This is a genomic window from Mucilaginibacter rivuli, from assembly GCF_019391655.1.
Classification (GTDB): domain Bacteria; phylum Bacteroidota; class Bacteroidia; order Sphingobacteriales; family Sphingobacteriaceae; genus Mucilaginibacter; species Mucilaginibacter rivuli.
This window is the reverse complement of the sequence record NZ_JAHXPQ010000005.1, coordinates 115,344-173,014: the sequence shown is the minus strand read 5'-3', so window position 1 is coordinate 173,014 and position 57,671 is coordinate 115,344. Positions and strand designations below refer to the sequence as shown.

The window sequence follows — 57,671 nt, the reverse complement described above, 5'->3', positions numbered from 1 at the left end:
TAACCGCTTCAGATACTGAGCTTTCGCCTTGTGCGCCCTGCGGCTGTGCTTCTTCTTCGGGTTCCTGGTGAAAAAGATTGGTATCATCTACACGTACTTCAACCCTTTCGTTCGATTTGGATTTGAGTGTGCGCAGCCTTTTACGTGGCTGTGCTGCATCTTCTGCTACGGCCGCAGTTTCGGCTGAAGGAGTATTTTGTTCTGTATAGTTGTTTGTAACTGTTTCTTGTTGCGACCGGGCGGCTTCAATTAATTGTTGTTGGCCAACAATTTGAGTGATCAGGTCTGCTTTTCTTAGGCTATCAGCATCGGCAATTCCGAAAGCTTTAGCCATTGTGCGTAACTCAGAAACGAGTTTGTCGTTTAGTTCGTTTGTATTAGACATTTTTGAGAATAATATTTCAAAAGGAAATTTTTATGGGTAGGAATTAACTTGCAACACCAGCGAGAGAATATTTAGAAAATGTGTTATTATTAATAAATGTTCCGGAAACTTAAACTGATTCTTTGGTGCAAGAAATTCAGGAAAACGATACAATTTTAGTCAATTTATTTAAATAATCAAATTTTTTTAAAAATATTCAATCCGCGGGGGCAATAATTATTCAATTTTTCATTATTTCGTGCAATAATCATACCTAAAAAATTATGCCATCGCGCCAGCAACTCATTCAGCAGATTAAACAGAAAAGGTCGTTTTTATGTGTAGGCCTCGATTCGGACGTCGAAAAGATACCAACCCATTTATTAGACCATGCCGACCCTGTTTTTGAGTTCAACAGACAGATCATAGATGCGACTAAAGACCTCTGCGTAAGCTACAAACCTAACGCCGCTTTTTATGAAAGCCGTGGAATTAAGGGATGGGAAAGCCTCATCAAAACATGGCAATATTTACCCAAAGAACACCTTAATATTATAGATGCCAAGCGCGGCGATATCGGTAACACATCCGATATGTACGCCAAATCTTTTTTTGATGAAGCAGCCTCCGGGATGAGCTTCGATGCTATTACCGTTGCGCCTTATATGGGTAAAGACAGCGTAACATCATACCTTAAATATGAGGGCAAATGGGTTATCCTGCTGGCACTTACATCAAACGAAAGCAGTAAAGATTTCCAGTTTTTGCCTGTTGGCGATAATTACCTGTTTGAAGAAGTAATAAAAAAAGCCAACACCTGGGCCGGCGACGACCAAATGATGTACGTAGTAGGCGCCACCAAAGGCGCCAGCTTTATTGATATCCGCAAACACGCGCCCGACCACTTTTTATTAGTGCCCGGCATAGGCGCGCAAGGCGGCAGCCTGGCCGAGGTATGCGAATACGGCATGAATAAAGATTGCGGGCTGCTGGTCAACTCCTCGCGCTCCATTATTTTCGCATCAAACGGAAAAGATTTTGCTGAAGCCGCACGTGCCGAGGCATTGAGCATTCAACAAGAAATGGAACTGGAGTTGGAGAAGGCAGGGATAATTTAATGTGCAACTGAGTAAATGTGCAGATGTGCAAATGATTAATTACTATCTTGCCTTTGTCTAACTTATAACCCGCAACTCACAACAGGCAACTCAACTAATATGTTTTTCAACGAAGACTTCCTCCAATACGTTTGGAAATTCCGGTTGTTCGACTGGAATAATCTGCAAACTACTGATGGTGAAAACGTTGAGATCATATCGCCGGGATTACAAAACACAGATGCCGGTCCCGATTTTCAGAATGTCAAGATCAAAATAGGAGATACCCTTTGGGCCGGTAATGCCGAGGTGCACCTGGTATCGTCCGACTGGCAACGCCACGGGCATCCTGCAGATAAGGCTTATGAGAATGTTGTGCTACACGTTGTTTACCGTGATGACGAACCCGTTACCCGTACAGATGGCAGCCGCATCCCCACCATTGTTTTGCTTGACAGGATAGCTCCCGAGTTGCAGCAACGATACCAAAACCTCATTTTTGGTGAACAACAAGTCATCGCCTGCGAGAAGACGATTGGTACATTGGATGGCATGGTGATCCACAACTGGCTTACCCGTGTGCTGGTAGAGCGGCTACAGAAGCGTTCCATAGCCGTACTCAAAACCCTCGACAATAACCGTGGCGATTGGGAGGAAACCTTTTACCAATACCTTGCCGCCAATTTTGGCTTTAAAACCAATGCTTTGCCTTTCGAGTTACTGGCCCGCTCACTGCCGCAACTCATCCTGGCAAAGCATAAAAATAACCCGCTGCAAATTGAGGCGCTGATATTCGGTCAGGCCGGATTTTTGGAAGGAGAGTTGGTTGATGATTACCCGTTATCCCTGCAAAAAGAATATCAATTTTTGCAAAAGAAATATAAGCTAATACCTATCGACAGGCATTTATGGAAGTTCCTGCGGATGCGGCCTTCAAATTTTCCTACCATCAGGCTGGCGCAGTTTGCGGCGCTTATTAACCGTTCCAACCACCTGTTTTCGAAAGTGCTGGATATTACTGATGCGAAGAAATTAAGAGAACTTTTTGTTGATATTGAGGTGAACCCGTATTGGGAGAATCATTATCAATTTGATAAGGAAGCGAAGCCCGGTTCTAAAAATTTAGGTAAATCGTCGGTTGATGTTTTGATATTAAATAGTTTAGTGGTAATTTTATTCGCTTACGGAAATAGTTTACAATTAGAGCGTTACGTTGACCGCAGCTTGCAATTGCTGGAAGCTATCCCGGCAGAACAAAACAACATCATAACTGATTTTGTTAATATGGGACTAAAGGCAAAAACAGCTTACGAAACACAGGCGCTGCTTGAATTAAGAAATTTCTATTGTAACCATAAGAAATGTCTACAATGCGGCGTTGGCAATAAAATATTAAAAATAGCATAATATGTTACAGCGTATATTAACCTTCTTCGAAAAACACTCCTTTGGGGTGTGTACCTATTTAGGTGAGCGCTTTAATATTTCTATTTCTAAAATTCGCCTTTTCTTTATTTACTCATCATTTTTAGCAGTAGGCTTCCCGCTGTTTTTTTATTTTTTTGCAGGTATCGTATTGGATATCCGTAATTATGTAAAACGTATCCATACAAAAATAACCGATCAGTAGATCCTGTTGCCGGTAATGATCACCATGAATAATCTCGATGTACATAACGAGCGTATGGCAAAAATGGTGTTTGGCTCGGTGTATCCTTTATATCTCACCAAAATAGAAAAGAAGGGCCGCACAAAAGAAGAATTGAATAAGGTGATCACATGGCTTACAGGCTTTAACGATCAACAAATTGATATCCTGATAACGCAAAAAGCAACCTTTCAAATATTCTTTGAGCAAGCTTCGCTTAATCCCAATGCCCACCTCATTACAGGAATGATATGCGGCTACCGTATTGAAGAAATTGAAAATGCTTTAACGCGGCAGGTACGCTACCTGGATAAGCTGGTTGATGAACTGGCCAAAGGCCGAAAGATGGAAAAGATATTGAGGGTTCAATAAACGGGCTGGGCGAAGAAAATACATTTAAGATATTTATGCCTAGGCACAGAAATTATTTTTCGCCAAAAAATATTTATCGTAAAGTAGCAACCCTATAAAATTAGCAGATTGTTGTAATTTTGTTGTTTTTAGTACAACAGGTGTAACAATAAGCTGATTTTTGCATCTTATTTGAAAACAGACCGGGTAAAAACACACTTGGCTTATAGCTTACCCACTATGTAACCGAAATGAATGGGCTGACCACCATTCTATAAAACATAAAGCAAATCAAACTGCTTGATCTGAAAGATGCACTTTCCCGGCATCGGTATTCACTAATATTTTAACAGGTTAAGATATGGTTTACGCTACCAGTTAATCTAAAAGAAACTTATTTAAAATGAAAAAAAAGACTACCCTATTTAGCCTTTACATTGGCTTTAGCGCTTTGTTGTGCCTTACATCGTGTCATAAATGTAACGATAATAATTCTCCAACTCCGTCTATTCCGGCAACCTATTCCAAAATTTTAAGCCTCCCCATTAACGAGAAATTTATTGTACTTGAAACGCTTGACAATACCATCTATGCGGCGGCAGCATCGGGTATAGTTTATAGCAGCACAAACCTTGGAGCAACATGGTCTTCATCAGCTATAGTAAAGCAAGGTACAGTTATAACTGCTTTAACATTGTTTAATAATAGGATTTATGTAGGTACCGAAACTGACGGCATATTTGTGAGCGATAATAATGGTACAAGCTGGGTAAACCAATCGCTTAATCAGTATATCAGTTCGTTTGTTGTTTGGAACAACAATTTGTATGCTTCATCATTAGATGGAATTTCACCAGGCACTGTTTTTGTGTTAAATCAATCGCTTAACACCTGGACAACTTTTTCCACAAATGGATTGCCAACTAATCACGATTTTGATGTTTATAAAATTGTTGTCGCTAACAATACTTTGGCAGCTATTCGGGGTGTGAACGGTTTTTTCTTTTCTTATAATACCACAACAGGCAACTGGAATACAACTGCTTATTTACCAGGTACACCCCAAATAAAAATGCAGGATCTTATTTCAGATCAGGGTACTTTATTGGCCTCGGCAGGGAAAACATTATTTAATAGTACTAATTTTGGCACTACCTGGAGTTATGATACCATAGGGCTTAAAAAACTCAGTAATGCAAACTTTACGTTAAGGGCAAGGGTGTTGTATGCAGCAAGCAATAAGTTTTATGTGCTCTCTAACTTGCCAACAGGTGGTGCCTGGATACAACAGCGTGATTGGGCTTCACCAAGCGGTACAACATGGGCAGCAAATGATGAGTTTTTGCAGTTAACAGGAAAAGCTTATGCTATGCGTAAAATAAGCAACGTGTTTTTTATAGCTACTGACGACGGGTTGTATTATAAAAAAGTATAAGTCATTTGATAAGGCCTTAATCCGTTAATATGGCGGCAATTTCCATAAAGCCTTTTTCTTCGGCCAGGTCGGCGGGCAGTTTGCCGCCTTCCATACGCACATTTACCTGAGCGCCGTTCTCGAGCAAGAGTATCAGTATCTCAAGGTTGCCGTTTTGAGCGGCTGAGTGTAGCGGTGTAACGCCCGATTGCTGTTTTACATTTACCATTGCCCCATGCTCTATCAGCATACGGGTAATTTCGGTTTGGTTGGCGGCAACGGCCGAATGTATTGGCGCAACATGGAAACCATTACGCGATGCGAGGTTAACATCGGCACCCTTTAAAACTAAAAAACGTGCAATCTCGGGCTGACTAAAATAGCAGGCCAAACCCAACGGTGTAAAACCATCGTCCGAAAACTCATTTACCAGATCCGGGTGCATGTAAACCAGGTGGGCAACCACGTCAAACTTGCCAATGGCGGCAGCTTCAAACAGGCTAAGTTCATCTATATACTTTAATAAAACTTCGGTTACAGCGGGTTTTTTGTAATAGCAAGCCAGCATAACTGCCGACACACGGTAGCTGGTTATACTTTTGGCAAGCTCCGGGTTTTTATCAAGCAATTGCTTAAGGCCCTGCAGGTCGCCTTCCTGGATAAATTGTTCGAGGGAATCTAAACTCATTTTTATCCAATTATACTAAAAATTAAAAATCCTCACAAATAAGTTGTTTTATCTATTAACTTTATATTTGCGCTAAAACGCTTTCAAATTAATAATGGCGGTAAAAGGAAACCAGTTCAGATCAAATAGTTTTAAAGAAGATAATGCCCCCGGGCAATCATCTTCCAAAGCAGAAAAACCCCTAAAACAAAAAGTTGAGGCTATGCCATCTTTCGATTTGAAAGATGGGCGCATAACTAAAGTAGCGGGTTTGTTTTGCCTTATCCTGTCGCTTTACTTTCTTATCGCATTTACCTCGTACCTGTTTACCTGGCAGGAAGACCAGAGCTATGTATCACCCGCTAACGGCGGATGGCATAACCTGTTTAAAACCCAGCAGGAACTGATAGATAATGGCGTTAAAAATCCGGTGGTTGAAAATTGGCTGGGTAAATTTGGTGCGCTGCTGTCAAACCAGTTTATGTACGAGTGGTTTGGCGTGGCATCCTATATTTTTGTGGCAGTGTTCTTCATTATCGGTTATCGCATGTTGTTTAAGGTACGCCTGTTCGCGGTAAATAAAACTTTGGCTTACGCGGTATTTGGCATTATTTTCTTGTCGGTTGCAATAGGGTTTGTACATGGCTTTATTATCGATTACCCTCACTTTTTAGAGGGCGAGTTTGGTTATTGGAGCAACAAGTTGATGGATGCCCAGATAGGGCAGGCAGGCGTTGGTTTGTTGGTCGTATTCGCGGCGCTTACCTTCCTCATCATCGTTTATAATATTGATTTTAAACTTCCCGAAAGGAAAAAGGCAGCATATAAAGATGAGTTGCTTGTTGCCGAAGAAGAGGCTATTGCCGAAAATGCCGAACGCATAAAACAGACCAGCACTTTTGAAAACTACCATGAACCTGCCGATGATGAAGATATTATCATCCCCGAGCCTGAACTCCCGCGCCGCGATGCCGATCCATCGGCCAATAAGGTAAAAGATATTGCGCTAACCTATGATATGCCCGAGCCGGAGCCCGAAACTGCAGTAGCAGCGGCATTTACAGCCGCTACCTTTCATGAGCCGGTTACTTTGATGCCCGGGCCAAGCAGTGATACGGACATCCCCTTAACTATCAGCGAAGAACGCCCCACTGCTGAAACCAATGTTGAAAAGGATGACGAAGTTACAGCAGGCAGCCTGGTAGAGCAGTTTGGCGAGTTCGACCCGAGGTTGGATCTCTCATCATACAAATTCCCCGGCCTTGATTTGCTGGAAGATTATGGTGTCAACAAAATAAGCGTAAGTGCCGAAGAACTGGAAGCCAACAAAAATAAAATTGTTGAAACGCTTAATCATTATAATATCGAGATTGATAAGATAAAAGCTACTATCGGGCCAACCGTAACCCTTTACGAAATTATACCCGCGCCCGGTGTGCGTATCTCTAAAATTAAAAACCTTGAAGATGATATCGCGCTAAGCCTCGCGGCATTAGGTATCCGTATCATTGCGCCAATGCCGGGTAAAGGCACCATTGGTATCGAGGTGCCAAACCAGCACCCCGAAATGGTGGCCATGCGCACCGTAATGAGCAGCGATAAGTTTCAGAATACTACGATGGATCTGCCTATCGCTTTGGGTAAGACCATATCAAACGAGGTTTTTGTTGCCGATCTGGCCAAAATGCCTCACTTATTGGTAGCGGGTGCTACGGGCCAGGGTAAGTCGGTTGGTATTAATGCCATCCTGGTTTCACTACTCTACAAAAAGCACCCCGCCGAGCTGAAGTTTGTGCTGGTGGATCCTAAAAAGGTGGAATTAACGCTATTCCAGAAAATAGAACGCCACTTTTTAGCCAAGCTGCCCGATGAGGCCGACGCGATCATTACCGACACTAAAAAGGTAATTAATACGTTAAACTCGCTGTGTATCGAAATGGATCAGCGGTATGATCTGTTGAAAGATGCTCAGGTACGTAATTTAAAAGAATACAATGCCAAATTTGTCCACCGCAAGCTGTTACCTACTGAAGGGCACCGTTACCTGCCATTTATAGTGTTGGTAGTGGATGAGTTTGCCGATTTGATGATGACGGCAGGTAAAGAGGTAGAAACTCCGATAGCGCGTTTGGCACAGTTGGCCCGCGCCATAGGTATACACCTGGTTATTGCTACGCAAAGGCCATCGGTTAATATTATTACGGGTACCATTAAGGCTAACTTTCCGGCAAGGCTTGCTTTCAGGGTACAATCCAAGATCGATTCGCGTACCATCCTTGATTCCGGTGGTGCCGATCAGCTGATTGGCCGCGGAGATATGCTGTTCTCTACCGGTAACGACCTGATACGTTTGCAGTGCGCCTTTGTGGATACACCGGAGGTGGACAGGATATCAGACTTTATTGGTGGCCAGCGCGGTTATGCAGGCGCTTACGCTCTGCCAGAGTATGTTGGCGAAGGCGAATCATCATCGCCAAAAGAATTTGACCCGGATAACCGCGACCCGATGTTTGAAGAAGCCGCGCGCCTTATCGTGATGCACCAGCAGGGCTCAACATCGCTTATCCAGCGAAAGCTGAAATTGGGGTATAACCGTGCAGGTCGTATTATCGACCAGTTGGAAGCAGCCGGTATTGTTGGTCCGTTTGAAGGGAGCAAGGCCCGCGAGGTTTTATACCAGGACGATAGCCATTTTAACCAATATTTAGAAGAGATACAAAACCAAAGAGGGTAATAATCGTCTTATCATATATAAGCTATGATAATGAAAAACAGACAGATGAGAATAATGAAGAGCGCGATACTATTGTTGTTAATAACCGCCGGTACTGTAACAGGTGCCTTAGCACAAAAAGACGACCAGGCGAAAGCCATTTTAAGCCAGGTGAGCAAAAAATACAGAACTTACGATGTTGTAAAAACAAGTTTTACTTACACATTGGAAAGCCCGCAGGCCAACCTTAAAGAAACACAAAGCGGCACGCTGATAGCCAAATCAAAAACTAATAAGTTTAAGGTTACATTGTATACAAAAGGAGGCACCAAAACACAAACCATAGCACAGGAGCTGATAAGCAATGGTAAAGAGCAATGGACCTATCTGAAAAAGGATAACGAAGTGCAGGTAAACGATGTGAACAATAGCGATGATGCATTGAACCCCGCGCACATTTTTACCATTTACGAAAAGGGCTTTAAATACCTCTACACCGGAGAAAGCAAAGTTGGTGGCGTTACTTACCAAAATATCGATCTTACACCTACTGATGATAAGAAAACCTTTTTTAAGGTGCGTTTAATGATAGATAAAGTAAAGAAACAGATATACAGCGCGTTGATATTTGATAAAAATGGTAATAAATACACCTATGCCATGCAAAGCTTTTCGCCAAATGCCAATGTACCCGATGCCGTTTTTGCTTTTGATGTAAAGGCACACCCGGGGGTAGAGGTGGTAGATTTACGATAATGGAAGATGTAAGATGGAAAATGGAAGAGGTTTAAAAATTAATGGGAAACGTAAGATGGAGATAATCACATCTTCCATCTTACGTCTTCCATCTTACATATAAGTATAATGTCCCAGGTTCCAACTATCACCCTCACCAATCATACGCTCGAAAAGCTTGAGCTTTTGTTGCGGGCGGGTGGTTATAGGGTAAGGTATGAGAAGGGGAACTTTAAAACCGGTGCCTGTTTGCTGCAAAGCAGCAAAATAGTGGTGATCAATAAGTTTTCGAACCTGGAGAGTAAGATACAATCCATACTTGAACTGTTCTTGGAACTCGAGCTGGATCCCCAACTGCTCGACGATAAGCAGATAGCGCTGTTACATCAAATAAAACAAACAAAACTACAACTGTGACCATCACATTTTTAGGAACCGGAACTTCGCAGGGCGTACCTGTTATTGCCTGCGATTGCGAGGTATGCACCTCGGCCGACCCTAAGGATAAGCGACTGCGTTCATCTGTGATGGTGGAGGTAGGGGATAAGCTTATCGTTATTGATTCGGGCCCCGATTTTAGGTACCAGATGCTGCGTGCGCATGTAAAGCACCTAACCGCCCTGCTTTTTACCCATGAGCATAAAGATCACGTAGCGGGTATGGATGATATCCGTGCCTTTAACTATCGCCAGAAGGCAGCTATTGATGTATACGGTACCGAACGTGTGCAAGCCGCTTTAAAGCGCGAGTTTGCCTACATATTTCACGAGTTTAAGTACCCCGGTATCCCGGATATCAGACCGCAGGTAATTACTAATGAGCCTTTCGATATTGATGGAGTAGAGATTATCCCGATCGAGGTAATGCACTACAAATTACCAATAATGGGCTACCGCATCGGTGATTTTACTTACATCACCGATGCCAAAACCATATCGGATAACGAAAAGGAAAAGATAAAGGGATCGAAGATCTTAGTGGTAAACGCTTTACAGCGTGAAACCCACATCTCCCATTTTACTTTGGATGAAGCTGTTGCCTTCGCCAAAGAAATGGGTGCCGAAACCACTTACTTTACTCACATCAGTCACCGCCTGGGCAAACATGCTGATGTATCGGCAGAACTACCTTCAGGTATTCATCTGGCTTATGACGGGCTTCAACTGGATATATAGCACCAAGTTATACATCATAAAAAAAGCCCCGGTTGGGGCTTTTCAAAAATTGGGTTTCAATCAATAATTAAGATCGTGTTGCGTTACCGTTTAACAGGTTAACCACATAAGCGGTTCCGTTTACCACAAGGTTTGCCTGGTTATTGCCTGTAAAGGTAACTGTGCCGCTAAAATTGAACGAGCCTTTGTTACTGCTGCCGCTCAGGTTAAAGGTAGCATTGCCCGATGCAATGGTACCGCTGGCTTTAGGTATAACCAGGCTGCTTACAGTTATATCTACACTGCTGTTGCCCTGGTTCATGTTACCTGTTTTTTTGGCAAAGCTACCTGCACGTTTGTATGAACCGCTCAGGTTATATGCAGTGGCGGCCGATGCTAATCCGCCTACGGTAAAGGTAGATGTACCAGAGTCATTACTGCTCAGGCTTGGCCCATCGAACGAGCCGGTGCTGGTAGCGGTGCTGCTAACATTATCGGGTAAGTTATTTACGCAGTTAAGTGTATGGGTATAGCTAAAGGCATAACTGTAAGATATTGATGCACCCTGCGGGCTTTGACGACTAAACTGATAGGTTTTAGTGCCTCCGCAACCCGGATTGGCGTTAAAAGTAAGTTGCGCGTTAACCGTAACATCAGCCGAAGCGCTGACCATACCGCCTGAGTTTGACGACATGGAACTGGCCATTATTGTAGCCGCATCGTCCGTTGTTACAGATGTATCTACAACATCATTATTGGTTTTTGAACATGCGCCAACTGCTAACAACAGTATAAAGGCAGGCACTTTAATAAAATTTAACTTTTTCATAGCAGATTTTTTTAATACAACAACTTACTGGCAAAAACCATGCAGGGTTAGCCAGCTAATGTTTTGCATGGTTTGGGGTAAACTTAAAATTGCTTTATTATGCAGCTATGAGTGTTTTTATATGATCGCGGCAGAGTAACAGTAATCTCTGGTAGATATTTTACAGCTATATAAGTTTGTATGCTACAAAGGACTTTTTCCTGTTAAATGGTCAAAAGAGGTGAATACGTCTTTTTAAGCTAAGAAAGATAAAAACGGTGCGGTTATAAATGTCCGGCTGATTTGCCGTTTGGGAGTTAATATTTGATTTTGGTGCCCAGGAGCAGATTCGAACTGCCACACCCTTACGAGTGCCACCCCCTCAAGATGGTGCGTCTACCAATTTCGCCACCTGGGCTTTTTTAAAAACTTCATTGGTTCATCAGTTCACTGGTTGATTGGTGATTTTCCTGCGGCTATCTCATAGCGACAGTACCAATAAACTAATGAACCGATGAACCAATAAACTAAAAGGATGTGCCCGAAGAGAGACTCGAACTCTCAAGAGACAATTCTCAACGGCTTCTGAGACCGCAACGTTTACCAATTTCGCCATCCGGGCATGTTGTAAGAACTGCGCTGATTTATCGTTTAATAAATCAACGGGGTGCAAATATAACAGATTATTGCAATGCCTTAAAATAAATATAAAATTGATAAAGTTTGTTATATCGTTGCCGAAAGGCTAATTTTAGGCTACCAATTAATTAAATCGTATTATGATAAAGAAAGCAAGTGTGTTAATGCTGTTCTTAGTAGCATCATTAACTGTATTAGCGCAAAATGGCGATGCCATCATAGGCAAATGGTTAAATGCGGCGGGCGAAGACCAGATATGGATATATAAAAAAGGGGATAAGTACTTTGGTAAATTGGGTTGGATAAAGGTGCCTGATAAGAACGGTAAACCTAAAATGGACGAAAACAATCCTGATCCAAAACTAAGGACACGCCCCGATCTGAACTTGGAGTTGCTGCAGAATTTTACCTTTAACGGCGAAACCTGGGAAGACGGTACAATTTACGACCCCAAGAGCGGTAAAACCTACAGTTGTAAAATGACATTGAAGGATAATAACACCTTAAAAATAAGAGGATACATCGGTATATCGCTATTGGGCCGTACCGAGGTGCTGACGAGAGTTAAATGATAAAAAAACTACTAACCGCCATCAGCCTTGCGGGGCTGTTTCTTCTTTATGTAAATAGCGCGGCTGCCCAAAAAGTAACCGTGCTACAGCAGAGCAAACCGGTTAGTATTCGTGGCCTATCTGTAGTTAATGATAAAATTGCCTGGGTAAGCAGCAGTAAGGGCTCTTTTGCTGTTACTAAAGATGCCGGTAAAACATGGAGCTGGCAGCAGGTTAAAGGCTTTGAAACATCCGATTTTAGGGATGTGGAGGCTTTTTCGGATAAGGAAGCTGTTATGATGAGCTCGGGCACGCCCGCGCTTATTTTAAAAACCCTTGATGGCGGCTCCACATGGCAGGTAAAATATCATAACCGTGATACCTCTGTTTTTTTAGATGCGATGGATTTTCTGGGCAAATACGGCTGCGTAATGGGCGATCCGTTGGGTAATCATTTTGTGCTTTTTGAAACCACCGATAAAGGTAAGAACTGGAAAGAACGGGATATTCTAAAATCACCGGCAGGTATACCCGGCGAGGCCTGCTTTGCTGCAAGCGGCACATGCCTGCATGTTTTTGATAACGGCCTGATCAAATCAAATTCCTTATTAATGGTATCGGGGGGTAGCGTGGCTAACTTGTATATGGCGCCCATTTCGGCAAAAAAATGGGTAATGCAGCCTTTACCGATTTCGCAGGGGCGGCCAAGCGCGGGAGCATTTTCTATAGCTACCAATGGTAAACATTGGGTTGCTGTAGGTGGTGATTATCAGCGCGATTCGCGTACCGATTCTACAGCCTGTTACTCTTTTGATGCAGGTAAAACCTGGAAAATAGCAAAAGCGGGTCCGGGTTTTCAATCATGCGTTCAGCATATTGAAGGTAAAATATATCTTTCTACCGGTACTGCGGGTACTTACCTTAGTAAAGACGAAGGTATTACCTGGACAAAAATTGATGCCGGCAGTTATAATGTTTGTATAAAAACGCAGCATGGCAAATTAACCTTACTGGCCGGTAACGGTGGTAAAATAGCCACGTTCAGTTTAAAGTGATGTTGTACAATGGCTGAAAAAGAAAAACTACGTATTGATAAATACCTATGGTCAATCAGGGCCTTTAAAACCCGCTCACTGGCAACCGATGCCTGCAAGGCCGGCCGTGTAAAACTTAACGGTGATAATGTTAAACCATCGCGCGAGGTACGCCTGGGCGAAGTGTACCAAATATCAAAAGGGCCCGATCGCCGGGTAATAAAAGTAACCGGCCTGCTGGAGAGCAGGGTTGATGCCAAAACCGCCGTTAACTTTTATGAAGATGTTACCCCTGTTGAGCAAACCCCGGCATTTAAAAGTATGTTCCACGCCCCGCTGTTACAGCGGGACCGAGGCACCGGCCGCCCTACCAAAAAAGACCGCCGCGATATAGGTAACCTCACAGATGATTTTTTTGATTAAAGGAAGTTGAGATTGGAAAACAGATATTTGAAGCAGGATATTTTGCGTTAGGGATTTCTATGGCATAATCATTCAATCATTCAATCATTCAATCATTCAATCATTCAATCATTTTTTATATTAGCCGCATGGATTCACCGATAACTATCCCCGTACTTGACGATACCGAACTGCGTGTTTTAGGCGCGCTTATGGAAAAATGTAAAACCACGCCCGATTATTACCCCATGACATTAAATGGGCTAACTACGGCCTGTAACCAAAAAACATCGCGCAGACCGGTGGTGGAGTATGATGAAGAAACGGTGATATTGGCCCTGGATTCATTAAAAAAACGCGGGTTGATATCAACAGCTACCGGTGGCTCAAGCCGTGCGATAAAGTACAAGCATAACTTTGCTATTGTGTTCCCTGTAGTACCGGCAGAGGTGGCAATTATTTGTTTGCTGATATTACGTGGCCCCCAAACGCCGGGCGAACTGAACACCAATTCGGGCCGTTTGTACGAATTTGAAACATTGGATGAGGTACAGGAGGTTTTAGAAAAGTTAGCGCAACCTGAAGCGCCCTTTGTGCAGCAATTGCCAAAACGTGCCGGACAGAAAGAAGTGCGTTATGTACACCTGTTGGGTGGCGAACCTGTTATCACCGAAGATGACGAGCCTAACGAGCCTGCCCGCCGAAATGTTAGCGACCTGGAAGCCCGCCTGGTAAAGGTAGAAACAGAGCTGGCAGAGCTGAAAGAGGCATTTGATAAATTAATGAAGGAATTAACCTGATTTAAAATCCGGAACGAAATCTCTTTCGTATATAGAAGGAAGTTTATTTGATAAACAAGGATTAAGGTTAGCCCGGCTGTGTTGTTGCAGCCGGGCTTTTTTATGGATAAGGGGCTACATGCTGTTATAATAAGTGCTTGTTTCGGTTTTTAATTGAGAGAGGAAAAAAATAAAAACCTTATCAATCGACTCCTTTTTAATAACTGATTTATGTTTACAGCAGTTAATGAGAAAAAAAAGCCATTTCAAATTGCTGTTTATGAAGAGGTTAATTTCTATCTTAAAATATATTGAAAAATAGCTTGCAGTATATATGCAATACTTCTATATTTGCACCACCAAAAACGGGAACGGTGAACGATTCCGTAGCTCAGCTGGTAGAGCATAACACTTTTAATGTTGGGGTCCTGGGTTCGAATCCCAGCGGGATCACTAAAACACCCAACATACGGTTCCGTTTTAAGGTACAAAAGGCGCAAGAAATTGCGCCTTTTTTGTTTTAAAATACATTTTTAAGCCGCATTTTTTGGCCTCTATCCTCACTGAAAAAAAATAAATACTTATTTCTAATCATTCCGTTCAAAATAGAATAAGCTTTAGGTACGCCATATTTAAAAACCTTCCACAATTAAATAGCAACCTGATTACCAATTTTTTTAAAATAAATTTTGTAACAAACTATAGTTTTACTTAATATTGCAGTAAATCTATAGACTTAGTAGATTTTAATAAGAATGAATACACAAATCATCAATCTTACATTCAAATTAACGGGAGTTGGCTTCAGCACCCGAATGTGTATGCCATGTTGCTGTTGCTAAACACGCAACGGCAAACACTTCACCGGTACCGTTTCTACTGGTACATCCATCAACTTAATAAAATTTTTTAGCGAGCAGGAACTGGTCGTAAACACACTTACAAGGAGGAAGAAAATTATGAAAATATAATACCCGGTGCAAAAATAGGGAAAGGGTATTAACCCTTTCCCTGCGAATCTAAAACAACGAAGCAGAAATCGATTGGCGTTGAGCCTGCTTCATTTATGTCATTTTAAACTAATTCAAAATTATGCAAAATATTGCACATATAAGGAACAGGTATATCCTTTCCTTATCCCGGATACCCCTCCGTTACTTTACGGGTATCATCCTGATATTTATCACATTAGCGGCATCTGCTCAAAATCAACCAACAATAAACTCCAAATTAGTTGGACGTGTTGTTGATGCCATCACAAAAGAACCATTACCCGGCGCTGTTGTGCGCATTGAAGGTACCACACATGCGGTTTCAACAGATCTGGATGGTAAATTCAGCTTTGTTACAGGTCAAAAATTCCCGTATAACCTTACAGTTACATTTATCGGGTACGAACAAGCTAAAATCACTGCTAACGGTAGCCCTATCGAAATTTCATTAAAAGAAATTGTTAATCAGCTTAATGATGTAGTAGTTGTAGGATACGGTACGCAAAAACGTAAAGACATTACGGGAGCTGTGGCTTCTGTACCGGCGTTGGCATTGGCACAGCCTTCTTTATCCTTCGATCGCGCCTTACAAGGAACCATATCCGGCGTTCAGTTCACGCAGGCCAGCGGCCAGCCGGGAGCCGGTACTACGGTGCAAATACGCGGTATCAACTCGGTAAACGCAGTAGCCGAACCGCTTTACGTTATTGATGGTTTCCCTACATCCAACAGTAATTCGTTAACAGATGCCGGTGTAACCGGTGGCACGGCAATTAACCCTTTGGCATCTATCAATCCGGGTGATATAGAGAGTATTGACGTATTAAAAGACGCTTCGGCAACAGCCATATATGGTACCCGCGGTGCAAATGGGGTTATCATTATTTCCACTAAAAAGGGCAAAGCAGGCCAGTCGTCAATTACCTATGACGGTAGCTATGGCTTACAAAAAGTCACCAAAAAGATCGACCTGTTAAACAGCGATCAATGGGCATCTTTACGTACAGATGCATTTATCAATTCGGGTAAAGCTGCACCAACTACGGCAGCGCTTTTCCCTTATGGCAATATCAATACAGATTGGCAGGATGCCGCTTTCCGCCAGGCAGGTATACAAAGTCATACGCTATCGGTTTTAACTGGTACAGACCGCACACGCATCGCCTTTTCGGGGAATTACTCTGCCCAGGACGGTATACTGCAAAATACTAACTTTCAGCGCTATGGTGGAAGGTTGAATGTAGAGCATGATTATAATGATAAGTTAAAGATCTCAGCATACGTTGCAGGCGGCCATACAGTGGCACAGGTAGCGCCAAATAGCGTGGTACCCGCAATACTATTGATGACACCTACCACTCCGGTTTACAATACTGATGGTACTTTCTTCCTTAAAAATGCATTTGAGGGCGTATATGGTAATCCAATCAATACACTGTATAACCAGATCAACAATACAACTACCAACAGGATATTATCCAACATATCCGGTGATTATAAATTAACAAAGGATTTAACGGCCAGGGTACTGTTGGGTATTGATATTATTGATAATAAACAAAACCGTTACCTGCCTTCAACAGTATATGAAGGCTCTGGTTTTGGCGGACTTGCAGAAACCGGGACACTTTACTCTACCAACTGGCTGAATGAAAATACAGTAACCTATGTTAAAAAGTTCGGCAAACATTCGCTTAATGTGTTGGCAGGCTTTACCCAGCAAGCCTTTAGCGCGGAAGGATCAGTAGCCGGATCATCAGGTTTTGTGAGCGATCTGAGCACATACAACAATATCGGTTCCGGTAGTGTAACATCAATTACAGGTAGCGGCTTTGCTATAGCGCCTTCGTCATCATACAATGCATGGGCCTTAAAATCATACCTGGGCCGTATCAATTACGGGTTCAATGATAAATACCTGTTAACCTTAACCATTCGTGCCGATGGTTCATCAAAGTTTGCTGATGGCCACCAGTGGGCAAGCTTCCCTTCGGCAGCCATTGCCTGGAATGCATCAAGCGAAGATTTTTTAAAGAATGTTGATGCCATCAGTCAATTAAAATTGAGGCTAAGCGCAGGTTTAACAGGTAATAGCGATATCCCGCCTTACCAGTCATTCTCTCAGTTAGGCTCATACCGTTACAATTTCGGTAATACTACAAGTATTGGCTTCGCACCAAATACTTTGTACAATCAAAATTTAACCTGGGAAAAAACAGCTCAATATGATTTTGGTTTCGATTTAGGTTTGTTAAAAGACCGCATTAGCCTGGTGGCTGATGTGTATTACAAAAAAACAAGCAACCTGTTAATATACCTGCCATTACCGGCAACAAGCGGGTTAACAATTATTACCAATACCGCTATTACCAACCCGCAACAATTTGAGAACGTAGGCTCGGTTGAGAACAAAGGATTTGAATTAAGTTTAAATACCCGCAACCTTGTTGGCAACTTTAAATGGAACACAGGTATCGTATTCGCCGTTAACCGTAACAAGGTATTAAGCCTTGGCGGGAATGGTGTTGATCAGTTCATTCCCGACTCATCATTGCCTTCTATCTTAAAAGTTGGTGAGCCAATAGGTTCGTTCATTGGTTACAAAACCAATGGTTTGATACAAGCCGGCGGTACAGCATTAACACCTGCGGCAAATACTTCGCCGGGTGGCCAGGCTTATGTTGATGTTAATAACGATAATAAGATCACACAAGCCGGCGACAGGGTGATTCTTGGTAACTCGCAAGCCAAATTTACCGGTGGCATTACTAATACTTTTAACTATAAAGGTATTGACTTGAGCATCTTTTTTCAAACGTCTTATGGTAACAAGATCTATAACCAGCAAAGGGCAGTACTTGAACTGGGTACCGGTTACACCAACGCCATTACTACACTGTTGAACAGGTGGACACCAACAAATACAAATACCGATGTACACAGCGCGTTCCAGGACCCTGCAGCTACCGTATCTGATCGTTTTATTGCGGATGGATCTTACCTGCGGTTAAAAAACCTGAGCATAGGGTATACCATTCCCAAATCTATCCTGTCAAAATCGCCTGTTCAAAAAATACGTGTTTATGTAACCGGAGTTAACCTGGCCACCTGGACAAACTATACAGGTTATGATCCTGAAGTAAGCACCAACGGGCAAAATGCCATCAGCTCGGGTGTTGATAACGGGGCATATCCAAATGCTAAATCAATTATAGCGGGTGTTTCTATAACCCTTTAATTTAAATACAACTAATGCAAAACATCATGAATAAAATAAAATACCTGTTATTGCTGGCTGTTGGTTTTGGCGCGTCTTCCTGCGCTAAATTATCAGAAACACCGCAGTCATTTATCCCGGCCAGTCAATTTTACAGAACACAGGCCGATGCAGTTGCCGCTGTTACAGCAGCATACTCATTACTTAACGCCGGCTCAAATACCGTTCAAACACCATATAACACCCTTTTTAATACAGGGATGAATTTTATGGGTGATGATGAGGGTCCCGGACCGGGCGCTACCAATGCCGATGTACGCTCGCAAGCGGTATTGGGCCATTCCTCGACAGGCTTGCGTGTATTGCAGATATGGCAGCAACATTATGCAGCCATTAAAAAGGCTAATATCGCTATCGATACTATTCCATCAATAGCATTTGAATCAACGTTGAAAGCCCGTTTAATTGGAGAGGCCAAATTTTTGAGGGCACTATATTATTTTAACCTGGTAAGGTTATATGGCGATGTGCCTTTGGTACTGCACGATCAAACCTCGGTAAACCTTTCCGATCTGCAGGTTGGCCGTACACCGGCAGCTGCCGTATACACACAAATAGAGAAAGACCTAAACGAAGCCTTTACAGTTTTACCGGTAAGCTATGGCAGTGCCGATATTGGCAGGGCAACATCAGGCGCCGCGAAATCACTTTTATCAAAGGTTTATTTAACCGAAGGTAAATGGCAAAGCGCAATTACAGCTGCAGATGCAGTTATCGCGAGCGGTACCTATAAGTTATTTACCAACTATCCCGATGTGTTTTTACCGGCTACTAAAAACGGGGTTGAACATATATTTTCGGCCCAGTTCAAATCAAACTCATTAGGGCAGGGTAATAACCAGGCACCACGCTCTGTGTTAACAGGTATACCGGGTATCGTAGCTTCTTATGCCGATCAAACCGTGTTTTACAATGTTGCTGATGCTACGAAGCCTGACGGTATAGATCATTTTTTCAGCGTATATAAATTATACCCTGCCGGCGATAAGCGGAAAACCGAAACTTTTGTTACACGTTTTTTAAGCCCATCTACCGGAACTTATTACGGTAAACTGAATGACCCGAAGATATTGGGCGACTCTGTACCATTTTTCAATAAATATTGGGATCCGAGCATAGTAGGTAACCTGAGCGAATCGGGTGCAAATGTACCGATCATCCGTTATGCCGAAGTATTGCTGATAGCTGCTGAAGCAGAGAACGAACTCAATGGCCCAACGCTTAAAGCTTATACGGCAATTAACCAGGTAAGATCGCGCGCTATACCGGGCGGTGTAATTACACCGGGCTTAACGCAAGACCAGTTCAGGCAGGCGGTTTACCTGGAGCGCAGGTTAGAGTTTGTATTTGAATACCAGCGCTGGTTCGATCTGATTCGCGAAAAAGATCCGGCAGGAACTGGTTATAACCACGGGATACTCGAAGCTTCCTTATTAAAGGTAGGTAAAACCAACGTGAGCAAAGGTGTATTCGGCAAATTTTACCTTTTCCCTATCCCACAACAAGAAATAGATAACAGTAACGGTAAACTCACTCAAAACCCAGGTTGGTAATCATGAAAAAGAAAAATATCATAACTCTAGTGTTACTTATAGCAACACTAGGCATAAAGGCCCAGGAGGCTCATGTGCCTTATGTACAAAAAAGCCCCAATAAGATTGTAGTAAATACAAAAATCAGTGCCAACCTGCTCGCCGAAATAGCGCAAGGCAAAGCCTACCTGGTGGATGTACGTACGCCCGAAGAATATGATAAGCAGCATTTGAAATATGCGCAAAATATTAATATCCGGTCGGCTGATTTTGGCACACAGGTAAAAAAGTTGGGTAAGGATAAGAAAGTGTACCTGTACTGTCATTCAGGTAACCGAAGCGGTAAAGCTACCGATAGCCTGCAAACCCTGGGTTACACCCATAGCTATAACATTGGCGGTATTGATAGTTTAATTAAAGCCGGTTTCCCGGCGCAATAACAATTTACGCAACGTTAAATTCAATAAAAATAAAATAACAACATGAAAACTTACAGATTATATAAAGCTGCATTGTTAGGCTTGTTCTCAGTTTTAGGATGGAGCGCGAGCGCGCAACAAAATATCCCACCCTCAACACCCGAAACTTACAAAGGCGTAGTTAAAAAAACACTGGCTGAATCGAAAGAATGGTGGCCTAAGCCGCAGCATGCACCGGCAGGTTCACCCAACATTGTTTGGATATTATTGGACGACGTTGGCTTTGGCGCTTCAGCCACGTTTGGAGGTTTGATCAACACACCAAATTTTGATGCGCTGGCCAATAATGGCTTGCGTTATACCAATTTCCATACAGCCGGTATTTGCGCGCCAACTCGATCATCTTTGTTAACAGGCCGCAACCACCATTATGTACACATGGGTAATTTTGCCCATGCCAGTACTGCTGCCGGTTTCCCAGGATATGATGGCCGTATCCCTGAAGATAAAGGGACTATAGCACAGGCCTTACGCTACAACGGATACAGTACCTTTGCGGTAGGTAAATGGGGCGTAACGCCGGATGAAGATACCACCGATGTTGGCCCGTTTGACCGCTGGCCCACAGGTAAAGGTTTCGATCACCATTTTGGATTCCTTGAATCGGCGACAGACCAATACCACCCGCCGCATTTGGTTGAAGATAACTTCCACGTAAAACCTGATGGCCGTAACCTGAACGAGCAGATTACAGATAAGGCTATCGCTTATATTGACCGTGCATACAAAGCAGCACCCGATAAACCTTTCTTTTTGTATTACGCACCCGCTGCTACACATGCACCACACCAGGTAGCCAAAGAATGGAGCGATCTGTACAAAGGCAAGTTTGATAAAGGCTGGGACGCTTACCGCGAAGAGGTATTTGCTAACCAAAAGAAATTAGGTTACATACCTGCTTATGCCCAACTGCCAGAACGTAATGAAAGGGTAAAAGCCTGGAACAGCCTGCCTGCCGATCAGCAGAAACTGTATGCCCGCTTTATGGAGGTTTATGCCGGTTACCTCACTTATATTGATGACCAGGTTGGCCGTGTGATCACGCATTTAAAGAAAACCGGGCAGTTTGATAATACATTAGTATTTGTGATGATAGGAGATAACGGCGCCAGTAAAGAAGGTACTTACAGCGGTGTAATCAAACCATCAAATTCAGCTTTAACTAATACTGCCGAGCAATACATAAAAAATAACGAGGCCGAACTGGAAGCTATAGGTACGCCTGAAGCCAGCACCAATTACCCCTTAGGCTGGGCACAAGCCGCCAATACACCATTCAAGCAATGGAAATCTGACGCGGATGCCGAAGGCGGTACGCACAATCCTTTGATCGTTTACTATCCTAAACTAATTAAAGAAAAAGGGATACGTACACAATACGGGCACGTATCGGATATTTTCCCTACCACCATTGAGGCGGCAGGATTGAAATTGCCTGAATACATTAAAGGGATTAAACAGGATACCTTACAAGGCAAGTCGTTGTTCAGTTCATTCAATAACGCAAAGGCTGCATCGTTACATACCACGCAGTACTACTACATTTTTACTTCGCGCGCTATTTACAAAGATGGCTGGAAGGCAGAGGCGGCACACCGCCCGGATAACATTGACCTGTTGATCTATCCAGGATTAAAACCAGCAACCCCACCGGATTATGAAAAGGATGTATGGAAACTATATAACCTGAACGAAGATTTTAACGAACGCGTAGACCTGGCAGCAAAATATCCTGAAAAACTAAAGGAATTAAAAGCAGCTTTTGAAGCCGAAGCCTGGAAAAACCACATCTACCCGTTCATCGATCGCGACGATGTGAACAGTAAACGCATCCATCATTTAGAAAACAACAACTAAGTAAATCGTACAAAACCATGAAAAAAATTAAATCGATTATTGTTGGCCTGCTTGCCCTTACGGGGGCGGCAGTTCACGCTCAAAACAAAAGCGGTATAAGCCTTGAGCAGTTCAGTGCCAATTTAAAGCAAGCCGGTAGCAACGCGCAAATTCTGGATGCCCGTGGCAATGAGGAGTTTTTACAAAACCATATTAAAGGCGCTGTAAATGTGGATCAAAAATCGGCTAACTACCAGCAGGTTCTTGATGGTTTAAATAAAGATAAGCCAACCTTTGTATATTCTATCGCCAATGGCCGCAGTTCGGTATTATCTGCACAACTGCGTGAAAAAGGCTTTAAAGCAGTTTACGAACTTCCGGGAGGTTTAGCTAACTGGGTAGGCTCAGGTTATCCTATTATTTCAACCACTAAAAAGGGCGTTTCCTTATCGTTTGCACAATACCAGGCATTAACTGGCTCTGCAGACCTTGTACTGGTGGATTTTGGTTCGAAATACTGTGGTGCCTGCAAAAAGTTAATCCCTGTATTGGATTCGCTGAAAAGCAAACCAGGCTTTGCCGCTAAAGTGATCAGCATTGAACAGTATGACAATACTGTTTTGGCCAAACAGCTTAAAATAAATGTTTTGCCAACGCTGGTGCTTTACCGCGGTAAAAAAGAGGTATGGAAAAAATCAGGCTTTTCATCCACTGTACAAATTGAGCAGGCTGTAAACAGCAATAAAACCAAACTGGCAAGTGCAGTTAACTAAGCTCCATTTATTTATCATGGCAGTGCTGCTGTTTACCGGCAGCACTGCTTTAGCGCAGGCTCATAAAACTAAGCCCAACATTGTTATCATTTTAGCTGACGATATGGGCTTTGCCGACCTGGGAAGTTTTGGCTCAGAAATACATACGCCTAACATTGACCGCCTTGCTGCTCAAGGTTTAAAACTAACCCAGTTTTATAACGCGGGCAGGTGCTGCCCGTCGCGCACGGCATTGCTTACCGGGTTATACCCACACCAGGCTGGGGTTGGCGATATGGTAAAAGACTGGGGCGATCCGGCATACCGGGGTTACCTGAACGATAACTGCGCCACCATAGCCGAGTTGCTGAAAGCCGAAGCGGGTTACAATACCATTGTTTCGGGTAAGTGGCACGTGGGCTTAGTACCATCGGCATTAGCGTATAACCGCGGGTTCGACCAGTCGTTCACCATGCTTAATAATGCGAGCAGCTATTTTAATTCTGATCCGTTGTTTAATGATGGCAGCAAAATAACCTTTATGCTGAATGATAAGCAGGTATTCAGGAATGATACTTCCGAGTATTTAACGCAGGCAATCACACATTTTGCTATCCGATCATTACATCAAATCAAAAACGAGCAAAAGCCTTTCTTTTTATACGTGGCATATAATGCCCCGCACTGGCCCATACAAGCATTGCCACAGGATATTGCCAAATACAAAGGCAAGTATTTGAATGGCTGGGATAAGCTGCGTGCACAACGTTATCAAAAACTGCGTGTGCTCGGCATTATCAAAAATGATTGGAAGCTATCGCCACGCTATGAAAAGGTGCCCGATTGGGATAAGCTTAGCGCTGAAGAAAAAGACAAATGGGATACCCGCATGGCTATTTATGCCGCTATGATAGACCGAATGGATGCGGGAGTAGGTGAGATACTGGCTAAGCTAAAAGAAATTAAAAAGGACAAGAATACGGTGGTTCTATTCCTATCAGACAATGGCGGCAGTGCCGATGACGTAAAGAACTGGACGAATGTGATCCAAAAAGCAGGTGGCCCCGGTTCGGTAGCATCTATCGACAGTTATGAAACGCCCTGGGCCAATGTAAGCAATACGCCCTTTAAAGGATTTAAGAAGAATACGCACGAAGGCGGTATTGCAACACCCTTCATCGCGTACTATCCGGGTGTTATCAAGCCGGGAGCGGTGAACAGGCAACCCGCTCATTTTATTGATATTTTGCCTACCTGCCTCAATTTGGCAGGTGTGAACTATCCTGAACAATATAATGGCCGGAAGCTTACAACGGCGCAAGGTGTGAGTTTGGTAAATGCCTTTAATGGCAAGCCATTTAAAGATCACGATGCTTTGTTTTGGGAACATGAAGGCAGTCGTGCTATCCGCAAGGGCCAATGGAAACTCGTTGCCGAAAACCATGCCGAATGGGAATTATATGATTTGACCAATGACCGTTCGGAAACCAATAACCTCGCCGCAAAATATCCCGGCAAGGTAAAAGCTTTAGAAACGGAATACCTTGCCTGGGCAGCCAAAGTAGGCGTAAGAAATTGGGATGAATTGAGTAAAGCCGCTAAAAAAGCTGAATGATGTTAACTATTTAAATATTACTTATGACACTAAACGATGTAAACTTATTGGGAAAAAAGATACTTCTTGGTATCGTTATTTCCATCATCCCGCTCACCATTACCGTTGGCGGCTTAACCCTCATCCGTAAATTGTTTACGGATGAGGCTGCTAAAATTCAAATATCGAATACACACCCTCAAAATCAACAAAAATGAAACTGGAAGAACCTGTTAAAAAAAGGATCATCAGGAATGCTATCCTGAGTTTGTTCATCTATACGCTGCCGGTGATCTTAATGATCCTCACTTTTTATGTAACCGGTCAGCGCCCCTGGTTAAAGAACCAGAATACTAAGAAAGTAGATCAATCAACTGTAAATCATAAAAACTAAAGACTATGCTTGAATTTTTAAGACAAACATTCCTGGGAGCCGATGGCTATGGGTTTGTTATTTTTGTGTGGACGCTTGGCGCGTTAGAATTTTCGTTCGGCTTGTATAAAAAGCGCTGGAATAAAAATGAAAAATGGGTGGATATTGCCTGCTATACCTTACCAAAGCTGGTTATCAAACCTGCGGTAGCTTATTTTACTTTAAGGTTTTTACCATACGCGTTGCCCGGCCTTAAGGGCAGTTTTAACTGGGTGCCGTTTTTCTGGGGCGCGCTCATTATTGCCATTACTGATGATCTGACCCAATACTGGTATCACCGCCTGCACCACGAGTTACCCTGGTTATGGCGTTTTCACCGTACCCATCACTCGGCCAACTACATGGGTATGGCCATGGCCAGTAGGCAAAATGTGATCTATTCGCTGTTCTTTTCGCAAACCTATGTAACCTCTACATTGGTTTATTTGGGCTTGGGTGTTCCGGCTGTTATTGTTAAGGGTATTAAAAGTGTTATTACCACCTTGGCGCATTCCAGTATTCCATGGGATAAGCCTTTTTATCAGTATAAGGTGCTTCACCCAATAGCCTGGGTATTGGAGCGTACCATATCAACTCCGGCAACACACCATGCGCATCACGCTGCTACAACCGATGATGGGGTAGGATACTACAAAGGTAATTTTGGTAACATGTTCTTTATTTGGGATATTATTTTCGGAACAGCGCATATCTCAAGGCAGTACCCGGAAGCCTATGGCATATCACATTACGAAGCTGATCCATGGTATGCACAACTGGCCTGGCCGATCTTTAAATCAAACGTCGCTGGCAGTGAACTCGCGGCCGACGGGCCGATGGTTAGGGTAGATATTAATAAAGTTGAGCCAAAGGAAGATAGTAATTTCAGAAACTTTCATGAGTCTCAGCAGATAGGTAACAAGATCGACAATGAAACTGTCTATATTTAAAAACTTAAATGAGATTCATTTAAAACCAATATTATACTTCTGTTTAAATCGAAAATCAGGTAATTACGCAACACGAATTAGTTCTTTAAGCTGAACAAAAAAAGAGTGTTGGTTATCCAACACTCTTTGCATACATCTCATTTAAAAATCAGAAGTAAGACGATTGATATTATGATTAATGTTCGGTCAATTAATTGAATAGGAGCCGATGGTTAGTTATACTGGTTATTTTGTGGATATTTTGGCCCCGAAAGAACAGCATCGATCAGGGTTTGAGGGATTGGCCGGCGCGAATGATAATCCTGAATATTAGGGCCACCAATAGGGTTATACATTTTTACCCTGCGTGTTAGCTGCCCTGTTCTTACCAGATCATACCACCTGCGTGGGTCTCCCCAAAACTCCCGCGAATACTCTTCAAGAATCAGATCCATGCCACAAAGCGTAGATCCGGTAGTTGTATTAGGTATGGCTAATTGTGCCAATTGTGCCGGTGTTAAAAGCATTGCAGCGGCATTGGCGGCATTAGCCGCACCCATGGTAGCTGCTGTAACACTAAATTGGTTTTTAGCTGTAAAAGCGCCATCGGCAGGCGTACGATAGGCCGACCGTTGCCTTATTACATTGAGTGATGCCGCCGCTTCTGGTATGTGGCCAGCCATATAATTGGCTTCAGCGTTTACCAGGTAAACCTCAGAAAAACGTAATAATACAAGCGGACGGAAGCTGAAATCGAGGATGCTTGTCCGGTTCGGGTCATCAAACTTCTTAACGTTCGGAAAAACGTTGTTGTTAAATTGTTTAGGCGTAACGATCAAACCCTTAAAGGCATCCCGGCGGGCCATGGTAACGTCTGCGCTTGGCATCAAAATGGATGTATCACCATCTATAGGTATTTGGTATGAGGTTAATGATACATTTGAAGTTTTAATAAGTTGCCCTTTTGAACCACCTGTACTATTGGTACCTGCAGCTACAGTAGTATTACAGATCCAATACGTTTGGAAAGTGGCATCATATCGGGTATCATGTATCTGATCTGCAAAGGCAGTGGTTAAATAAGGGCCATTCGGCGCTATGCGTATATAAGGGCGGTGGTTATAAACATCCCTTAACATGCTTGCACCTCCGGTGATCTTTTGAGGTACAGCATCAATACCTACTCCATTATTAACACCGGTATTGGTAAAATAATTAAAACGTTGTATCACACTCATAAAATTAATGCCAAACCCGCCTGCACCTTGCTGCACATTCCCTGAGTATAATGGGTCGGTAACCCCAAAATCAATAGTAAACATGTTTTCTTTACCATAATCATTCGCGGGCTTGTGGGCATCCCAATAGTCCTGCCACAAGTCTAGCCCATAGGTACCTTTGTTGGCTATCAACGCGGCAGTAATATCAGCCGCTTGCTGAAAATCGCCGGTTTGCTTAGCTTCTGTGTAGCCCCTGGTAAGGTAAGCCTTAGCCAGGTAAGCATTTGCTACGGCTGCAGTAGCCGTTTTACCAATGCCGTTTGCCGAAAACGGGCTTCCGGTCATGGTAGGTGGCAGTGCTGCTGCGGCATCTTTAAAATCCTGGATGATAAGGTTATACAGATCAACCAATGATGCCGGTGCATCGGCTGTTGTAGCTTGTGTAATAAAAGTGGTATGCAGGGGTATACCGCTTTGCTGTGTAGCTGTTGTTCCTCCGTAAGTTTGCACTAATAAAAAATAACACCATCCGCGCAAAAACTTAGCTTGTGCTACATACTGTGTTCTGGCCGTTGCGTCTGTTATGGTAGGCGCATATTGCAAAACTCCGTTCAATGTATTAATGTTGGTGTATAAGCCTATCAGATCGGGCCCGTTAGACGAGTTTATACCATTATAAGAGTTCCAGATGGTAGGATTGGTTTGCGAACTGCCACCTGCAATATTTTCGTCTGTACCATCATAGTAATATACAATGCCCTCGTTACCGAAACTGCTTCGCAAATTATTATAAACACCGGTAACAGCTGCTTGCACGCCACCTGCTGTACCAAAATAATCCGGATAGAGATTAGCCCTTGGTACTTCTTCCAATTGCTTTTTACAGCCTGTAGCTGTGGTTAGTATTGCTGCCACTGCAACAATAAAACTGGTTTTAGTTAATATTTTCATAAATACTTACAATTAAAATCTTGCATTGATACCAATAATAAAATCGCGGGTTGCCGTGCCCGAATAAATGCCTAAGCCGCGAAATGGAGAACCAAACGCATTATTAGGGTCAAAGCCGGCAATGTTTCCGGTGGCTGATACACCTGTTGGCGCCACAGTATTGGCTCCCACGGTATTGTAAACCGATTCGGCATCAGGAACCGAGAAACTGTGATTTCGAACCGGGGCATAAATAAAGAAGGGGTTTGTTACGTTGGCATAAATGCGCAATGAACTCATACCAATATGCTTTGTAAGCTTAGCCGGTACATTGTATCCCACGTTAATACTTTTAGCCCGTATAAATGAGCCATCATAATACTGTAAGGTAGAATAATAGGGTGGCTGAAAATTAGCATTCGGCTCAGGGAACGCGTTTGTTGGGTTGTTAGGTGTCCAATAATCAATAACGGGCTGGTTATGGCGCCCCAGGTTAAGATATTGCCAGCCTGTGAGGGCCGAATTACTTGACGACACGTAAGGTACTATAGTAGTAAAATCCATTTTAGCTTGAATAACGATGTTTAAATCGAAATTTTTATAGTTAAACCGGTTTGTAAGCCCAAAAGTGTATTGAGGCTGAAAATTGCCTATAAATTGATTATCAGCACTGTTAATTTTACCATCAGGGAAGTAGTCTTCAATTTTTATCTGCCCCGGTTTTTGGCCATAAACAGCTGCTTGTGTAGCTTCGCTGGTTTGCCATATACCTATTTTCTTTAAATCATAAATGGTACTTAAAGGTTGGCCCACAAATTCTCCTACACCTGTGGCAGATAGTGCTCCATTTGGCAGTTCTACAACACGTTCTCTAATAAAGGATATATTGAAGTCAGTTGCCCAGTTAAAACCGCCTGCATTTTGCAGGTTAACGCTGCTCAGGGTAAGTTCCAAACCTTTGTCTTCTGAAGTACCAAGGTTACTGTTTTGAGAACGTACGCCTGTAGTGCCCGGCAAAATATTATTCAGGATGATACCTGTTGTTCTTTGTTTGAATACTTCTACGGAGCCCGTTATGCGGTTTTTTAATACAGCAAAATCTAACGCGATGTTATATTCACCGGTACGCTGCCAGGTCAGGTCTACGTTTGGCAACTGTGTTACCAGCACGCCTTGTGCATTACCTGCCGATGAACCGCCGTATTGGTATTTGGATTGGCTTAATTGTCCAAGCGTGCCATAAGGTGCAATTGATGCGATAGTAGAGGTTTGACCATAACCGGCGCGCAGTTTCAGGTTATCAATAAAAGCAAACCGTTTCATAAAGTTTTCGTTACTGATCACCCAGCCTAAGCCCACCGAAGGGTACGTAGTGGTTTGATGACCTTGCGCCAATGCTGAGTTGGCATCAGAACGGAAGGTAGCCGTTAGATCATACCTGTGGTCAAAAGCATAGTTTAAACGACCAACGTATGATATGATGCTTTGCTCGATATAGCTGCCACTAACAGCACTAATAATACCCGCCAAAGCCATGTTTTCATTCCGAACGGCATCTTGAGGAATACCGGTACCGCTTATACTTGAGTTCTCAGTATGTGCATTTTCTACTGTGAAGCCCGCTACAAAATTTACAGCATGCTTTTTGGCAAAAGTGTTATCGTAGGTTAATAAATGCTCCTGGTTAAGGCGGTAACTATAGTTGTTGGTAGTAGAAGCATTGGTTTGAGCGATACTCAAAATACCTGCACCGTTAATACCGTTATAAGTACCTGCAAGCGACTGTGAAAAATTGTAACCAACAGTATACCGGTATTTTAAATGATTAACCGGACTAACTTCGCCATATAAAATGTTATTGCTTACATACCCACGCGTATCATTATAAAACTGGTCGGGGCTACGGCCGGGCACTAACGGGTTAAGCGTTGTTGCATCCAATTGATCAGATTGTGGCAGGATATTTATACTACCGTCAGCATTATAGGGGTAGGTGAGCGGGCTCATATACCGGGCACTTTGTAACTGGCTACCGCCGCCGGCGGTAATTAATCTTAACGAAGTTTGCGAACTTAAACCAAACTTAATGTAGTCGTTTATTTTATGATCTAAGGTTAAATTCAAAGAAATTCTCTTTGTAGAATTATTAGGCTCTATACCCGTATTGATACGGTATCCTGCACCTACAGTGAACTGAGTTTTTTCGGTTCCGCCCGAAACTCTTAAGCTTTGGTCCCAAACCATACCATTTTTAACCAGCAGGTTAGCATAATCGGTGCTAACGTTTTCCTGTAAGGCTTTCAACTGTATAGCAGTAAGTGCATAAGGGTTGGTAGCGCCATTGCCTTGTAAAACAGAGCCCTGCAATGCATCGGCTTGTAATTGAGCAAATTCGGTACCGTTTAAAACCTTAAGTTGCCCTTCCAATTTATTAATACCTACATAAGAATCGTATGTAGTAATAGTTTGCCCTACCCGGCCCCTGTTAGTAGTAATTAAAATAACACCGCCAGAGCCACGCGAACCATAAATAGCCGTTGCAGATGCGCCTTTGAGCACATCAACACTCTTAATGTCATTCGGATCTATATTTTCGATCGAGTTATAATAAGGCTGCCCGTCCAAAACAACCAATGGCCCGTCTGTGCCCGGAGCACTACCAATGGTTCGGTTACCCCTTATCGTAATGATCGGGGTTCCGCTGGTATTACTGGATACATCAAGACCAGCCACCCGGCCCTTCAGTTGCTCAAATACGTTAGATGCGGGGATCTCTTGCAATACTTTAGCATCAACAGTAGCAACCGTTCCGGTTACATCAGCACGTTTTACGGTTCCATAACCTACAACAACTACCTCATTAAGATCACGGGCATTTTTTTGTAAAGTGATAGTCCCCAGGTTAGTTACCCCCCGGCTGATCGCCTTTTGCTGATCTGTAAAGCCGATAAAGGAAATAGTGATACTTTTAATGCCGGGCGAGGCATTTAAGCTAAAGTCGCCGTTGATATTAGTGGTCACACCGGTTGTTGTTCCGGTTACCCGTACTGATGCTCCGGGTAATGGTAGCCCGGTATCATCCACCACTTTACCGTTAAAAGTGGTTGTTTGTGCATAAAGCGCAATGGAAAATAAGGTTGATAACATTGTTATCATATAGAATTTCCATTTTTTCGAATGTTGGATTTTTCTCATAAAATGATTTTTTGGTTAAAATTTGATCTTTGCTTAGCATTGCCGACAGGCACAGATTAGTATCCATTTAGGTTTGAAGCTTTTTCATTTTGTTTTTTTGGGGTTATGGTCATAATTGGTTGGTATATATAGGTTTATATTATTTGTAAATACAATCTCAACTCTGCAGGTGAATGAAAAAGTATTTTGTAATCGGTTGCATAAATTAATCGTACGAATCCTCAGTACATTGTAAAAACAAGAATATTAATTCGGTATCGGCAATTTTAATTGGTCGGCAACGAAGGGGATATCGGCACCATTACAAATTTGACCTGTTTAATTTATGCCAACATGATACATTTGGACAAATTGATAGCATAAATGTTCAATGCCTACTCACGCTTTTTAACAGGATAATTCCAAATCATTTCCTATAGGGCCATAAGGTATGGATCATTCAATTATTCCGCTTTTAATTAACTTTGTTAGTTATGAAACGACAGCTACTTTTATTTTCTTGCCTGCTTTATTTTCCTGCTCTGGCCCAACAGGCGGTACCGGCTTTACAGGCACGCCTGAAAACCGCGCCCGATTCGGAAAAAACAGGGCTATACATAGCTATTAGTAATAGCTATGCCGAAAGCCAACCTGATTCGGCTGTAGAATATGCGAATCGCGGGATGCGGCTGGCCGAAAAACGGAATGACCGGCATGGGCAGGCATTGCTGTTATTACAACTTGGAACAATTAACCAATTGCACCATCATACTGATCTGGCACGTAGGTTTGAGAACGAGGCCCTCTCTGTTTTCCGCAATCTGAATGATCGGGCCGGGATGGCCCGCGCCTATGATGAGCTTGCCCTTATTGATGGTGAACAAAATACCGGGCTGGCTAAACAAGATCTGGAGCAGGCCCTGCGCTACCAGCACGATGCGCATGACAGCAGCGGTGTGCTGGAAACCTACCATAACCTCGGCTCGGTGTATGAGGAAAAAGGGGAAACCGAAAAAGCCTTGAGTTACTACCTGCGAGAACTTGTTCAATATGAGCACCGCAAACAGGAACCCGAGGCATATTTTTTACTGCTGGAACATATTGGCAAGCTATATCTGAAAAAAGGCGACAAGAATACCGCGATCAGGTATTTACAGCAAGGGGTTTTGCGCAGTGGGAAACAGGAACAGCGGGATACCCAGATTAACCTGTTGGATGAAGAAGCACGTATATATGCGCAGGAAGGTGATAAAGCGAAGGCATTGACCGTTTATAAGCAAGCGCTGCAAGAAGCGAAAAGATATAACCGTCCGGAACAGGAAGCTCAAACCCTGGTTGCTATTGCAGGAGTGTTGGAAAAAAGCAATGCCGCAGCCAGCCTGAAAGATTTGCGCGAAGCGCTCGCAATTGCGAAAAAGCTAAAGGAGCCACAGTTAGAGGCCCGTATTTATGATGCCATGTCGGGTGTTTACAAGCAAGAAAAAGATTATAAAGAGGCCCTGTCTGCTTTAAACGAAAACCGCCGCCTGGTAGACAGCCTCCTCGGCTCGGATACGAGTAAGGATATTGCCGCACTGGACAGCAGTTATGCCCTGGAATCTTCACGAGAAAAAATAGACCACCTGAAACTTGTAAACAAAGAAGCTAAGTGGGAATTAGACAGTAGCCTGCTGATCATTGCGGCTATTTTGGTTATCCTTACCCTGCTATGGTTTTATTTGCGTAAAACCCGTCGGCTGAACGAAGAGCTAAAAACATCTAATCGTGTAAAGGATACACTTTTTTCTGTGATCGGCCATGATTTGAAAGGGCCCGCGGGCAGTGCGGCGCAATTGTTCGCCATGATGGAGACCGAAGATTTTACTGAAGAGGAAATGCGCGGCATGATTGCCGAACTCCGTAAACAAACAACCGCTTCTTTTGAATTGCTAAACGCCTTGTTTGAATGGGGACGGGCGCAACTGCAAGGTGTAAAGGTTAAACCGGAAACCTTTGACCCGGAATTGATCGTGATCCGAAATATTGATCTGCTGGCACCCCAGGCTGCGCTTAAACAAATAAATATCACCCCGGATATCCGCCCCGGGCTATTGGTTTATGCCGATACCGACCATGTGGATTTTGTGGTGCGTAACCTATTATCAAATGCCATAAAATTCACTTATGAGGGCGGGCAGATCAGTGTTGCGGTTATACCATCCGCAGATCAGCGTGAAGTTGTTTTTGAAGTAAAAGATAGCGGAACCGGCATCAGCGCCGAACGGCAAAAGGAATTTATGAAAACAGGGCTTCAGGTGAGCTTTGGCACCAAAGGCGAAAAAGGTAGCGGCCTTGGTTTGCTCTTAACTAAAGACTTTATTATTGCCAACCGCGGCCGGATATGGTTGGAAAGTATGGAAGGAAACGGAACAACCTTTTATTTTGCCTTGCCATCGCAAGCCTGAACACCAACAAAATTACTCGGGGTTACGGGTTGAAAATAAAGATGTTTATATGGCAGGGCTAAAGCGTGCTGCACAATTTCCACTCAAAGTCAAAAAAAGAACGGCTATATGCAACATATAGCCGTTCTTTTAATATTAGTTCAACTTAATGGTAAATAAATTACCCCATTTTATTGGTGTTGATGGTGCAGTAGGAGTACTATCCCAATAGCATTCCCTAATGGTCATGGTTTTGGTCTTTGTATCTATAGCGCCAAAGTGGAAAGTCAGTTTAGTTTCGTCTGCCATAGATTGCAAACCTTTCATCGGCGAATCGGCACCTACAGTAGGTAATGCAAGGTCATTATCAGGGCCTGCATAAGTATAGTACTGGCTTTGGTGCACGTGGCCGTGGAAATATGCCTTGATGTTGGTATGTGCCTTTAAAAACGCCGCGAAAGCCCTCTGCTCAATAGCGGCGGTTATTGAAGTTACTTTACCATCTTTAAAATGCTCATCCAATACGTTATCAAACTTATCGGTATTGTTGATGTTGAACGTACCGTTAGGGTTGGTAAAGTGGTTTGATACTACCGCAGGCTGATCATGCGCTACAATAATTACCGGGGTAGTTGCGGCAACGTTTTGCAAGTCTTTATTCATCCAGATACGTACTGCCGAATCGGGCCACATTTGTATAAAGCAGAAGTGTATGCCCGCAAGGTCTTTGGAGTAATTTACCCTGTCGGTAGCGTAGTTTAATGTTGCCGGGGTTTTAGGCGTAGCCGGATTTAACATCAGGTTATAAATGTTGGTTAACGATGTGGCATCGGTTAATGGCGACATAGCAGCATAATACCCAATTGTATTTGATACATCGTGGTTACCAGGTACCAGGAAAAGCTGTGTTTTACCACCTGTATTGTTTTTCAAGGTAAGGCCTTGCAGGAAATCGGTATTGAACTGATCCCATGATTTTGATGCCAACTGTACATTCGCGCTGGTTTCCATGCGGTTGGCAATATCACCCCCGTGGAATAAAAAATCAACCGAACCTATTTTTTTACCTGCGTTAACACCACCATCATCTGGTATGGTTAAAGTAGGCAGCGTATTCATTTGGGCTATCATGGCGGCGTTAACCACATGCGCATCAACATTGGTAGCACCTTGAAACGCGGGGCGGGTTATTCCATAATGCGAATCGGAAGTGAATACAAATTGGTACGAGGTGATTTCAGGCTCTGTAGCGGTATCATTTTTTTTAGAGCAAGCCGATAAAAACAGGGCGGCTATGCATGCATATTTAAGTTTTTGAATAAGCATAATTTCGTTTTTTAGTGGTGATGTTATTTTCGTTTATAAAAACTGATGGTACTTACAGCGCCCGGGTAATCGCGTATTTCGGTATCGGTATAATAACCTCCAGCATCAGCTGCAAAGCAAATGCCTTCGCCCTGGTGCTCGTTAGCGGCATAAGGCGCATCTTGCGGTTTGCGCAGCAGGGTGGTAACTATATCTTCACCGTCGTTGCGCTTCCAATACCATATCTGGCTTTTGTTACGCAACAATACCTCTTTACCATCTGGTGATATATCGCCTGATGTAAGGAAATCAAAGCCCAATAAAGCCGAGGGTTTAATTACCGCAACAGTTGTAGTTGATTGTGGGTAGGGTATGCGGTATATATAACTTTTCGAGTTTTCTTTTGTCGCGATAAGCAGGTCACGGGTTAAAGGATCGATCATCAATGTTTCGGCATTTGTTGCCCCGCGCGAATAACTGATCTGTATCCTGTCGAAAGCGGTTACATGTATTATGCTACCTGCTGCTGCCGATGATAGATTTGGCTCAATAAACCTGTAAATAGAAACCGAAGTGTAGCTTGCATTATTATCGCCAATATCGGCCATGTAAACATAGTTTTTGGTAGCATCGGGGCCGGGGCCAACAACCATATCTTCCCAGTCGCGTGGCGATACGCCATCTAAAACCACTTTACCAAGATCAGCACCCAGTTTGTTGGTGAGGTAAATGTTGCTGGTTTTTGCACCATCTTCAAACACATATAAAACCCCCGGTGTTGCATGGCTTTCGGCTATGCCGGATAGTTCGTTATAATCCTGCCTTGCCATGTTGGCTACGGTTGGGGTGCTGTTAAATAGGTTGCATGCACTTAGCTGCGAGAGGTCATATACAGCGGAAGGTATTACATCGGGCGGTTTAACAACCGGTACGGTATCAGTTTTACCCGGCTGCGTATCACTACTTTCCTGTTTTGAGCAGGCATTTAATAAAACCACAGCAGCTGAAATAAATAGCAATTGGTAACCTAACTTTGTCATATTATTAAATAACAAAGGGCAGTTACCTGCCCTTTGATTTTGTATTGCGTTGATATTAATATTTGTGCTGATTTCCGGTACCATCGGTAGGGAAAGCACCCAGATCTTTGTTTGGAGGGGTAATGGTAGCACCAAAAGTTCCGCCTGCAGTAACAACTTTCATTGGGAAACCGTATTGAACTAATAAAGGCGCGTTTGCTTTAACAGGCATAGCGTTTTTGCCTGTACCACCCGGATATACACCGGCACCAATTGCAGGAGAGTTTGATTTTAAGTGGAAATCATACCCTGCAGGTAATTCAGATACGCGGTAGTTTCTACCTACACTGTTTGCAGCAACATCGTAGTTAACAAATAACGGATCGTATTTTAATGAGTCGCTTGCTGTGTTAGTACCAATATTAGTACCTGCATCAGCACCGGTTGTAATTGTTGTACCGTTAACATACCCGTTAAAATCGGTCGATTTTTTCACAGTATATTGGTGAGGCTCAATAAATACCATGTACTGCTCTGTGCCACCCATTGGGGTGCCACGGCCAATACAGGTTAAGCTGTTACCATATGATGTATTTAAAGTATCGCTTGGGCTGCCTTTTTCTGATGTATAGGTGATACGTAAACCTTGTTTACAGTTTACAATGATGTTGTTGTAAATAAAACCACCTGTATTGGTTTCAGTGTTGATAGAACCGTTACGGGTTGCTTTGGTTTGACGGAAACCGCATTGCACCAAAGTGTTATTATAAATATTTACAATAGTGCTTTTACCGGCAACCGACGCTGTTTTTAAACCATTTGTTGCACCACCGAAAGATAAGTTATAAGCCATATCGCCAAATACACCATCTTTAAAGTTAACGCCTTCGCCACCGGTACCGCCTGTTTTGATAAAGGTATTACGCATAATGCTTACATTAATGTTGGCACATTTACCAATACAATCATCTTTTGAGCCATAAAACCATGAGTCTTCAACAATAAGGCTTGCTCTTGCATTAGTACCGCTATTCATGTAGATACCAAATTTAGGGTCGCCTGCTTTAGCACCATAATCTGTAGCGTTAACATCCCAAGGGCTACCAACATATTCAATGTGGGTAAACCTTAACAATAATAATTTAGCCAGCGGGCCGCACTGAAAACCACCCCAGTAACCTTTAAATGCAGGGTCGTTAGCTGCATCATCTTTAAAGGTCGGGTTTGATTTTTTTATGGTAGAGGTTTCAAAAACAGTGAAAGTGTTTGGAGCTTCTTTGCTGCCATCGCTCACCAAAGTACCGTTCACATAAAAAGTAGGGCTGCTTGCGGCTGTAAGGCCATCGCCATGCACCAAAATAGTAACACCGGGTTGTATGTATAAAGTATCGCCCGAGTTAACTGTTACGTCAGACATGATATCATAAGTTTTACCTGCAAGCATAGTGCCTTTTAACGGAAGGGGGTTTCCAAGGGCGTCTTTCTCAGGTAAAGTAGTAGTGCTGATGGCTTTACCTACAACACGTAACGGTACCGAAATATTAACGGTTTCATTACTGCTTTTTTTACAAGAAAAAAGGGTGCATGCAGTAATTACTGCTAAACCAATTTTAAGGAAATGTTTTTTCATTGTTTTTTTGATTGTTATTAGTTTGAAAGTATATATGCTTATTGTAAACTGTAACGCAAGCCTAATTGGTAATTTTGTCCGTAAAGGCTTTTGCTGGCTAATGTTTGGCTGCTGCCCGGCACCTGGTATGATACCGGCGCTGCATTACCCGTAGTTGGTTGCTTAATGTATATCTCATCAGGCGTGTTTAACAGGTTTTGTACTTTGACAAAAATTGCAAAGTGCTTTTTGAAGCGTTTTTCGGCCGATAGGTCGAAGGTATTTAAGCCTTTTTGCCATTGGTCAAACTCATAAACCGGGGATACCAGGGCAATACGCTCACCGGTAAACTGCCAGGCTATTTGTACATCAATACCTTTTTTAGTGTTTTTATACAATAGTGCCGCGTTAGCTATATTGGCTGATTGGCCTTGCAATGGCCTTGTTTGCAATGGCAGTTGTGCTACAGTTTGGTTATTAAAGGTTTGAAACTTTGTGGTGGTTATTGATGAATTGGTATAGGTGTAATTTGCCCTCAGGCCAAAATTGCCCATATATTTTTCAAATACTACCTCAATACCATAGTTGGTAGCATCGCCAAAGTTTTGCGGCGAATAGGTATCAAACTTAACGCCTGTAAAGCCATATTCGATAGGGTTGTATATTTTTTTGTAGAAAGCACCTATCAGTATTTGCTCATTAGCTTTCGGGAAAAGCTCGTATCTTAAATCAAAGTTGTCTGCTGTAGCATGCTTGATCAGTACGTTACCTGTTTCGCTATACTCATCGCCTACGTTACCACCGGGTACTATTTCATAAAATGTAGGGCGGTTTATTGATGCAAAGTATGATAAACGCAAATTATTCTTTTCGTTTAAAATGTATTTGAAGTTTACGCTTGGTAATATATCCGAGTAGGATATGGAGCCCCTTTTACCCACCTGAGTTTCCAGCGCATCGCTTTCATAGCTTAACGAGGTGTTTTCAAGCCTTGCGCCGGCCACAGTCTCAAGCTTCCTGATCTTGAATTTGATCATACCAAAACCTGCCGATACATCTTCTGTTGCGCGGTAGGTATTAAAGTTGGCGGGAGATCCATTGGCATTGTTAACCGACCAGCTATAGTGATAAATATCTATCCACGGCTGTGCTGTGCCATCAGTATTCAACCGGTAATCCTGATATTTGTTATCTCTTTGTTTATCCCTGTACATACCACCAACGGTAATCGTGTAAGGAATATCGCGCAACTTGTTGGTAAAAGCCAGGTTAGCGTATCCCGAAAGGTCCTTATCCGTATTATCCTGCCATACGCGGTGCATAGTCGCATCCAAAGTATTGCCATGCTGGTAAGGGGTAGGGTTTGTTCCATCAGCAAAAAAGCCGGTATTGTATTGGTACTCGGCCAGATCCGGGATATTGTTTTCGGCCAGTGAGTAAGCACCTGTCCAGTTAAATTTCAATCCCGGCATCAGGGTGTGTTTACCATCTAAAGTGGTGTTTAAAATAGACTGGTGCTGGTATTTTGAGCGACCGTAGTACCATGTTTGCCCTGTGCCATATCCTGCACGGGTTGAACCTGTTTGTATGGTATCGCGGGTTAAACGGGATTGTGCGTCATCCAAAATGGTGTACAACGCATAAGCACCAATTGTATTATTTTCATTAAAGCGATAGTCAGATTTTAGGTTCAAACCTATACGGGTAACCTGTGTTGAGTAATCCCTGAAGTTTGCATGTTTAATTTGAAGTACCCCAACAGCGTTTGTTTTATCAATGTACTGATCGCCGGGTACAAAAATATTTTTGTAAGTACGGTAGGTGTTTTGGTATGAGCCACCCAGCATCACACCTAATTTTTTATCAAAAAACCTGTTGCCGATAGATAAATTGGCAATAGCATTAGGCGTAACTTTTTTATTGGTGTAGTTTAAATTATCGCGGGTAAAATCGGCAGGTTTGGCAATATATGCGGCACCGTTTTGTTCGTAAGGTGATTGCTTGTTGATAGCGTTTACCGGAAAAGCGTTAAAGCCGTAGTCGGCCACGTTTTGGTTAAAGCCTGTAGAAATGCTGGCGTTAAAATAAAACCTTTCAGGTGCGTTTTTCATTACCATATTTACAGCACCGCCTATCGCATCGGCTTCCATATCAGGTGTTAGGGTTTTGCTGATCTCGATGCGTTCAACAAGGTCAGAAGGGAAGATATCCAACGGAACGTAACGATTTTTACTATCGGGACTTGGTATTTTTATGCCGTTTACCAGTGTGTAGTTATAACGTTTATCCATACCACGTATAATGGCGTAACGGCCATCGCCGCTGCCGCTGCGCTCAACAGATACGCCCGATACACGTTGTAAAACGTTGGCAACCGTAATATCCGGTGATAATTGGATGGCTTTTGCCGAAACCACATTGAGCATATTTGCCGATAACTGCTCGGTACGTTTTGCTGACGATTCTGTTTCGCGGCTTTGTTTATCGCTTATGCTAACGGTCTTTAATTCCGAATAGGCAGGGCGTAATAAAATGTGAATCCTTTTAAAAGAATTTATCTCAAGTGTAGTATCCTTATCAACATAACCAACGTAGTGGAAATGCATTGTGTATGTGCCTGCTTTGGGTAGGTTAAAGCTAAATGTACCATCCAACCGGGCACTGGTGCTTAGTTTAGGGTTGATGATTTGAATGGTGGCGCCCACCAGCTGATCTTTATTAATGGCATCTAAAATTGTGCCTTTTACAACAATGCCATTTGCCTGCTGAGCTTGCGAACTGAGGCAAAGAAACATGGAGAAGAATTGAATGAGTAGAAGTCCTTTTTTCATAATAATGCGCAAAGGAACTTTTATAAAAGGAGAGGAGGAAGTAGGAGGGAAACGATAACCTAATGGTAATCATCAGTTAACAACCTTGCCCTAAAAACTGTATTTGGTTACAATTTATTTACAGAAGTTTTATGAAATGATAAAAACAGATCAAGTCAACCTGTCCGTTAATTAATCAATACCGGCATTGTTGGGATATAAAATTATTCCATTAAGGAATATACCGCCAGCATGTGTGTGGCTTCTTCCATGGCATCACAAAAGTCATCCCATTCATCAGGAGTAAAGGTGAAATTAATGTCGTTTGCAGGTGTACGCATTACCATTCTTTCCTGTCCATCGGGAAAAGGCAGCGTGTGTTCATTCGCATCCATTTGGGCGGTAAAGTCTTTAAAATGGCTGAAATTGGTTTCGGTAAAGTTCATTACCAAATTGTTGTCCATATAAATATCCCTTTACAATCGGAACAACGGCTTATCATTGCCGAACCTTTTTGACTGAGTATTTTAGCATCGCACATGGTATTGAAAAATTGGTGCCTGCCTTAACCGCCGTCAGTAAAACTGGTAGCCGGTAAAAGCAGGTCTTTGTATTTTAATTAGACTCGGTTGCCCTTGCCGTATATCTTTCAAATCAACTATAGTTTTAAAGTCATACTAACTATAGTATGATATTAAGTCACGACAAATTTATTCTTATTTAGATTAATTACAAATAATGCTGCTTTTTTTATTTGGCATGATTATTTGAGCAGCATCATAAAATTTAATAGAATGATCTTATCCAAATTTTCTCAATTAAAATGGTGGCAGGTAATATTGATAGCTGTAGGCGCATCGGCAATAGGGGGCCTTGCAAGCGGTGTCAACGATAAGAAAGAGAAAAAACTCTATAATGTAAAATTAAAGCAGGCACCATGGGCGCCACCGGCTTGGCTTTTTGGCCCTGCATGGACATTTAACAACATTTTTTTATTGCTGGGGTTACAAAGTATCATCCGGTCGGATACTAATGAAAAGCAAAAGCTTTTATTAATGCAGGGTGCAATATGGGCTATATTTTTCTCTTTCGGCTATGTATATTTTAATAAAAGGAGCACTGTATTAGCCGCAATATGGACCATGGGCGATGCGGCCCTTGCTACAGCAAGCATTATTTTAGCTTTAAAGGGAGATAAGAAACTATCATTATATTATTTGCCTTTGTTGTTATGGACAGCTTTTGCCACCACATTGGCTACTTACCAGGCATTGTATAATACCGACCCTGTATTGGGTACAAAGGCCTTGCTAAAATAAAATAAACTATTTGTGAAACTTTATCCGTAAGCGTTTTACTACCGGCTCACCGTCTTCATTTCCCAACCATTTTGGCCCGTTTTTAATTATATCGATGGCTTTTTGGTTCATTTCGGTTGTTTCGCCTTTTTTAATAATGATATTGCTGATGTTGCCTTTGCCATCAACCGTAAATGCCAGGCGTACCACACCCGTTTGCCCGTTAGGCATAATGGCATTCTCTTTAATATACTTGTCGTAATCATCCCAGCCTGCCGATGGTTGAGCAACCCTGTAAACATGTTCGTTGTTAGCATCTGGGCGTGTAACAACAACCTCGCTTAAAGATTGGCTATTTGGCGATAGTGAAATAGTCAGCTTATCGGTTTTATCAATTTTTACCTGTTGGCTTAGGTAGCCTATATAAGCTATATTTAAAGTTTGAACATTTGACGGAACAGTTATACTGAATTTACCATTAATATCGGTTACAGTGCCTATGGCTTTATTTTTAGCCAGTATGGATACGCCTATAAGTGGGCTTTTATCATTTTTATCAGTTACTATGCCTGTTATTGTTCTGTTGGTTGCAACAGCTTTAGCCTCTTTCACATCAACACCCGCTAACCGGCCTTGTAATGCCTGATCAACAGATGTAGCCTGTAGCTCTTCCAGGTCTTTAGCCTTTACTGTAGAAACTGAGCCTACGAGTTCTGTTTTTTTAAGTGCAGCAATTCTTCCCCTTATCGATACTTCGGCAAGGCGACGGGCATTACTGTCAATATTTTTTTTCTTTGCTAATTGTACACTTTGCTCCGTAATGGTTCCTTTATCATCTACATTTAAGCCCGGCATTTTTTTTAGCAATTCGTCGGTCGTTGTGTTCTGTTTTACCTTGTATGCGCTGGCGATGTATTCTGTTGTATCGGCTTTAATGCTGACAGAAGGATGGTATTTGCTGTGTTTTAACCGGGCGATAACAAGTTTTTTAGCAGCAGGTAAAACAGGTTTAGCAAGTACAGGATCAGCAATAGCCTTCTCTTTTTCGGCAGGCGTTATTTTTTTAGCAGCATTAAAAGCTGTAACAGGCTTTTCGGGCTGATGGATAAACATCCAGCCACCTATACCCAAAGCCACAATAAGTGATGCCGCGATAGATACAATTGTAAAGATGGGTATAATGCGTTTTTTATCTTTTTCAACCCGCTTATCTATCAGATCTTCAATCTCGCTGAGTATAAGCAGGTCGCTTTCACTGCCGCTCTCTATCCCCTTAATCATATCCCACAAAAACGGATCGGCCTCAGCTTGCCTTTCAAGCTCAAACATAGCAGGGGCATCAAGCTCCCCGTTAAGGTACTTCCGTATTTGCGCTATATCGGGTTTTTTACTGCTCACTGTTTTTCTCTATGCAAATTTTTAGGTTACGTTTGCCGTTTTGTATATAACTCTTTACCTCGTTTAAAGTGTACCCCGTTATAACGGTTATTTCTTTATAGCATTTCTCATTTATAAAAAAAAGGTCGATGCTTTGTTTTTGCCCTTGCGGGAGTTTTTCTATGCAGCGTTCCAACGCGGTGAGCTGCTTTTCTTTATGCTCAGCATCCTGATGCAATTCGGCAGGCAATTCCATAAAACCATCTATCGGACTTGATGGCATTTTTTTATCGGCTCGTAACTGCATCAGGCAATGGTTGCGGCTCAATACGTAAAGCCAGCTACTAAATTGTTTAATATCGTGCTTATTTATTTTTTCTATCAGCTCCTCAAATATTTGCATTGTGGCGTCTTTGCTTTTATCCGCATCAGTCAGATAACGCAAACAAACATAATACACCATTGATGAATAGCGCTTAAATAACTCCGCAAGCACAGCCATATCGCCACTTTCACGGTAGCGTTTTAGCAGCGTATCGTCTTCGTCCGTGGTCGGCTTCTTAGCGTTAGTAAACCAATTCATTTATCGGCATCAAATTAAATTTTATTTATGGTTTATGGAAATTCAATTGATGTTGCATCCTCAGGGCAAAAATCAATGAATTATGAAAACTAAACTTATTTTAATGATGATGCTGATCAGCCTGGCCGGGTTCAGGATAAGCACATGCCGTACCATTACCGGCACCGTTAGCGATGCTGCCGACAAAACCGGGCTTGTTGGCGTGTCGGTTAAGGTTGAAGGTACAAGTATTGAGGTGGCAACCAATGTGAGCGGGCATTATTCCATCAACGTCCCGGAAGGAAAAGATAAACTGGTATTCCGTTATATCGGTTACGTTGGCCAAACAGTTAAAATAGAAAAATCGAATAGAATTAACGTTTTGTTAAGGGCATCTACCCAATCACTCAATGAGGTTGCAATTACCGGTTATAGAGCGAAGCAGCAAAGAACGGCTATGGGTTCGGTAAGTACCGTTAGCGCCAAAGACCTTGAAGAACTGCAGCCAACATCTGTCGGGCAGGCATTGCAGGGTAGGATAGCAACCGATGTTGTGGAGTATAAAGCCAGTGCTTACCGTGTCAGAGAAAACGCTACAACTGACAAGCTATTGAAAAGCATGCCGGATGTAGTTGTAGATGCCAACGGTAATGTAACATCGCAAACGGTAAAGATACGCGGCAACGCCGGTAATGAATCGTACAACCAAATTATAGAAAATCCGTTTGTTAACCCTTTAAATACTCCGCTATCAACTTTTGCGGTTGATGTTGACGCGGCATCGTACGGTAATTTCCGCAGGTATGTTAACAGCGGGCAACTGCCACCCAAAAACGCGGTGCGCATTGAAGAGATGATCAACTATTTCCATTATAACCTGCCGCAACCTACCAATGGCGAGCCTGTAGCTATACATACCGAGCTAACCGCCGCACCATGGAATGCGCAGCACCGGTTATTGCGCATAGGGCTTAAAGCCAAAAATGTAGAAACCAGTAAACTGCCGCCAAGCAACCTGGTATTTTTGTTGGATGTTTCGGGCTCAATGAGCGATGCCAATAAATTGCCATTGGTGAAAGCTTCGATGAAATTATTGGTTGACCAGTTAAGGGCCGTGGACCACGTAGCCATTGTGGTATATGCAGGCGATGCCGGTTTGAAACTCCCAAGCACACCCGGCGACCAAAAGACAGTGATAAAAGACGCCATTGATGCTTTAAATGCCGGTGGCGGAACTGCGGGCGGCGCAGGGTTAATGCTTGCTTATAAGGTTGCCCGCGAAAAATTTATAAAGGGCGGTAACAACCGCATAATTTTAGCTACCGATGGCGATTTTAACGTTGGAGCATCAAGTGATAAAGATATGGAGCAATTGATAGCCGAAGAGCGTGAAAGCGGTGTAAGCATATCTATCTTAGGTTTTGGGATGTATAACCTGAAAGATAGTAAGATGGAAACCATGGCTGATAAAGGGCATGGCAACTATGCCTATATTGATAATATTACCGAAGCTACAAAATCAATGGTGAACGAGTTTGGCGGAACCTTGTTTACTGTTGCCAAAGATGTTAAAATGCAAATAGAGTTTAATCCCGCCAAGGTGCAGGCTTATCGCCTGTTAGGTTATGAGGACAGGTTGCTGAACAAGGAAGATTTTAATAATGATAAAAAATTAGGTGGCGATATGGGAGTTGGGCATACGGTTACTGCTTTATACGAGATCATCCCGGCAGGGGTAAAGGATAGTTTTACTGATAGCGTTGACCCGCTTAAATATCAAAAAGTTGAGCAGAAACAGGTATTGAATAATTCAGCTGAAATGGTAACGGTTAAATTCAGGTACAAGGAGCCCGATTCTGACAAAAGTAAAATGGAACTGGTTGCAGTAAAAGATGAACCTGTTGCATTGGCAAAAACAAGCGATGATATGCGTTTCGCGGCTTCGGTTGCAGAGTTGGGCCTATTGCTGCGCGGTTCTGAATTTAAGCAGCAGGCAAACTTTGCCGATGTTATTGCTATGGCGAAAGGGGCAAAAGGTAAAGATGAAGAAGGATACCGTGCCGAGTTTATCAGATTAGCCGAAAGTGCCGGGCTAATGTACACCGGCAACCTGGTTGTTGCCGGCAAGAAATGATTTGTTAAAGTTGAGTGAGCCTGGTTATGGGCTCACTCAGCTTTATTAAAACTTAAATATTTCGTTTTGAATAGCATAGAGTACCAGCCCTGTTCTCGATTTTATATTCAGTTTTTGAAACAGTGATTCGCGGTAATTATCAACCGTACGCGGACTCACAAACATCTGGTCGGCTATTTCTTTATAGGTTAACTCAGAGCATGAAAGTTTTAAAAATTCCACTTCTTTTTTAGTCAGTTCAACAACAGGTGCTATATCAACAACCGAGCGTAATAATTTGCCCGATACCAGGTCATTAATATAAACGCCTTTGTTATAAATGGTTTTAATAGCTTCCAATAATTCTTTTGGTCGGGATTCTTTTAAAACATAACCACTGGCACCATTTTTAATCATTTTTAAAACGGCAGCATCATCTTCAAACATGCTCAGGGCCAGCACACGTATTTGCGGGTAATTTGTCTTTATCCATTTGGTAGTATCATAGCCATCCATTACAGGCATGTTAATGTCCATCAGTATCACCTGCGGTAAAGGATGTTTGGTTAGCATTTGTTTAAGCTGCTCACCGTTCTCTGCTTCAAACACTACTTTCAGTTCATCAAACTCGCTCATCAGCGCGGCAACACCGTTCCTGAACAGGGTATGATCGTCAACTATTGCTATTGAAATTTGCTCTGTTTCCATTTTTTAAGGATAAGGGATAAAAATAAGGATAACCGTGCCCTGGCCCTGTTGAGATGTAATGCTTACCTCGCCACCAACTATCGCAACACGTTTACTGATGTTTTGTAAGCCCATTCCCTTTTGGCCGGTCGGCATATCTATATCAAAGCCGATACCATTATCGTCTATCTGGAGTGAAATGGCCTTTTCCGGATATGCCAGTTTTATATTTATTTTAGTAGCACGGGCATGTTTGATAATGTTGTTCAATACTTCCTGTAATATCCTGAAAAGTATAAGGTCTTTATTGGGGTTGTTGTTTTCGGGTATTTCAGTTCCGCATATGTAAGTTATTATATATTGCCCTGATTTTTCAAGCCAGTTAACTTCGTGTTTAATAGCTTCTGGCAAGCCCTGAGCCATTAGCTGGTCGCCCTGCAATAACTTACCCAGTAAGCGCATCTCTTTGATAGAGCGTAGGGTAAGGTCTATCGCGGCATCAATTTTTTGTTGAGCCTTATCTTTATTGTCAACATCAACCGAGTTTAATGTTAACGAGGTTAAGCTGAGCAGTTGCCCGATGTTATCGTGCAGATCGGCCCCAATGGTTTGCATAGTTTGTTCCTGTATCTCAAGCTGCGTTTTGATCAGTTCGGTATCAAAAGCTGATTTCATTTGCTCTTTTTCTTCAATATGCCGCTTTTTGCGCCGGTTATAAATTGCAACATACAGGATGATAGATGCCGGGGCTATCAAAAAAATAAGCGTTATGATAAGGATTAAACTCTTGATCTCGTTCGCATCCATTTTTTGCAAATAAAAGAATAACACCAACAGCTATATAATATGACATTTAATGCTTTGAAAATGAGATAGCTTAAATGTTGTTTATCAGTAATCATAATGGAGTATAATTTATCATCAAAAATATTGCATGCTGTGTTCCCAAAGTAAAAGAAAAGCGCACCACCAACCCACCAAAATTCTCCTGAATATTTTAAGTCAATATATTGGTTATCCTTAAGCAGTAAATAATAGAAATACAAACTGTATAATACGATCTCGATAGATAGTATTGTGTAAGTTAGATTATTATATCTGAAAAAACCATGATTGAAAATTTCATATGTGTAAGTTAAAAGAAATGCAACAAGCCCAATAAAAATGGGCTTGTTGCTGTTAAATTTCCGGAATAAGTATGCGAACATCAGGTGGCTAAAGCCACCCTCAAATACTAGGAAGATATTATAAACCCAATGATTGTTATGATGCATGCCCGAAACAAACAGACCGGTACACTCAGCGATACAGGTTATCAAGAGATACAGTATCAAGCTACGCCATACGTTACTCTTATCATTAGCTAAACAAATGATTGAAAATATCAGGCAAATAGCTTCAATTGTGATACTTACTGTAAAATAGTTTTGCATAAAAATCAGGGTTGCTCATCTCCCGGTAAAGTTATTCCTTCGCAATGATCCGGGCATAATTCGCCATTATCGTAAGCACCGTCACCGGTCAATAATCTAATCATTTTCACTCTATTAATAAAGGCTTTTCCACTTGAGCTTTGGCAGTCAAAGTGGTCTTTATGTACTGTTGCGTTTACTAAAGTTGTAGGGACAATTACAAATTTCACCTTCTTTTTAGTATAATCATTGCTGGTGCTCCTGGCAAAATATATACGTATGCCATCACAGTGCGGATCGGCCTTTATTGCATCCACTAATTTCTCGATCATGTCAAAATCGAACCATTCGGCGGTTGAGTTTATGCGGCCGGGCCTGATAATCGGGATTCGACGAAAACGTCGAACCATTTTTTCAGCTTCGCTTCTGGTTATCTCATGATCGGAAGTAGCGGTGCAATTTAAATCGCAATGACACTTTTCATACAATAGTGCACCGCTATCCGGATTTTTATTGTGCCCTATTTCTCCTGAAATATTGGTAAGATTGAATAAATCAGCAGACTTAGGATGTTTAAAATAATCACGATGTATCAAAGTTTTAGCTCCACGAGCATCTTTATAAATGCCATCGTAGTATGTAGAAACTACAATTACTTGATTATTATAGTGGATAGGGGCCGAATTTGATGGAGGGGTCCGCGCAAGGTAGATACGGATTCCATCAACATTAGGGTTGTTTACCCGTTCAGCCGCAAGTAAGTTATACCATGCTATTACAATCTCTTTTTTGAACCATATATGGGTGTTTTGCGGGCTTTTATCTAAAGTTTCAAGGCAATATTTTACCCTGGTTTTAGCATCGGCAAGTGTAATGCCATTCAATGTTGCAACAATAGAGTCTGCTGTTTCTTTTGTGCTACGGGGTAAATCGACCTTTGGTTTAAATGACATCATCATCAGAACTCCGAATAGTCCAAATACTAATTTTTTCATTGTGTTTAGGGTTTAAGTGTGAATATAATGATTATTATAGTTTATTATACCAAAACTGACTATTTAATAATGATTTATAAAGGTATTTAAGCCCTATTAATACCGTAAAAACACCCTTAAAAAAAGGGTGAATACACTAAATATGTTGATTTGTGTAATATTGAGTTTTGGGTTAATATTTATTAACCTCAAAAAATAAGATTATGGAAATTAAAGACATTAAAGCCCATGCAGACAGCATCAGCTTAAACCAGGCGGCATTAAACAGTAACCGTCTATGCGAGATCTGGCCAACTGTTAAAGAAGGATTGCAACTATTGCAGGGCGCTATAACCAATCCCTTTGTTAAAGCAAGCATTGGGGTGCTGATAGCTACCGGCGAAGCAATTATGTCGCGTATTTGCCCTGCATTGGGGGCTAAAACAGCAACTGCAACAAAAAAATAAGTTTTTAGTTGCCGCTTAATTAGCAAGCAACATAAATAGTTGCTTGCTAATTAATTACGTTTATTTCCCGTTACCAGCAGCACTATTCCGCCTATAATCAATATCCCCCCTGCATAATTGGGCCATACTACGGTATGTTGCTTATCGGCCGATACCTGTATTGGACCTGCATCAATCACTGTTTCTTTTTTGGTGTACGTAAAGCCACTCCATATCAGCATGGCAATGCCGATTATTAATAATACTATCCCGATAGGTTTATTCATAGTTTATGTTTTCATACTAAAGGAATACCGGGTTCAATTGTTTTGCATGTAGCTTAAACAGCATCTAATTGCTTTATCTGTGCCTTGTATTTTGTTGGCAGCAGCGTTTCTTTTAAAATGCGATCTAATTTAATGTTGCGGCTTAGTTTATATAGCCACAATATTGGTGGCAGGTATGCAAAACTACCAAAGCCCAATAACTCTTTTACCCTTTTGGGGACGATGTGTTTTTGCACCTGTTTTAATAAATGATACCTTATCCCGCCAAGGTGCTTGCGGTATTGTATATACAGATCTTTGGTAAAATGACTGTTGATGAGGTTGTTTTGCAAGTGCCTGTACCGCATGTTTTGCCATTGGGCATAATTTTCAGGCAACCCTGTAAGTCCCATGCGTAAACCTACCCTGTAAAATACATCGAATACCTCGTTCTGCTCTTTATTGGTCAGTTCCCTCTCCAGCACTTCGAAAGAACGGATAGAGTAATCTATCAGCATAAAAAGCACATCGCGATAAGCCCAATCGGGTATTTGGGCGCCGCGACCGGCCTCAACGTTTTTGTGGATGGCTGTTATCTGATCTATTGCGCGGTTTGCGCCATCCACATCAGCGAAGATGATCTTGCGGGCATATTCAACGGTGGAGAACAGGCGGCCTAAAGGATCGGAGGGGAGCTTGCCGGTAAAATACAGCCAGTCTACAGCTTTGTTCAAGGCAAACTCGGCAGCCGAGCCCGCAAAGATGAACAGAACGGTATCAGCCTTGCCCCATATCTGGCGAACGATGGAATGTTTATTTACAAAGTGTTGCATTATTATATGTTGGCTTTTACCATGTCATCATTAAAGTACATCTCCAAAAAAAGCACCAGGATAATGCCGAGGGTATACATCAACATATCGGTAAACGAAAAATGTGTGCCCATAATTGCGCAGGCCACTGCCGAATTGCCAAGGCCTATCACATCCACCAAATGGAAATATTGAGTAAACTCCACTATGTAAGAGAATAATAATACGCCAACAGCGGTGCTGCCAACGGGCGTATCAAAAAAGCTTTTTACGGCGCAGTAAACAAATATGGATACCAGGGAATCGCCAAAATACGGGCGGATAAAACGATCGTGCACGTATGCTGCTATGGCAAACTCGGCGATGAACAGTACCACCGTGATGATGAAGTATTTAAGGTTAAAGCGAAACATAAGGTTTGATGTTATTGGTTGATTTTTTTATGATGCGATAAGCGATAGCCAGTGGGATGATGCCGATGGCGCCAAAAGAGCAATCGATAAAGCGCCAGAACACCGGTATATGCCTGATACCGCCCGCGATAAACGCGAGCGGGAATATCAGGCCACACACCACCATTCCAAACTCAATTATCCAAATGTTTTTGATGGGATCTTTTAACGGACCAATAAACAGCAAAGCCAAAACCAGGTGGGCAAAGGCCAGCCAGTCGGTGCCGTAACTGAGGTAGGGGTAGGTTTGGTTGGTGGTTTTTATGGCGTTGTAGATGGTGCTTAGCCAGCTCTGCATTATATCCGGCAAACCGGAGCAATGTTGAATAAGCCAGCCCAACTCAATTTCGAACGGGAAGGCGGTGATACCGCTGACGGCTAAACCGAATATGATAGCAGCTATGCATAGCTTAACGCGAAATTGTTGCGCCGGTGCGAGTTGGGTGTTCATGGTTTTGGGTATAGTTCGTGTGGGGTGATGATGATGGGCGCGGTTATCCTGTCGATAGTTTTGTAATATTTCTGCCGCATTTTTTTGGTGAAGGTGCCAAAGGTATTACCGCCCGCCCTGAATAACTGCTTGTGTGCCAGCCAAACGGTAGTCGCCGTAAGGTAAAAGAACAATTTGTAAGCATACTTGCGCCAGCTTTTCGCGGTTGTAGTTTTGCCATCAAATATCACCTGCAGCCTGTCGGTTTGAAAAGTGATGTGGTAAGCTTCATCGATCAAAATATCGGTACAGATCTGTTTAAGCAATTGGCAATTGGTAGCGTCTTTTAGCGCCTGGTAAAATATCTGCGCGGTGCTCTCTACCACAATAACGGCCAGCGTCCAGATCTCCATACTGGTGTTAAAGTAGCGTACCTTGCGGAAAAGCGAATCGCCCCAGTCTTTTTGTATGCGCGGCTTACCTATGGCATCCAGGTAGCGCCCCAGGTTATTGCCATGCTTTTGCTCCTCTTTAATGAAGAGCTTTACGGCTTCTACATAATCGACATCGCCAATTTTTCCGGCATATTTGGTTGAGGCGGAAAGCAGGTTTGCCCCGTCGGACGTTTCGCCCAGCTGCCATGCCTGCAGGGAGGGGAGAATGGTCTCCACCTCTTGCGGCGTTACGGTTGGCCTTAGGTTCCAGTTTACCCGGAACACTTCGGCATTATTGTTAAAATGCGCTATCCAGTTTTTTGATGTTTGCATGGCGGTATGGTTTTAGTGTTTTTCCCAATTGATCTTTCTTGAAAAGTACATCAGCAAGGCAACTACCACGAAGAGGGCGATACTGCCAATCAGCAGCGACAATTCTTCGAGTTGGATAATGGTGTAAATAAAGCCGTAGAACGTGGTAAGTATCGCACCAAAAAGAAACGCTACATTTTTGTTGTCCATTAGTGATGATGTAAACCAGGCGATAAGTGTGATGGTAGAGACCGATGCGATAAGGTAAGCCACATCATATCCCAAATGCTCGGCAAAGGATAGGAGGAGGGTGTAATAAACGATCATGGCGGCACCGATCAGGATATAGTTGAATACATGTACCCGTTGTTTCCTGATCACCTCGGTAAGGAAGAGCGATACAAAAGTTAACAGGATGATGAGGCATGAGTATTTGGTGGTACGCATGGTTTTGCGATACTGATCTATCGGCAGGCTGAATTTTACACCGAAGGCTGCCTGCGCTGTTGCGGTTTTGCTGGTGATTAAGGTATCGTTATCTTTCCACTGTTGCGGGAAGGGGCGGTTATAATCCAGTACTTTCCATTTAGCCGTAAAGCCACCGGCATCTGCCTTGCTTTTATCGGGTGAATAATGGCCCGTGTAATAGGGGCTTTTCCAATCGCCTGTTACTTCAACTTCTGTAGTTTTGCCTATTTGCAGGAAGCTTAGCTCATTGGTTCCTTTTAGTTCGAGTGTATAATTGAAGCTAAATCCGGCTTCCTTAGGCGCGGAAAATACCACCTGCAGGCCTTTTTTAAAAATGGTTAGGTTATCGGCGTAAATAGGCTCGGCCGGAATGATTGTGCCGTTAACGTTAATGGCAGGGTTGCTTTTCAATCCTTTCATATCCGAAAAGCTGAAAACCAGGCGGGCCTTATCCAGCATCAACTGATCGGCATTGATACCTAATTTGGTTAGGTCGGTTTTGGTGAAAGTACCCTGCACATTTACTTTAGAGTTGTACTGCGTAATATCGGCTATGCCTTTATGGTGCAGTTCGGTAGCAACCGAGGCTTTTATATTTAGGTTTTCGGGCAGTATATAGGCAAAGTCGTTAGTTGTTGCTGTAGGTTTATAGGGGATAACCAATACAGGGCCCTGCACTAACTGGCTGCCCGACCAGGCATCCGTCATTGATTTCAGCGTTTCCTGTTGCGAGTTCTCGCGCTCGGCGATCATGCTCTGTATCCACTCGGAGGGGATAAGCAGCAGCAAAATCAATACGGCAATAATGGCCAGCTTTACCAGTATGGAATCGTACCAAGTGTGTTTAGGATTTTCAAAAATTGGGGCATTTTCTTCGTCTGCGATCATGGTGTTGAGTTTTTGGTATGAATTTGTCTATTTAAAAGTACTTTGTATTTCAAAGCAATTAGATAAAAAAAAGGTTATAACTTCTGTTGTTTAATTAAATTTTCGAGTGCTTCCAGGTGTTTTTTAAACGCGGCGATGCCGGCGGCCGATGCCTTGTAGCGCGTATTAGGCTTTCGGCCCAAAAACGATTTGATGACGGTGATGTATTCCTCCTTCTCCAACGCTTTGAGGTGCGAGGCCAGGTTACCGTCGGTAACGTCCAACAGGTCTTTAAGCGAGTTAAAGTCGTAACTTTCGTTAGCGGCCAAAACGCTCATCACCTGCAGGCGTATGCGGTTTTCGAAGGCTTTATCAAAGTTATGAAGCATTATTTCCTGTCGTATTTAAAATGCATAATGGTGCCGTATAAAATATGGAGAACACCAAAACCGAAGGCCCAGATGTATAAACCATAGCCGGGGATTGTCAGGGCCAATAATCCTAAAATTATTTCGAATATGCCAAGCCATTTTACATCTCCAAAAGTGTGTTGGCTCGCAGCAACTAACGCAAGACCATAAAAAATTAAGCAGGTGGAAGATATGATACCGAAATCAAATCGCATTAAAAGGATAATAGCAAATATCCCTCCTGTTACTAACGGAATACCACCACTAACTAATAAAGCTTTACTACTCGGGTTAATTACTGAAAGCCCATTTTTACGGGCTTTTCTAACTGTAAGTAATATGCCGGTAGTAATTGATAGCGTCAATACGATGAGGCCGGTTAGTGAAAGTTGCCATAATATCGTTCCAAAACCTTCAGTGCGGTCCATGGAAAAATAGGTAGTTACGTCGCCATTTAAATATAGTATTTTGTAAGCGAATGCCGCGCCGATGAGCGCATACACACCCGCCATAACACCCGACAGGCCGCTGAGGGATATAAATTTTGTGGAGCGCTCCATGAGGTTGCGTATGGAGCTGATCTCGGCGTAAATCTCTTTATCTTCCATTATAAAGTACTTTGTAATTCAAAGTAATGAAGAAGATTTTGTATTTGCAAATTTTATTTTGAAGGGAAGATAGATGTGAAGTATTAAACTACCTTACACGGTATGGTAAAATGAAAGGTAGAGCCTGCGCCTTCGGTGCTTTCCACCCATAGCTTGCCTTTATGGTCGGTGATGATCTTGGTGGTGATATATAAACCCATGCCTAAGCCAGAATGGCTTTTCACTACATCCTTGGAGCGATAAAATTTATCAAAAATAGAGCTCATCGTTTCTTTATCCATACCCCGGCCCTGGTCGATAATGCTTACAGTTACCTCTCCATTATCATTTAGAATTGTTTTGATGGTGATGCTGGTGTTTTTATCGGAATATTTGGCGGCGTTACCTAGTAGGTTAGAAAACACCTGCTCCATGCGCACTTCATCAATGGTTACTTTTGCGTCATCGGTCAGTTCGGTAAAAAATTCATAATGAGGGAGAATATGCTTCATTACAGAAATTTGCCCGAGAATAAAGGCATTCAGCATAACCGGTTGCATGTTGTACTGCAGGTTGCCGTTTTCTATTTTAGAGATGTCAAGCAACTGGTGTATCAAGGTCATCAGTTTGTTTGATTGCAGGTCTATCTTTGATAATAACTCCTGCATCTTATCGCTCACCGGTTCTTTAGTTGCCCTGGCCATTTGGGTATAGGCCTTTAATACCGTCATCGGGGTTTTTAACTCGTGGCTGGCAATAGAAATAAACTCCGTTTTTTGATCATCTATCAGTTTCGACTGGCGTAGTTCTTCTTCCTTTTCAACTGCGATGCGGCTAAGGGTGGCATTACGCTGTTTTATCTCATCGTAAGCATTTAAAGGCTGTTCGCTTTCAAAATCTCGTTTCAGGGTGCTTATTTTGGCAGGGTCGAGCCTCAATGAACGCGGCAGGCCAATTTTCATTGTGATCACGTTACCGGTGCCGTTATCAGACAAGTCAAACTCGGGTACCAGTTTTTGAGCATAGTAAAATCCGGCATCATCGTTGGTAAACCTGATATCACGATCATAAACAACGGTTGCCATCAAGGCATAACGCTGTTTGTTTTGTTCGAGGCCAATTTCGAGGATACCGTTATCGGTATGTTCTATAACAGTACGTGCTATTTCTGAAACCGCGGTGGCAAATGTGGTTTGTGTTGATGTGGTAAGGCCCAGCTTTTCGGCCACCTTCATCGACCGTTTGTGCGCCAACACCAGGTCCATCTCATTCTCCAACGAAATAGCTACTACTTTTATCATTTTACTTTTACCATTACTACCGACATATCATCATTGCGTCGGGCGTGATCCTTGTATATGGCCGCAGCAAATATAGCCAGATCATGCTTATACATCTGCGGATATTTTGCCATATCAATACGGGTTTTTATCCCATCGGAACAAAACATCACCTGGTTAAACTGGTCGGCAGGGTAGTGCTGATCGTTCATAGTCCCCGGGATATTATGGCCAACAATACCATTGTACGACATATGGTTGCGAAAGCTTACAGGCCCTGCTATCCGCAAAGCGATATTACCAACCCCGGCGGAAGCCCAGGTTTTTGTTGCGTAGTCATAACCAACAATATTGATCACGGCGCCGCGTGTTTTTTTTATTGAACTGTGTATAAATCTTAAAGTTTCAGTAGGGCTATAATCCGGGAATACTTTGAACGCTGTCGCCGCTTCGTTCACTGCTTTATTAGCTTCGGGGCCATGGCCAAGGCCGTCGGCCATCATTAATTTAATGTACTTGTCAGTTTTTTTAACTACAAAGCCATCGCCGCTGGTTTTTTCGCCGGGCTTGCTTACTACAATAGGATTAATTACAAGCTTTTCTTTTTCCCTTATCTTATCGGGATCGCTGTAAACGCGGCTCAACACAATGGTACCCCAACCAATCTGCGAATACAGATCGAACGTGTCCGACAGCCTTTTCATGCTGCCAAAACCATGGCCAAGTGTGTTGCTGGTTGAAATGCCATCCTGCATCATCCGTGCCGGGTTCATCATGCCGGGGCCATTATCAATACTGATCAGCTCGACATAAGGCGAGCCGCCGTTTGCGAACACGCCCATCAGTATCTCACCGTCGTCGCTGTATTTAAACAGGTTCGATGTCATTTCGGCTACAATAAGATCCAGTTCATTAATGCGGGTAGGGTTCATGCCTGCATCGGTGGCTATGCGGTGAATTTCTTTTTTTATCAGCGAAAAATAGCTCCTGTCGCTCGCTGCAAAGCTTATATGAGTAGCATCAACCATTGGCCCATTTTAAAATAGTTACGGTGGTGCCTTCGCCAACCTTACTTTTAATATCAAACTCATTTACCAGGCGTTTTGTACCCGGCAGGCCCAGGCCCAAACTTTTGCCTGTAGAAAAACCATCGCGCATAGCGGCGGCAATATCGGGTATGCCGGGGCCCTTATCTATGAAAGTAAGCCTTACACCATTAACACGCCCGCTCGAAACAACTTCGATAACGCAAACACCACCGTTACCGTATCGCATCATATTCCTCACTAATTCGCTTGCGGCTGTTATTAACCTGGTTTGATTAACCAGGCCCATTTTTATTCTTACAGCTACCTCTTTAACGCGATTTTTTAGAAAAACCACATCTTGTTCCTTGACGATCTGTACCGTATCCTTACTCAGCGATACTGTCATAGTCGGCTGCATCTTGATCATCATCATCTGCTTCAACATCGATCATGGTTTTCAGAAAATTCATTCCTCTTTCCATATCCAACGCTGTATGCACGCCTTTTAGCGGTAATCCCAGTTCAATTAGTGTGATAGCCACAGCAGGTTGCATACCCACCACTACAGTTTCGGCATCCAGTATTCTCGACATACTGGCGATGTTGCCTATAATACGGCCCATAAATGAATCGACTATAGAAACAGCCGAAATATCGATCAATACACCCTTTGCATTGGTTTTATTTACCATTTGCACCAGGTCGGCCTCCAGGTTAAGCGCCAGCCTGTCATACAGGTCAACCTGTATGGTCACCAGCAAAAAGGCTCCCATCCGGAGAATAGGAATTTTATCCATTATTTATCTA

At 42.7% G+C, this 57,671-nt stretch carries 53 protein-coding genes and 3 tRNA genes (1 of these 56 only partly in view); 27 read left to right on the top strand and 29 right to left on the bottom strand.

Annotated features, from left to right (window positions below; genetic code table 11):
- On the bottom strand, nt 1-385 hold the beginning of the coding sequence (gene rho, locus KXQ82_RS13390; protein WP_219488901.1) for a transcription termination factor Rho. Its footprint begins 1,253 nt before the window's first position; 385 of the gene's 1,638 nt are visible here — the first part of the coding sequence; the start codon lies at nt 383-385; its stop codon lies off the left edge, out of view.
- Nucleotides 386-648: 263 nt separating this feature from the next.
- Between rho and pyrF the strand changes: the two genes are divergently transcribed.
- The 5 genes from pyrF to KXQ82_RS13365 all read left to right on the top strand — a co-directional run bounded on the left by pyrF (nt 649) and on the right by KXQ82_RS13365 (nt 4,895).
- Nucleotides 649-1,482 carry an orotidine-5'-phosphate decarboxylase gene (gene pyrF, locus KXQ82_RS13385; RefSeq protein ID WP_219488900.1) on the top strand — a complete coding sequence of 278 codons (834 nt, stop codon included), beginning with the start codon at nt 649-651 and terminating at the stop codon, nt 1,480-1,482.
- Nucleotides 1,483-1,581: 99 nt separating this feature from the next.
- Complete coding sequence (locus KXQ82_RS13380; protein WP_219488899.1) at nt 1,582-2,868, top strand: DUF2851 family protein; 1,287 nt, start codon at nt 1,582-1,584, stop codon at nt 2,866-2,868.
- 1 nt (nt 2,869) lies between these two features.
- Nucleotides 2,870-3,091, top strand: a complete 222-nt coding sequence (locus KXQ82_RS13375) for a PspC domain-containing protein (protein ID WP_219488898.1) — start codon at nt 2,870-2,872, stop codon at nt 3,089-3,091.
- A gap of 24 nt (nt 3,092-3,115) precedes the next feature.
- Nucleotides 3,116-3,481: a DUF2200 domain-containing protein gene (locus tag KXQ82_RS13370; RefSeq protein WP_219488897.1), complete on the top strand. Its 366-nt coding sequence runs from the start codon at nt 3,116-3,118 to the stop codon at nt 3,479-3,481.
- A gap of 382 nt (nt 3,482-3,863) precedes the next feature.
- Nucleotides 3,864-4,895, top strand: coding sequence for a WD40/YVTN/BNR-like repeat-containing protein (locus KXQ82_RS13365; RefSeq protein WP_219488896.1), 1,032 nt, complete (start codon nt 3,864-3,866; stop codon nt 4,893-4,895).
- Between the two features lie 16 nt (nt 4,896-4,911).
- Here the strand turns inward: KXQ82_RS13365 and KXQ82_RS13360 are convergent, their stop codons facing one another.
- Entirely contained in the window at nt 4,912-5,562 is a 651-nt protein-coding gene (locus KXQ82_RS13360) for an ankyrin repeat domain-containing protein (protein ID WP_219488895.1), read from the bottom strand.
- Between the two features lie 94 nt (nt 5,563-5,656).
- Between KXQ82_RS13360 and KXQ82_RS13355 the strand changes: the two genes are divergently transcribed.
- From KXQ82_RS13355 to KXQ82_RS13340, 4 genes are all read left to right on the top strand, one after another.
- A complete protein-coding gene (locus tag KXQ82_RS13355) occupies nt 5,657-8,275 on the top strand; it encodes an FtsK/SpoIIIE family DNA translocase (protein ID WP_219488894.1) in 2,619 nt (872 codons plus the stop codon).
- 30 nt (nt 8,276-8,305) lie between these two features.
- Nucleotides 8,306-9,010 carry an outer membrane lipoprotein periplasmic chaperone LolA1 gene (gene lolA1, locus KXQ82_RS13350; RefSeq protein WP_255563657.1) on the top strand — a complete coding sequence of 235 codons (705 nt, stop codon included), beginning with the start codon at nt 8,306-8,308 and terminating at the stop codon, nt 9,008-9,010.
- Nucleotides 9,011-9,118: 108 nt separating this feature from the next.
- Nucleotides 9,119-9,406 carry a hypothetical protein gene (locus tag KXQ82_RS13345; RefSeq protein WP_219488893.1) on the top strand — a complete coding sequence of 96 codons (288 nt, stop codon included), beginning with the start codon at nt 9,119-9,121 and terminating at the stop codon, nt 9,404-9,406.
- Nucleotides 9,403-10,164, top strand: a complete 762-nt coding sequence (locus tag KXQ82_RS13340; RefSeq protein ID WP_219488892.1) for an MBL fold metallo-hydrolase — start codon at nt 9,403-9,405, stop codon at nt 10,162-10,164. Before KXQ82_RS13345 ends, KXQ82_RS13340 begins: the two co-directional genes overlap by 4 nt.
- A gap of 67 nt (nt 10,165-10,231) precedes the next feature.
- On the opposite strand, the gene KXQ82_RS13335 is transcribed toward KXQ82_RS13340, so the two are convergent.
- The 3 genes from KXQ82_RS13335 to KXQ82_RS13325 form a co-directional block, all read right to left on the bottom strand.
- Nucleotides 10,232-10,972: a hypothetical protein gene (locus KXQ82_RS13335; protein WP_219488891.1), complete on the bottom strand. Its 741-nt coding sequence runs from the start codon at nt 10,970-10,972 to the stop codon at nt 10,232-10,234.
- A 310-nt stretch (nt 10,973-11,282) separates the two neighbouring features.
- A tRNA-Leu gene (locus KXQ82_RS13330) sits at nt 11,283-11,369 on the bottom strand.
- 120 nt (nt 11,370-11,489) lie between these two features.
- A tRNA-Leu gene (locus KXQ82_RS13325) sits at nt 11,490-11,573 on the bottom strand.
- Nucleotides 11,574-11,730: 157 nt separating this feature from the next.
- On the opposite strand from KXQ82_RS13325, the gene KXQ82_RS13320 reads away from it, so the two are divergent.
- From KXQ82_RS13320 to KXQ82_RS13255, 14 genes are all read left to right on the top strand, one after another.
- Nucleotides 11,731-12,162, top strand: coding sequence for a DUF2147 domain-containing protein (locus KXQ82_RS13320; RefSeq protein ID WP_255563655.1), 432 nt, complete (start codon nt 11,731-11,733; stop codon nt 12,160-12,162).
- Nucleotides 12,159-13,196 (top strand): YCF48-related protein, encoded by a 1,038-nt coding sequence (locus KXQ82_RS13315; RefSeq protein WP_219488890.1) that lies wholly within the window; start codon nt 12,159-12,161, stop codon nt 13,194-13,196. Before KXQ82_RS13320 ends, KXQ82_RS13315 begins: the two co-directional genes overlap by 4 nt.
- A 9-nt stretch (nt 13,197-13,205) precedes the next feature.
- Nucleotides 13,206-13,598, top strand: a complete 393-nt coding sequence (locus tag KXQ82_RS13310; RefSeq protein WP_219488889.1) for an RNA-binding S4 domain-containing protein — start codon at nt 13,206-13,208, stop codon at nt 13,596-13,598.
- A gap of 128 nt (nt 13,599-13,726) precedes the next feature.
- Nucleotides 13,727-14,377, top strand: coding sequence for a YceH family protein (locus tag KXQ82_RS13305; RefSeq protein WP_219488888.1), 651 nt, complete (start codon nt 13,727-13,729; stop codon nt 14,375-14,377).
- Nucleotides 14,378-14,736: 359 nt separating this feature from the next.
- Nucleotides 14,737-14,809: transfer RNA gene (locus tag KXQ82_RS13300), tRNA-Lys, on the top strand.
- 639 nt (nt 14,810-15,448) lie between these two features.
- Nucleotides 15,449-18,586, top strand: coding sequence for a SusC/RagA family TonB-linked outer membrane protein (locus KXQ82_RS13295; protein WP_219488887.1), 3,138 nt, complete (start codon nt 15,449-15,451; stop codon nt 18,584-18,586).
- A gap of 26 nt (nt 18,587-18,612) precedes the next feature.
- Nucleotides 18,613-20,178 (top strand): RagB/SusD family nutrient uptake outer membrane protein, encoded by a 1,566-nt coding sequence (locus KXQ82_RS13290; RefSeq protein ID WP_219488886.1) that lies wholly within the window; start codon nt 18,613-18,615, stop codon nt 20,176-20,178.
- 2 nt (nt 20,179-20,180) lie between these two features.
- A complete protein-coding gene (locus tag KXQ82_RS13285; RefSeq protein WP_219488885.1) occupies nt 20,181-20,597 on the top strand; it encodes a rhodanese-like domain-containing protein in 417 nt (138 codons plus the stop codon).
- Nucleotides 20,598-20,639: 42 nt separating this feature from the next.
- Nucleotides 20,640-22,493 (top strand): arylsulfatase, encoded by a 1,854-nt coding sequence (locus tag KXQ82_RS13280; protein ID WP_219488884.1) that lies wholly within the window; start codon nt 20,640-20,642, stop codon nt 22,491-22,493.
- 17 nt (nt 22,494-22,510) lie between these two features.
- Nucleotides 22,511-23,245, top strand: a complete 735-nt coding sequence (locus tag KXQ82_RS13275; RefSeq protein ID WP_219488883.1) for a rhodanese-like domain-containing protein — start codon at nt 22,511-22,513, stop codon at nt 23,243-23,245.
- A gap of 16 nt (nt 23,246-23,261) precedes the next feature.
- Nucleotides 23,262-24,839, top strand: a complete 1,578-nt coding sequence (locus KXQ82_RS13270; RefSeq protein WP_219488882.1) for an arylsulfatase — start codon at nt 23,262-23,264, stop codon at nt 24,837-24,839.
- Nucleotides 24,840-24,862: 23 nt separating this feature from the next.
- A complete protein-coding gene (locus KXQ82_RS13265; RefSeq protein ID WP_219488881.1) occupies nt 24,863-25,036 on the top strand; it encodes a hypothetical protein in 174 nt (57 codons plus the stop codon).
- Nucleotides 25,033-25,212: a hypothetical protein gene (locus tag KXQ82_RS13260; RefSeq protein ID WP_219488880.1), complete on the top strand. Its 180-nt coding sequence runs from the start codon at nt 25,033-25,035 to the stop codon at nt 25,210-25,212. Before KXQ82_RS13265 ends, KXQ82_RS13260 begins: the two co-directional genes overlap by 4 nt.
- Nucleotides 25,213-25,217: 5 nt before the next feature.
- On the top strand, nt 25,218-26,180 hold the full coding sequence (locus KXQ82_RS13255) for a sterol desaturase family protein (RefSeq protein ID WP_255563654.1): 963 nt from the start codon (nt 25,218-25,220) through the stop codon (nt 26,178-26,180).
- A gap of 212 nt (nt 26,181-26,392) precedes the next feature.
- Here the strand turns inward: KXQ82_RS13255 and KXQ82_RS13250 are convergent, their stop codons facing one another.
- Complete coding sequence (locus tag KXQ82_RS13250; protein WP_219488879.1) at nt 26,393-28,330, bottom strand: RagB/SusD family nutrient uptake outer membrane protein; 1,938 nt, start codon at nt 28,328-28,330, stop codon at nt 26,393-26,395.
- A 12-nt stretch (nt 28,331-28,342) separates the two neighbouring features.
- A complete protein-coding gene (locus KXQ82_RS13245; protein WP_219488878.1) occupies nt 28,343-31,504 on the bottom strand; it encodes a SusC/RagA family TonB-linked outer membrane protein in 3,162 nt (1,053 codons plus the stop codon).
- Nucleotides 31,505-31,977: 473 nt separating this feature from the next.
- Between KXQ82_RS13245 and KXQ82_RS13240 the strand changes: the two genes are divergently transcribed.
- Nucleotides 31,978-33,927, top strand: coding sequence for an ATP-binding protein (locus KXQ82_RS13240; protein WP_219488877.1), 1,950 nt, complete (start codon nt 31,978-31,980; stop codon nt 33,925-33,927).
- 135 nt (nt 33,928-34,062) lie between these two features.
- Here KXQ82_RS13240 and KXQ82_RS13235 read toward each other — a convergent pair whose 3' ends face one another.
- The 5 genes from KXQ82_RS13235 to KXQ82_RS13215 form a co-directional block, all read right to left on the bottom strand.
- Nucleotides 34,063-35,232: a metallophosphoesterase family protein gene (locus tag KXQ82_RS13235; protein WP_219488876.1), complete on the bottom strand. Its 1,170-nt coding sequence runs from the start codon at nt 35,230-35,232 to the stop codon at nt 34,063-34,065.
- Nucleotides 35,233-35,255: 23 nt separating this feature from the next.
- Entirely contained in the window at nt 35,256-36,251 is a 996-nt protein-coding gene (locus KXQ82_RS13230) for a hypothetical protein (RefSeq protein WP_219488875.1), read from the bottom strand.
- A gap of 55 nt (nt 36,252-36,306) precedes the next feature.
- Entirely contained in the window at nt 36,307-37,860 is a 1,554-nt protein-coding gene (locus tag KXQ82_RS13225) for a hypothetical protein (protein WP_219488874.1), read from the bottom strand.
- A gap of 38 nt (nt 37,861-37,898) precedes the next feature.
- Nucleotides 37,899-40,670, bottom strand: coding sequence for a TonB-dependent receptor (locus KXQ82_RS13220; RefSeq protein ID WP_219488873.1), 2,772 nt, complete (start codon nt 40,668-40,670; stop codon nt 37,899-37,901).
- A 203-nt stretch (nt 40,671-40,873) separates the two neighbouring features.
- Nucleotides 40,874-41,113, bottom strand: a complete 240-nt coding sequence (locus tag KXQ82_RS13215) for a hypothetical protein (protein ID WP_219488872.1) — start codon at nt 41,111-41,113, stop codon at nt 40,874-40,876.
- Nucleotides 41,114-41,443: 330 nt separating this feature from the next.
- Between KXQ82_RS13215 and KXQ82_RS13210 the strand changes: the two genes are divergently transcribed.
- Nucleotides 41,444-41,968 carry a tryptophan-rich sensory protein gene (locus KXQ82_RS13210; RefSeq protein ID WP_219488871.1) on the top strand — a complete coding sequence of 175 codons (525 nt, stop codon included), beginning with the start codon at nt 41,444-41,446 and terminating at the stop codon, nt 41,966-41,968.
- Between the two features lie 6 nt (nt 41,969-41,974).
- On the opposite strand, the gene KXQ82_RS19975 is transcribed toward KXQ82_RS13210, so the two are convergent.
- A complete protein-coding gene (locus KXQ82_RS19975) occupies nt 41,975-43,345 on the bottom strand; it encodes an energy transducer TonB (RefSeq protein WP_219488870.1) in 1,371 nt (456 codons plus the stop codon).
- Nucleotides 43,335-43,907 (bottom strand): RNA polymerase sigma factor, encoded by a 573-nt coding sequence (locus tag KXQ82_RS13200; RefSeq protein ID WP_219488869.1) that lies wholly within the window; start codon nt 43,905-43,907, stop codon nt 43,335-43,337. The genes KXQ82_RS19975 and KXQ82_RS13200 overlap by 11 nt, the downstream gene beginning before the upstream one ends.
- 82 nt (nt 43,908-43,989) lie before the next feature.
- Here KXQ82_RS13200 and KXQ82_RS13195 point away from each other — a divergent pair, with 82 nt between their 5' ends.
- Nucleotides 43,990-46,020, top strand: coding sequence for a YfbK domain-containing protein (locus KXQ82_RS13195; RefSeq protein ID WP_219488868.1), 2,031 nt, complete (start codon nt 43,990-43,992; stop codon nt 46,018-46,020).
- A gap of 45 nt (nt 46,021-46,065) precedes the next feature.
- Here KXQ82_RS13195 and KXQ82_RS13190 read toward each other — a convergent pair whose 3' ends face one another.
- The 3 genes from KXQ82_RS13190 to KXQ82_RS13180 all read right to left on the bottom strand — a co-directional run bounded on the left by KXQ82_RS13190 (nt 46,066) and on the right by KXQ82_RS13180 (nt 49,093).
- Complete coding sequence (locus KXQ82_RS13190; protein WP_219488867.1) at nt 46,066-46,707, bottom strand: response regulator transcription factor; 642 nt, start codon at nt 46,705-46,707, stop codon at nt 46,066-46,068.
- 3 nt (nt 46,708-46,710) lie between these two features.
- The gene (locus KXQ82_RS13185; RefSeq protein WP_219488866.1) at nt 46,711-47,493 is read right to left on the bottom strand and encodes a sensor histidine kinase; all 783 of its coding nucleotides are present in this window, start codon (nt 47,491-47,493) and stop codon (nt 46,711-46,713) included.
- 631 nt (nt 47,494-48,124) lie between these two features.
- Nucleotides 48,125-49,093, bottom strand: a complete 969-nt coding sequence (locus tag KXQ82_RS13180; RefSeq protein WP_219488865.1) for a hypothetical protein — start codon at nt 49,091-49,093, stop codon at nt 48,125-48,127.
- 203 nt (nt 49,094-49,296) lie between these two features.
- Here KXQ82_RS13180 and KXQ82_RS13175 point away from each other — a divergent pair, with 203 nt between their 5' ends.
- On the top strand, nt 49,297-49,539 hold the full coding sequence (locus KXQ82_RS13175; protein ID WP_219488864.1) for a hypothetical protein: 243 nt from the start codon (nt 49,297-49,299) through the stop codon (nt 49,537-49,539).
- Between the two features lie 50 nt (nt 49,540-49,589).
- On the opposite strand, the gene KXQ82_RS13170 is transcribed toward KXQ82_RS13175, so the two are convergent.
- From KXQ82_RS13170 to KXQ82_RS13115, 12 genes are all read right to left on the bottom strand, one after another.
- Entirely contained in the window at nt 49,590-49,805 is a 216-nt protein-coding gene (locus tag KXQ82_RS13170; RefSeq protein WP_219488863.1) for a hypothetical protein, read from the bottom strand.
- 53 nt (nt 49,806-49,858) lie between these two features.
- Entirely contained in the window at nt 49,859-50,617 is a 759-nt protein-coding gene (locus tag KXQ82_RS13165) for an oxygenase MpaB family protein (RefSeq protein ID WP_219488862.1), read from the bottom strand.
- Between the two features lie 2 nt (nt 50,618-50,619).
- Entirely contained in the window at nt 50,620-51,009 is a 390-nt protein-coding gene (locus KXQ82_RS13160; RefSeq protein WP_219488861.1) for a ribosomal maturation YjgA family protein, read from the bottom strand.
- Entirely contained in the window at nt 50,996-51,499 is a 504-nt protein-coding gene (locus KXQ82_RS13155; RefSeq protein WP_219488860.1) for a hypothetical protein, read from the bottom strand. Before KXQ82_RS13155 ends, KXQ82_RS13160 begins: the two co-directional genes overlap by 14 nt.
- Entirely contained in the window at nt 51,496-52,245 is a 750-nt protein-coding gene (locus tag KXQ82_RS13150) for a ferritin-like domain-containing protein (RefSeq protein WP_219488859.1), read from the bottom strand. Before KXQ82_RS13150 ends, KXQ82_RS13155 begins: the two co-directional genes overlap by 4 nt.
- Nucleotides 52,246-52,257: 12 nt before the next feature.
- A complete protein-coding gene (gene creD / locus KXQ82_RS13145; RefSeq protein ID WP_219488858.1) occupies nt 52,258-53,580 on the bottom strand; it encodes a cell envelope integrity protein CreD in 1,323 nt (440 codons plus the stop codon).
- Between the two features lie 74 nt (nt 53,581-53,654).
- Nucleotides 53,655-53,948, bottom strand: coding sequence for a winged helix-turn-helix domain-containing protein (locus tag KXQ82_RS13140; RefSeq protein ID WP_219488857.1), 294 nt, complete (start codon nt 53,946-53,948; stop codon nt 53,655-53,657).
- Entirely contained in the window at nt 53,948-54,577 is a 630-nt protein-coding gene (locus KXQ82_RS13135; RefSeq protein WP_219488856.1) for a hypothetical protein, read from the bottom strand. The genes KXQ82_RS13140 and KXQ82_RS13135 overlap by 1 nt, the downstream gene beginning before the upstream one ends.
- An 83-nt stretch (nt 54,578-54,660) precedes the next feature.
- Complete coding sequence (locus tag KXQ82_RS13130; protein WP_219488855.1) at nt 54,661-55,857, bottom strand: sensor histidine kinase; 1,197 nt, start codon at nt 55,855-55,857, stop codon at nt 54,661-54,663.
- Entirely contained in the window at nt 55,854-56,864 is a 1,011-nt protein-coding gene (locus KXQ82_RS13125; RefSeq protein WP_219488854.1) for a PP2C family protein-serine/threonine phosphatase, read from the bottom strand. The genes KXQ82_RS13130 and KXQ82_RS13125 overlap by 4 nt, the downstream gene beginning before the upstream one ends.
- Nucleotides 56,857-57,270, bottom strand: coding sequence for an anti-sigma regulatory factor (locus KXQ82_RS13120; RefSeq protein WP_219488853.1), 414 nt, complete (start codon nt 57,268-57,270; stop codon nt 56,857-56,859). The genes KXQ82_RS13125 and KXQ82_RS13120 overlap by 8 nt, the downstream gene beginning before the upstream one ends.
- Entirely contained in the window at nt 57,251-57,661 is a 411-nt protein-coding gene (locus tag KXQ82_RS13115) for an STAS domain-containing protein (RefSeq protein WP_219488852.1), read from the bottom strand. The genes KXQ82_RS13120 and KXQ82_RS13115 overlap by 20 nt, the downstream gene beginning before the upstream one ends.
- Between the last annotated feature and the right edge of the window lie 10 nt (nt 57,662-57,671).

Excerpts from the sequence above, each read along its gene's own strand:
- KXQ82_RS13320 (WP_255563655.1), top strand. The coding sequence starts at position 11,731 with ATGATAAAGAAAGCAAGTGTGTTAATGCTGTTCTTAGTAGCATCATTA.
- KXQ82_RS13115 (WP_219488852.1), bottom strand. The coding sequence starts at position 57,661 with ATGGATAAAATTCCTATTCTCCGGATGGGAGCCTTTTTGCTGGTGACC.
- KXQ82_RS13230 (WP_219488875.1), bottom strand. The coding sequence starts at position 36,251 with ATGACAAAGTTAGGTTACCAATTGCTATTTATTTCAGCTGCTGTGGTT.
- KXQ82_RS13140 (WP_219488857.1), bottom strand. The coding sequence starts at position 53,948 with ATGCTTCATAACTTTGATAAAGCCTTCGAAAACCGCATACGCCTGCAG.
- KXQ82_RS13255 (WP_255563654.1), top strand. The coding sequence starts at position 25,218 with ATGCTTGAATTTTTAAGACAAACATTCCTGGGAGCCGATGGCTATGGG.
- KXQ82_RS13185 (WP_219488866.1), bottom strand. The coding sequence starts at position 47,493 with ATGGATGCGAACGAGATCAAGAGTTTAATCCTTATCATAACGCTTATT.
- KXQ82_RS13345 (WP_219488893.1), top strand. The coding sequence starts at position 9,119 with ATGTCCCAGGTTCCAACTATCACCCTCACCAATCATACGCTCGAAAAG.
- KXQ82_RS13375 (WP_219488898.1), top strand. The coding sequence starts at position 2,870 with ATGTTACAGCGTATATTAACCTTCTTCGAAAAACACTCCTTTGGGGTG.
- KXQ82_RS13295 (WP_219488887.1), top strand. The coding sequence starts at position 15,449 with ATGCAAAATATTGCACATATAAGGAACAGGTATATCCTTTCCTTATCC.
- KXQ82_RS13290 (WP_219488886.1), top strand. The coding sequence starts at position 18,613 with ATGAATAAAATAAAATACCTGTTATTGCTGGCTGTTGGTTTTGGCGCG.
- KXQ82_RS13310 (WP_219488889.1), top strand. The coding sequence starts at position 13,206 with ATGGCTGAAAAAGAAAAACTACGTATTGATAAATACCTATGGTCAATC.
- KXQ82_RS13165 (WP_219488862.1), bottom strand. The coding sequence starts at position 50,617 with ATGCAACACTTTGTAAATAAACATTCCATCGTTCGCCAGATATGGGGC.
- KXQ82_RS13275 (WP_219488883.1), top strand. The coding sequence starts at position 22,511 with ATGAAAAAAATTAAATCGATTATTGTTGGCCTGCTTGCCCTTACGGGG.
- KXQ82_RS13215 (WP_219488872.1), bottom strand. The coding sequence starts at position 41,113 with ATGGACAACAATTTGGTAATGAACTTTACCGAAACCAATTTCAGCCAT.
- KXQ82_RS13210 (WP_219488871.1), top strand. The coding sequence starts at position 41,444 with ATGATCTTATCCAAATTTTCTCAATTAAAATGGTGGCAGGTAATATTG.
- KXQ82_RS13225 (WP_219488874.1), bottom strand. The coding sequence starts at position 37,860 with ATGAAAAAACATTTCCTTAAAATTGGTTTAGCAGTAATTACTGCATGC.
- KXQ82_RS13235 (WP_219488876.1), bottom strand. The coding sequence starts at position 35,232 with ATGCTTATTCAAAAACTTAAATATGCATGCATAGCCGCCCTGTTTTTA.
- KXQ82_RS13190 (WP_219488867.1), bottom strand. The coding sequence starts at position 46,707 with ATGGAAACAGAGCAAATTTCAATAGCAATAGTTGACGATCATACCCTG.
- KXQ82_RS13220 (WP_219488873.1), bottom strand. The coding sequence starts at position 40,670 with ATGAAAAAAGGACTTCTACTCATTCAATTCTTCTCCATGTTTCTTTGC.
- KXQ82_RS13265 (WP_219488881.1), top strand. The coding sequence starts at position 24,863 with ATGACACTAAACGATGTAAACTTATTGGGAAAAAAGATACTTCTTGGT.
- KXQ82_RS13285 (WP_219488885.1), top strand. The coding sequence starts at position 20,181 with ATGAAAAAGAAAAATATCATAACTCTAGTGTTACTTATAGCAACACTA.
- KXQ82_RS13135 (WP_219488856.1), bottom strand. The coding sequence starts at position 54,577 with ATGGAAGATAAAGAGATTTACGCCGAGATCAGCTCCATACGCAACCTC.
- KXQ82_RS13155 (WP_219488860.1), bottom strand. The coding sequence starts at position 51,499 with ATGAACACCCAACTCGCACCGGCGCAACAATTTCGCGTTAAGCTATGC.
- KXQ82_RS13370 (WP_219488897.1), top strand. The coding sequence starts at position 3,116 with ATGAATAATCTCGATGTACATAACGAGCGTATGGCAAAAATGGTGTTT.
- KXQ82_RS13175 (WP_219488864.1), top strand. The coding sequence starts at position 49,297 with ATGGAAATTAAAGACATTAAAGCCCATGCAGACAGCATCAGCTTAAAC.
- KXQ82_RS13380 (WP_219488899.1), top strand. The coding sequence starts at position 1,582 with ATGTTTTTCAACGAAGACTTCCTCCAATACGTTTGGAAATTCCGGTTG.
- KXQ82_RS13195 (WP_219488868.1), top strand. The coding sequence starts at position 43,990 with ATGAAAACTAAACTTATTTTAATGATGATGCTGATCAGCCTGGCCGGG.
- KXQ82_RS13280 (WP_219488884.1), top strand. The coding sequence starts at position 20,640 with ATGAAAACTTACAGATTATATAAAGCTGCATTGTTAGGCTTGTTCTCA.
- KXQ82_RS13120 (WP_219488853.1), bottom strand. The coding sequence starts at position 57,270 with ATGACAGTATCGCTGAGTAAGGATACGGTACAGATCGTCAAGGAACAA.
- creD (WP_219488858.1), bottom strand. The coding sequence starts at position 53,580 with ATGATCGCAGACGAAGAAAATGCCCCAATTTTTGAAAATCCTAAACAC.
- KXQ82_RS13360 (WP_219488895.1), bottom strand. The coding sequence starts at position 5,562 with ATGAGTTTAGATTCCCTCGAACAATTTATCCAGGAAGGCGACCTGCAG.
- KXQ82_RS13180 (WP_219488865.1), bottom strand. The coding sequence starts at position 49,093 with ATGAAAAAATTAGTATTTGGACTATTCGGAGTTCTGATGATGATGTCA.
- KXQ82_RS13150 (WP_219488859.1), bottom strand. The coding sequence starts at position 52,245 with ATGCAAACATCAAAAAACTGGATAGCGCATTTTAACAATAATGCCGAA.
- KXQ82_RS13270 (WP_219488882.1), top strand. The coding sequence starts at position 23,262 with ATGGCAGTGCTGCTGTTTACCGGCAGCACTGCTTTAGCGCAGGCTCAT.
- pyrF (WP_219488900.1), top strand. The coding sequence starts at position 649 with ATGCCATCGCGCCAGCAACTCATTCAGCAGATTAAACAGAAAAGGTCG.
- KXQ82_RS13305 (WP_219488888.1), top strand. The coding sequence starts at position 13,727 with ATGGATTCACCGATAACTATCCCCGTACTTGACGATACCGAACTGCGT.
- KXQ82_RS13130 (WP_219488855.1), bottom strand. The coding sequence starts at position 55,857 with ATGATAAAAGTAGTAGCTATTTCGTTGGAGAATGAGATGGACCTGGTG.
- KXQ82_RS13365 (WP_219488896.1), top strand. The coding sequence starts at position 3,864 with ATGAAAAAAAAGACTACCCTATTTAGCCTTTACATTGGCTTTAGCGCT.
- KXQ82_RS13125 (WP_219488854.1), bottom strand. The coding sequence starts at position 56,864 with ATGGTTGATGCTACTCATATAAGCTTTGCAGCGAGCGACAGGAGCTAT.
- KXQ82_RS13315 (WP_219488890.1), top strand. The coding sequence starts at position 12,159 with ATGATAAAAAAACTACTAACCGCCATCAGCCTTGCGGGGCTGTTTCTT.
- KXQ82_RS13260 (WP_219488880.1), top strand. The coding sequence starts at position 25,033 with ATGAAACTGGAAGAACCTGTTAAAAAAAGGATCATCAGGAATGCTATC.
- KXQ82_RS13250 (WP_219488879.1), bottom strand. The coding sequence starts at position 28,330 with ATGAAAATATTAACTAAAACCAGTTTTATTGTTGCAGTGGCAGCAATA.
- lolA1 (WP_255563657.1), top strand. The coding sequence starts at position 8,306 with ATGAAAAACAGACAGATGAGAATAATGAAGAGCGCGATACTATTGTTG.
- KXQ82_RS13355 (WP_219488894.1), top strand. The coding sequence starts at position 5,657 with ATGGCGGTAAAAGGAAACCAGTTCAGATCAAATAGTTTTAAAGAAGAT.
- KXQ82_RS13200 (WP_219488869.1), bottom strand. The coding sequence starts at position 43,907 with ATGAATTGGTTTACTAACGCTAAGAAGCCGACCACGGACGAAGACGAT.
- KXQ82_RS13245 (WP_219488878.1), bottom strand. The coding sequence starts at position 31,504 with ATGAGAAAAATCCAACATTCGAAAAAATGGAAATTCTATATGATAACA.
- KXQ82_RS13240 (WP_219488877.1), top strand. The coding sequence starts at position 31,978 with ATGAAACGACAGCTACTTTTATTTTCTTGCCTGCTTTATTTTCCTGCT.
- KXQ82_RS13160 (WP_219488861.1), bottom strand. The coding sequence starts at position 51,009 with ATGTTTCGCTTTAACCTTAAATACTTCATCATCACGGTGGTACTGTTC.
- KXQ82_RS13335 (WP_219488891.1), bottom strand. The coding sequence starts at position 10,972 with ATGAAAAAGTTAAATTTTATTAAAGTGCCTGCCTTTATACTGTTGTTA.
- KXQ82_RS13170 (WP_219488863.1), bottom strand. The coding sequence starts at position 49,805 with ATGAATAAACCTATCGGGATAGTATTATTAATAATCGGCATTGCCATG.